General features: G+C 53.2%; 47 protein-coding genes and 2 pseudogenes (1 of these 49 running past the window's edge). 27 read left to right on the top strand and 22 right to left on the bottom strand.

Annotated features, from left to right (window positions below):
• The 7 genes from G6R38_RS26285 to G6R38_RS26255 form a co-directional block, all read right to left on the bottom strand.
• Positions 1-299 carry the 5' portion of an efflux RND transporter permease subunit gene (locus tag G6R38_RS26285; RefSeq protein WP_166831780.1) on the bottom strand. 2,842 nt of this gene lie to the left of the window's left edge, so only the first 299 of its 3,141 coding nucleotides appear in the window; it begins with the start codon at positions 297-299; its stop codon lies off the left edge, out of view.
• A 53-nt stretch (positions 300-352) separates the two neighbouring features.
• The gene (locus tag G6R38_RS26280) at positions 353-1,807 is read right to left on the bottom strand and encodes an efflux RND transporter periplasmic adaptor subunit (protein WP_166831779.1); all 1,455 of its coding nucleotides are present in this window, start codon (positions 1,805-1,807) and stop codon (positions 353-355) included.
• An 89-nt stretch (positions 1,808-1,896) separates the two neighbouring features.
• Positions 1,897-2,385 (bottom strand): hypothetical protein, encoded by a 489-nt coding sequence (locus G6R38_RS26275; protein ID WP_166831778.1) that lies wholly within the window; start codon positions 2,383-2,385, stop codon positions 1,897-1,899.
• 494 nt (positions 2,386-2,879) lie between these two features.
• Entirely contained in the window at positions 2,880-3,467 is a 588-nt protein-coding gene (locus G6R38_RS26270; protein WP_166831777.1) for an ANTAR domain-containing response regulator, read from the bottom strand.
• Positions 3,464-4,939 (bottom strand): hybrid sensor histidine kinase/response regulator, encoded by a 1,476-nt coding sequence (locus G6R38_RS26265; protein ID WP_166831776.1) that lies wholly within the window; start codon positions 4,937-4,939, stop codon positions 3,464-3,466. The genes G6R38_RS26270 and G6R38_RS26265 overlap by 4 nt, the downstream gene beginning before the upstream one ends.
• On the bottom strand, positions 4,939-5,679 hold the full coding sequence (locus tag G6R38_RS26260) for a response regulator (RefSeq protein WP_166831775.1): 741 nt from the start codon (positions 5,677-5,679) through the stop codon (positions 4,939-4,941). Before G6R38_RS26260 ends, G6R38_RS26265 begins: the two co-directional genes overlap by 1 nt.
• Positions 5,680-5,719: 40 nt before the next feature.
• Positions 5,720-6,916 (bottom strand): protoglobin domain-containing protein, encoded by a 1,197-nt coding sequence (locus G6R38_RS26255; RefSeq protein WP_166831774.1) that lies wholly within the window; start codon positions 6,914-6,916, stop codon positions 5,720-5,722.
• A gap of 432 nt (positions 6,917-7,348) precedes the next feature.
• On the opposite strand from G6R38_RS26255, the gene G6R38_RS26250 reads away from it, so the two are divergent.
• The 20 genes from G6R38_RS26250 to G6R38_RS26160 all read left to right on the top strand — a co-directional run bounded on the left by G6R38_RS26250 (position 7,349) and on the right by G6R38_RS26160 (position 24,610).
• On the top strand, positions 7,349-8,722 hold the full coding sequence (locus G6R38_RS26250; protein ID WP_166831773.1) for an NAD(P)/FAD-dependent oxidoreductase: 1,374 nt from the start codon (positions 7,349-7,351) through the stop codon (positions 8,720-8,722).
• Positions 8,723-8,789: 67 nt separating this feature from the next.
• Positions 8,790-9,248, top strand: a complete 459-nt coding sequence (locus G6R38_RS26245; protein ID WP_166831772.1) for a hypothetical protein — start codon at positions 8,790-8,792, stop codon at positions 9,246-9,248.
• A 37-nt stretch (positions 9,249-9,285) separates the two neighbouring features.
• A complete protein-coding gene (locus tag G6R38_RS26240) occupies positions 9,286-9,759 on the top strand; it encodes a hypothetical protein (RefSeq protein ID WP_166831771.1) in 474 nt (157 codons plus the stop codon).
• Positions 9,760-9,983: 224 nt separating this feature from the next.
• Positions 9,984-10,184 (top strand): CBS domain-containing protein, encoded by a 201-nt coding sequence (locus G6R38_RS28520; protein WP_390881479.1) that lies wholly within the window; start codon positions 9,984-9,986, stop codon positions 10,182-10,184.
• 12 nt (positions 10,185-10,196) lie between these two features.
• Positions 10,197-10,379: a CBS domain-containing protein gene (locus G6R38_RS26235; RefSeq protein WP_261345429.1), complete on the top strand. Its 183-nt coding sequence runs from the start codon at positions 10,197-10,199 to the stop codon at positions 10,377-10,379.
• A gap of 153 nt (positions 10,380-10,532) precedes the next feature.
• Complete coding sequence (locus G6R38_RS26230) at positions 10,533-11,426, top strand: universal stress protein (protein WP_166831769.1); 894 nt, start codon at positions 10,533-10,535, stop codon at positions 11,424-11,426.
• A 347-nt stretch (positions 11,427-11,773) separates the two neighbouring features.
• Positions 11,774-12,295, top strand: coding sequence for a bidirectional hydrogenase complex protein HoxE (hoxE, locus tag G6R38_RS26225; protein WP_166831768.1), 522 nt, complete (start codon positions 11,774-11,776; stop codon positions 12,293-12,295).
• Positions 12,276-13,907, top strand: a complete 1,632-nt coding sequence (gene nuoF / locus G6R38_RS26220; RefSeq protein WP_166831767.1) for an NADH-quinone oxidoreductase subunit NuoF — start codon at positions 12,276-12,278, stop codon at positions 13,905-13,907. The genes hoxE and nuoF overlap by 20 nt, the downstream gene beginning before the upstream one ends.
• Positions 13,904-14,620, top strand: coding sequence for a bidirectional hydrogenase complex protein HoxU (gene hoxU / locus G6R38_RS26215; protein ID WP_166831766.1), 717 nt, complete (start codon positions 13,904-13,906; stop codon positions 14,618-14,620). Before nuoF ends, hoxU begins: the two co-directional genes overlap by 4 nt.
• 58 nt (positions 14,621-14,678) lie before the next feature.
• Positions 14,679-15,236, top strand: a complete 558-nt coding sequence (locus G6R38_RS26210; protein ID WP_166831765.1) for an NADH-quinone oxidoreductase subunit B family protein — start codon at positions 14,679-14,681, stop codon at positions 15,234-15,236.
• A gap of 24 nt (positions 15,237-15,260) precedes the next feature.
• Positions 15,261-16,682 carry a Ni/Fe hydrogenase subunit alpha gene (locus G6R38_RS26205; RefSeq protein ID WP_166831764.1) on the top strand — a complete coding sequence of 474 codons (1,422 nt, stop codon included), beginning with the start codon at positions 15,261-15,263 and terminating at the stop codon, positions 16,680-16,682.
• Between the two features lie 5 nt (positions 16,683-16,687).
• Positions 16,688-17,185, top strand: coding sequence for a hydrogenase maturation protease (locus G6R38_RS26200; protein ID WP_166831763.1), 498 nt, complete (start codon positions 16,688-16,690; stop codon positions 17,183-17,185).
• Positions 17,182-17,799: a beta/alpha barrel domain-containing protein gene (locus G6R38_RS26195; RefSeq protein ID WP_166831762.1), complete on the top strand. Its 618-nt coding sequence runs from the start codon at positions 17,182-17,184 to the stop codon at positions 17,797-17,799. Before G6R38_RS26200 ends, G6R38_RS26195 begins: the two co-directional genes overlap by 4 nt.
• A 25-nt stretch (positions 17,800-17,824) precedes the next feature.
• Positions 17,825-20,170, top strand: a complete 2,346-nt coding sequence (gene hypF, locus G6R38_RS26190) for a carbamoyltransferase HypF (protein WP_206028743.1) — start codon at positions 17,825-17,827, stop codon at positions 20,168-20,170.
• 4 nt (positions 20,171-20,174) lie between these two features.
• On the top strand, positions 20,175-20,426 hold the full coding sequence (locus tag G6R38_RS26185) for a HypC/HybG/HupF family hydrogenase formation chaperone (protein WP_166831761.1): 252 nt from the start codon (positions 20,175-20,177) through the stop codon (positions 20,424-20,426).
• Positions 20,423-21,556, top strand: a complete 1,134-nt coding sequence (gene hypD / locus G6R38_RS26180) for a hydrogenase formation protein HypD (protein ID WP_166831760.1) — start codon at positions 20,423-20,425, stop codon at positions 21,554-21,556. The genes G6R38_RS26185 and hypD overlap by 4 nt, the downstream gene beginning before the upstream one ends.
• Positions 21,553-22,650: a hydrogenase expression/formation protein HypE gene (hypE, locus tag G6R38_RS26175; RefSeq protein WP_240928392.1), complete on the top strand. Its 1,098-nt coding sequence runs from the start codon at positions 21,553-21,555 to the stop codon at positions 22,648-22,650. Before hypD ends, hypE begins: the two co-directional genes overlap by 4 nt.
• A 23-nt stretch (positions 22,651-22,673) precedes the next feature.
• Positions 22,674-23,018, top strand: a complete 345-nt coding sequence (locus G6R38_RS26170) for a hydrogenase maturation nickel metallochaperone HypA/HybF (protein ID WP_166831759.1) — start codon at positions 22,674-22,676, stop codon at positions 23,016-23,018.
• Positions 23,015-23,680, top strand: a complete 666-nt coding sequence (gene hypB / locus G6R38_RS26165) for a hydrogenase nickel incorporation protein HypB (protein ID WP_166831758.1) — start codon at positions 23,015-23,017, stop codon at positions 23,678-23,680. The genes G6R38_RS26170 and hypB overlap by 4 nt, the downstream gene beginning before the upstream one ends.
• 531 nt (positions 23,681-24,211) lie before the next feature.
• Positions 24,212-24,610, top strand: coding sequence for an alpha/beta fold hydrolase (locus G6R38_RS26160; RefSeq protein WP_166831757.1), 399 nt, complete (start codon positions 24,212-24,214; stop codon positions 24,608-24,610).
• A 42-nt stretch (positions 24,611-24,652) separates the two neighbouring features.
• Here the strand turns inward: G6R38_RS26160 and G6R38_RS26155 are convergent, their stop codons facing one another.
• Positions 24,653-25,801, bottom strand: coding sequence for a XylR family transcriptional regulator (locus G6R38_RS26155; RefSeq protein ID WP_166831756.1), 1,149 nt, complete (start codon positions 25,799-25,801; stop codon positions 24,653-24,655).
• Between the two features lie 273 nt (positions 25,802-26,074).
• Between G6R38_RS26155 and G6R38_RS26150 the strand changes: the two genes are divergently transcribed.
• Positions 26,075-27,169, top strand: coding sequence for a Gfo/Idh/MocA family protein (locus G6R38_RS26150; RefSeq protein WP_166831866.1), 1,095 nt, complete (start codon positions 26,075-26,077; stop codon positions 27,167-27,169).
• A 70-nt stretch (positions 27,170-27,239) separates the two neighbouring features.
• Positions 27,240-31,691, top strand: a complete 4,452-nt coding sequence (locus G6R38_RS26145) for a PVC-type heme-binding CxxCH protein (protein WP_166831755.1) — start codon at positions 27,240-27,242, stop codon at positions 31,689-31,691.
• 308 nt (positions 31,692-31,999) lie between these two features.
• Here G6R38_RS26145 and G6R38_RS26140 read toward each other — a convergent pair whose 3' ends face one another.
• Entirely contained in the window at positions 32,000-32,941 is a 942-nt protein-coding gene (locus G6R38_RS26140; protein WP_166831754.1) for a polysaccharide biosynthesis/export family protein, read from the bottom strand.
• 226 nt (positions 32,942-33,167) lie between these two features.
• Positions 33,168-36,554 (bottom strand): hypothetical protein, encoded by a 3,387-nt coding sequence (locus tag G6R38_RS26135; RefSeq protein WP_166831753.1) that lies wholly within the window; start codon positions 36,552-36,554, stop codon positions 33,168-33,170.
• 718 nt (positions 36,555-37,272) lie between these two features.
• Here G6R38_RS26135 and G6R38_RS28190 point away from each other — a divergent pair.
• Positions 37,273-37,359, top strand: a pseudogene (locus tag G6R38_RS28190) (hypothetical protein); the annotation flags it as partial.
• Between the two features lie 68 nt (positions 37,360-37,427).
• On the opposite strand, the pseudogene G6R38_RS28515 reads toward G6R38_RS28190, so the two are convergent.
• Positions 37,428-37,559, bottom strand: a pseudogene (locus G6R38_RS28515) (GTP-binding protein); the annotation flags it as partial.
• A gap of 359 nt (positions 37,560-37,918) precedes the next feature.
• On the opposite strand from G6R38_RS28515, the gene G6R38_RS26120 reads away from it, so the two are divergent.
• From G6R38_RS26120 to G6R38_RS26105, 4 genes are all read left to right on the top strand, one after another.
• Positions 37,919-39,121 (top strand): hypothetical protein, encoded by a 1,203-nt coding sequence (locus G6R38_RS26120; protein ID WP_166831752.1) that lies wholly within the window; start codon positions 37,919-37,921, stop codon positions 39,119-39,121.
• Complete coding sequence (locus tag G6R38_RS26115) at positions 39,118-39,705, top strand: leucine-rich repeat domain-containing protein (RefSeq protein WP_166831751.1); 588 nt, start codon at positions 39,118-39,120, stop codon at positions 39,703-39,705. Before G6R38_RS26120 ends, G6R38_RS26115 begins: the two co-directional genes overlap by 4 nt.
• A 391-nt stretch (positions 39,706-40,096) precedes the next feature.
• Positions 40,097-41,335, top strand: a complete 1,239-nt coding sequence (locus G6R38_RS28295; RefSeq protein ID WP_315852377.1) for a prepilin peptidase — start codon at positions 40,097-40,099, stop codon at positions 41,333-41,335.
• Between the two features lie 446 nt (positions 41,336-41,781).
• Positions 41,782-42,732 carry a PIG-L deacetylase family protein gene (locus G6R38_RS26105; protein ID WP_166831750.1) on the top strand — a complete coding sequence of 317 codons (951 nt, stop codon included), beginning with the start codon at positions 41,782-41,784 and terminating at the stop codon, positions 42,730-42,732.
• Between the two features lie 389 nt (positions 42,733-43,121).
• Here the strand turns inward: G6R38_RS26105 and G6R38_RS26100 are convergent, their stop codons facing one another.
• The 11 genes from G6R38_RS26100 to G6R38_RS26050 all read right to left on the bottom strand — a co-directional run bounded on the left by G6R38_RS26100 (position 43,122) and on the right by G6R38_RS26050 (position 57,619).
• Positions 43,122-43,892: a peroxiredoxin-like family protein gene (locus tag G6R38_RS26100; protein ID WP_240928390.1), complete on the bottom strand. Its 771-nt coding sequence runs from the start codon at positions 43,890-43,892 to the stop codon at positions 43,122-43,124.
• Positions 43,893-43,997: 105 nt separating this feature from the next.
• Positions 43,998-44,462, bottom strand: a complete 465-nt coding sequence (locus G6R38_RS26095; protein ID WP_166831748.1) for a hypothetical protein — start codon at positions 44,460-44,462, stop codon at positions 43,998-44,000.
• Between the two features lie 251 nt (positions 44,463-44,713).
• Positions 44,714-45,295 (bottom strand): TetR/AcrR family transcriptional regulator, encoded by a 582-nt coding sequence (locus G6R38_RS26090; protein ID WP_166831747.1) that lies wholly within the window; start codon positions 45,293-45,295, stop codon positions 44,714-44,716.
• Between the two features lie 397 nt (positions 45,296-45,692).
• Entirely contained in the window at positions 45,693-46,355 is a 663-nt protein-coding gene (gene pdeM / locus G6R38_RS26085; protein ID WP_166831746.1) for a ligase-associated DNA damage response endonuclease PdeM, read from the bottom strand.
• Positions 46,352-48,904, bottom strand: coding sequence for a ligase-associated DNA damage response DEXH box helicase (locus G6R38_RS26080; RefSeq protein WP_166831745.1), 2,553 nt, complete (start codon positions 48,902-48,904; stop codon positions 46,352-46,354). Before G6R38_RS26080 ends, pdeM begins: the two co-directional genes overlap by 4 nt.
• Before the next feature lie 74 nt (positions 48,905-48,978).
• Positions 48,979-50,580: an ATP-dependent DNA ligase gene (locus G6R38_RS26075; RefSeq protein ID WP_166831744.1), complete on the bottom strand. Its 1,602-nt coding sequence runs from the start codon at positions 50,578-50,580 to the stop codon at positions 48,979-48,981.
• Positions 50,577-51,629 (bottom strand): ligase-associated DNA damage response exonuclease, encoded by a 1,053-nt coding sequence (locus G6R38_RS26070; RefSeq protein ID WP_240928389.1) that lies wholly within the window; start codon positions 51,627-51,629, stop codon positions 50,577-50,579. The genes G6R38_RS26075 and G6R38_RS26070 overlap by 4 nt, the downstream gene beginning before the upstream one ends.
• A 296-nt stretch (positions 51,630-51,925) precedes the next feature.
• Positions 51,926-53,230, bottom strand: a complete 1,305-nt coding sequence (gene gltS / locus G6R38_RS26065) for a sodium/glutamate symporter (RefSeq protein WP_206028742.1) — start codon at positions 53,228-53,230, stop codon at positions 51,926-51,928.
• Positions 53,203-54,300 (bottom strand): amidohydrolase family protein, encoded by a 1,098-nt coding sequence (locus tag G6R38_RS26060; protein WP_166831743.1) that lies wholly within the window; start codon positions 54,298-54,300, stop codon positions 53,203-53,205. The genes gltS and G6R38_RS26060 overlap by 28 nt, the downstream gene beginning before the upstream one ends.
• A 610-nt stretch (positions 54,301-54,910) precedes the next feature.
• Positions 54,911-55,744, bottom strand: coding sequence for a TIGR03067 domain-containing protein (locus G6R38_RS26055; protein WP_166831742.1), 834 nt, complete (start codon positions 55,742-55,744; stop codon positions 54,911-54,913).
• A 459-nt stretch (positions 55,745-56,203) separates the two neighbouring features.
• Positions 56,204-57,619: an arylsulfatase gene (locus tag G6R38_RS26050; protein WP_166831741.1), complete on the bottom strand. Its 1,416-nt coding sequence runs from the start codon at positions 57,617-57,619 to the stop codon at positions 56,204-56,206.
• Positions 57,620-57,671 lie beyond the last annotated feature (52 nt).

Genomic DNA, 57,671 nt, shown 5'->3' with positions numbered 1-57,671 from the left:
CCCCAGTCGAATTCGACGTTGATCACAGACAGGCCAATATCAGATGAACTGCGAACAGCGATTACACCGGCGGCACCATTAATGGTCGCTTCGAGTGGAAACGTCACGCGTTGCTCGACCTCCTCGGGGGCGAGTCCTTCACACTCTGTGACGATGACGACGCGAGGCCGAGTCAGATTAGGCAACACATCGATTGGCAGCGTCGCGGTCACCAAACTGCCGACAACAAGAACCGCAATCGCTCCGCAAAGTATGATCAGACGATTTCGGAGTGCGAATTGAATGATGGAGTTGAGCATGGCGTTTTGTGCTTGGGTTGACGAGATACGGGAATCCAAGAAACGGGCGACACTCAGTGATCATGGTGATGTCCACCGCCACCACCGGCCTGCATCTTCAATGCGAGATACAGCTTGTACGCACTATTCAGTGCAATCCGTTCGTCGTCGTGCAGTTGTCCGTCATCGGCGATCACAGCTGTTTTGTCATCGCGGTGCAACAAGTGGACTGGCACGGATTCCAGTTCGATAAAAACGTCATGGTCAGAATCGTGCAGGGGATCATGAGGATGCTCTTCCAAGCCCTTCTCTGCGACTTCGGGATCGTCATCGTGATGGTGCTCCGCAAACACGAAGACGTTCGGTCCATCAATCACAACGGCATCAATCGGCAGGGTGATCTGGTTCTCCCAACGTTCGACAGGCAGTCGCAAGTGCAGTCGTTGACCGGGGCGGAACCTCCATTGCTCAAACTGGCGGCCGTCTTCGGTCAATGTCTCCGTCACCTGGTTTGGAAGTTCGAGAAAGAAACGCACCGTTTGCGTGGCGTCATCGACATGATTGTCAACGCGGAGCAGATCTAACTGAACTGGCGTCGCATGAGAGTGTGTGTGGGAATCGACGACCGTTTCCGCATCGATCTGCCACCCTTCCCGAGCGATTCGTTTTAGCACGGAAAGATCAGCTTCGAATGCCATTCCTTCGACATATAGTTTTTGGTGGTACGCAACTGTGCAAAGAGACTCACCACGCGTCACTGCCTTACCAGGATGAACCAACAGGTTTTCGATGGAATATCCATTCGGCGTGTCTTTTCTGTCGTGTGTTTCGCGGACGAACTTCGGAGCGAAAACAGCCAGTGTGGACGCCAAGGTCCGTCCACGGCGAAGTTCATTGATTTGCGATTCAGGCATGCCACGCCCACGCAGCTCTTGCAATGTAGTGACTTGCTTGGCGACGAGTTGCTTGACCTCGTATTCCAGTTCTCGCTTCTTTGCTCCCGCGACGACACCCGAGTCGATTAATGGCGTCAGCCGTTCGATTTCCTGCTGAGCGACCTCTTGTTGCGTGAGTGTTTCAAGGTACTTTGCCTGCGCCGACAACAGAGCTTCATCCGTCAGACGAATCTCGAAAAGTGGCGACTCCATCGGGATGCTTTCCCCGGGGGTCACTGTCACGGATTCAATCACACCAGCCACAGGAGTCGAAACAGCGAGATCGCTTCGACCAGGGATCTCAACGACTTTCCCTGGCACCAAAATCGACTTCCAGTAGTCTCCATGGATTGGTCGGCCAAGTCGCAGATTGAGATTCTCAAACGCTTGTTTCGTCAACGCGACGTGGTCTTGCTCTTCATGATCATGTTCTTCCTCTTCATGAGGATCATGATCGTCGTGAACAGCAGTGGCCGGAAAGACCTGTGGATAAAGCCACAAACCTGTGGCGGTACCACCGGCGAACAGGCAGGACAGAAAGATCGACGCAACAATGACACGCCCACCGGCGCGCAGGAATACGGAACCAGTCATTTGAAAATCTCAGCCAGGATGGACCGAACGATGAAAGACATGTCAGTCGCAGGAAGTGCGACGCATATCACGACGGTTGCCGAGATTCTTTAAACGAGGTAGATCTGAAGCGCAGGACGTCCCAGCGCAGCAGCGAACGCCAACTTCGAACCGGTACGAGAACGATGCGTCTTTGCAGCGAATGAATTCAGCGACAAGACTGCAACTGCAATCAACACGACAAACACGCCGTCGGCCAACGGTCCTTGCAAAGTTGGAACGCGATTGTTGTTGAGATACTGAACTCGCGCTTCGCCCGTGCAGTCATGTGTGGCGTCACTGACAACGGCACTGCTTCGTCCATCCACACCGACCGCGACGTCATCACTGTGATTCGCCGACTCGGTGCCCAGCAGTTCGGCCCAAGCGCTGTGCTCAAGACACCCACACGGACAAGCCCCCAACTGATAGACCATCATGACGAGCATCAACGTTGCCGCATGACGTTGAATCAGCTTGAATTTTTGAGGCAATGCGTGCATGTTGGGGTGATAGGTGAACACGATTTTTACGGACTCTTTAAGTTCGATTGTACGCACCGATCGAGTCACTGCCAATATCTGCACAATGCTGTTTTACGAACGCCGCGTCAATTGAGACTGACTCTCATCTTGATGCGACAAACTAAAAACCGTGTGTCAACGCGGCCGTATAACTCCTCTCAGGAGCAACCCGCGATCCAAGGGCACCCGTGATGCAGGTCACAGACAATCTCAGTTCCCGTTTGAGGAAGTTCACCTAGGCTGAGACCCGTTTTCGTTGGAAATCAAACGGTTCGTCAAATTGGCTCAACTCGCAACAACTCAACCTCTCTGGTACGCCTAGCTTCCTCGACAAAATGAACTGTTTGCACAGGCTTCGAATCGTCAAGCCGCCCTGCTCGGTAGACCGTAGTTTTCGGCCTGCGTGCAGATTATCGGCGCGTCAGCCGACAGTCCAAACTTATCGACTTGAAGACGCCAATCAAGCGTTACGGGAAATGAAAATGGGCGCGGTGCAGGGTGCAAAAGTTCTAAAGATTTCATCTTGAGGCTCACCCACCGAAAGCCTCTTCCGCGACCACGATGGTGCGGGCAATCTCCACCATTTTCGTGTTCTTGTCGCTCGCGAGTCGCTGCAACCGGCGGAAGGCGTCCGCTTCGCTCATTGCGGCACGTTTCATGAGGATGCCCTTGGCCCGCTCGACAAGCTTGCGATCTTCTAGAGCCTGTCGCAAGTCATCGGCCTGTTGCTGCAACGCACAAAATTCTTGAAATCGTCGAACAGCGAGTGCAATTGCGGTTTCCAAATCCGCTTGTTTGATGGGTTTCACCAGAAATGCAAGCACATGATCATTCAAGGCCCGCTCGATTAGTTCCGGTTCATGATATGCAGAGACCAAAATCACTGGCAGCGGTCGAATGTTTCGCAACTCGTTGGCCGCTTGAATGCCGTCCATGTCGGGCATTTTGATATCGGTAATCACCAAGTCTGGCGGCGAATCTCGGCAGCATATGAGTAACTCGCGGCCGGTTGCGGCGGCACCAATGACCTCATGCCCAAGTAGGGAGATTGTCTCCTGCAAATACTCCCGCATTTCCGGCTCATCGTCTGCCACGACGATCTTCAGAGGATCGGTCATGCAGACACCTCTTGATGCACAGGATATACGTGTGGCAATGTGATGATCAGTTCCGCACCTGGTCCCTCACCGGCTTGGATGCGTCCGCCGTGCGCTTCAACGACTCGTTGACAAATAGCCATGCCGAGACCTGTGCCCCGCGTTTTCGTGGTATAGAACTCCTCAAAGATGCGCTCTCGGGCTTCAGGTGTCAAACCTGGGCCGTTGTCTTGGATTGTAATTCGCAAACTTGGGGTGGGCTCTTTCATGGCCGCGGCAAAATCAGCGACAATCTCGACCGGGTCGGCACACGCAGCAAGCGAGTTTTCTAGAATGTTTCGAAACACTTGGCGAATGCCAAATCGGTCGATCGGCAACACGGTATCCGCAGAGATCGTTCGGATTCGCAAGGACGCACTTCGCGACTGATGCTGAGTTGCTAACTCGTCCCAGACATCATGCAGCAACTTCGCGAGATTGCTTTCCTGTCGTCGCAACCGAATCGGAGCCGCGTACTCACGGACTTCCTCGTAGAGTTGATGCAAATCATCTTGAGCTTTTTGAATTCGCTGTGTTAAATCCAGCAGTTCGGGGTTATCGACCAACCGCCTCGCCAGCATTTCCAACCCGGCTTGACTTCGCTGCAAGGCATTGCGACTCTCGTGAATCAGACCGGTCATCGCCTTACCAATCGCCGCCAGTCGTTCTGACTGCACTGCCCGTCGTTGAGCTTCCTCCAACTCAGTCACATCGTGTCCGATGGCAAGGACGCCAACAGTCATTCCTTGTGAGTCTTTCTGAGTTGTTGCCCACCAAGCCACCGACCGTTCCCGTCCCTCCCGTGTCAATACGGCATTGACATGGCCTTTGATTGTTTGCCCGGCCACAGCATCTTGGAAAACCTGGCGAATGTGAACGCGATCGGACTCGGGCAGACAGGTTTCGAACCAATCCCGTTCTTTGACTTCGGCAAACGAATAGCCTGTCAAAGATTCGAGAAACGGATTGAACCGCACGATCCGACCGGCGGTGTCCAATACCAGGACTGCCGCCTGTGCAGTCTCGATGACATTCCGCGCGAATTCGCGTTCCTCCCGCAATTGAGATTCAGCCTCGCGATGTCGGGCAATTCGCCGCAAACTGAGGCGTAACACATCGGGATCGATTGGTTTAATCAAATAGTCTACAGCGCCTCTTCGAAGAGCAGCCACAGCGCTGTCGAAATCGGCGTGCCCCGTCACAATCAATACGTCCGCCCCTGGTGCCTTCTTTTGAAGTTGGGGAATCAGTTCCTCGGCTGAGGTGTCTGGAAGTTTCCGATCTACTAGAATGACAGCCGACAGCGCCAACTCGGGAGAATCAATTGCAGCTTGACCAGAACGCGCGGTGAAAACCCGATTGTCATCTAGCTCCAAGATATCACAAAGGTTGCTGCAAGTGTCGAGATCGTCCTCAATAATGAAGACCTGCAGCGGTGCGGGAGCATTTGACATTACAATTCCTCCTGTACTTCAGCCAACCGCTGAATCGTTTCCAAAAGGTACGCGACATCAAACGGTTTAAAGCAGACGGCGTCTGCCTCTTCCAACACGACCTGCTGATCTTTTGGAACTGACTCGAAGTGATTCCCGGTAATGAGAATCGTTCCTGCTTTTGGATTCGACTTTCGTACTTCTTCTAACACGTCACGACCATCGCCGCATGGCAATTGCAAATCGACAAGCACGACTTGATACTCGGTTTGCTCTGATAGCCGGCGAGTCGCATCGACACAATCGTGAGCCAAAGTCACGCGGTAGCCGCGATCTCGGAGCAACTGCCATAGGTTTTCGCAAAGACTATGATCGTCGTCAACGACGAGCACTAAAGGCTGCTTGAGAGCTGTCTCGACATGCGCTAACAACTGGCCAAAATCCAAGGGCTTGGCAAGCACACGCCAGGTCCCGGCTTCCAATGCTTCCTGTTGAGTTTCGGGAGTTGCGTACGCCGTGACAATCATCGCGACTGTGCCCGCACGCAGTTTGCGAATCTCGCGATACAAAGTTAGCCCGTCCATCCCCGGCATCTTGAAGTCTAGCAATGCGATTTCGTACGGTTTGCTTTCGACCAGTTTTAATGCGGCTGGACCGTCATGAGCAATATCCACTTCGTGCCCAAAATCCGTCAGTACATCGAACAGATTGTGGCAGTTATCAGGATCATCATCGACCACAAGTATGCGACGGCTCGTCATGTCCATTTATAGTGAACCTCTCGAAATTTGACAGAGTCGTTTAATGCGAGTCTTCACGTGTTTCGGTTGGTCGTGCTACAGGAAAACGAACGATCATCGTCGTCCCGCTTCCCGGTTGGCTTGCGGCATGAAGCTCCGCGTTATTTTTCTCCACAATGGCTTTTGATATCGCTAAGCCCAACCCAATGCCTCGTGCCTTGGTGGTAAATAGCGGCTCCATTATCCGAGGCAAGTCTTCGTTGGAAATCCCCAGACCTTTGTCGATCACCTCTAGACAAACTTGGCCAGCGTTGGTTGTGGTTCGAATATGCAATGGTCCCCCATCCGGCATGGCGTCACATGCATTCTGGATAAGGTTTCGCAGAACGATCGGCATCTGCTTTGGATCCATCCAAACTGCTGGTATCGGGGATGTAAAATCGACAGTGACTTCAATCGACTCGGGGATTTCAATCGTTTCCAACACGGTTGGGATCCAATGATCGAGAGCCACCGATTCCAGCGAAGGGACTGGCAGCTTCGCGAAACTCGACAATGCAGAAATCACCCCGTTGGCAATGCTGACTTGCTTGTCGATACGGTTGAGATGTTCGAGTCGTTTCTCCTCTGTAGCGTTCCGCGCGTGGAGCAAATAATAAATCGAAGTCTTGATCACGTTCAGTGGGTTCCGCAACTCATGGGCTACACCTCCGGCGACCTGCCCGATGGTCGCGAGTTTTTCAACCTGCTGCTGACGACGAACACACTCCGCCTGGTATGCTTCTTCGATAATCGCCAAATCGAGATCTAAGAGTTTGCTCAGAGATTTGCTGACAGCATGTGATTCTTTAGCACTCAAGCAACCTTGTGCTACAAGGTTCTCGATACGCTCGTGCAAACCGCTGCGTAGTCGTGACAAAGCGACATTAGTGTAAATCTGGTCGAGGCCGATCTCGACGTGCCGATACCCGACTTGCCATCGGCGAGCGACATACTGGGCATCGTAAACACCAGCCAGCAACTCCAGTAGCCATTGCGTCAACGATCTCTTCAGTCTTGCAATTTGTGCCACATCCCCTGTGATAACTCTCCGTGCAGCGGGATGCTTTTCAACTTCCTGATAGAAGTCGTCGACGAGCAAGTCTAAATCTTGCCGAAGGTCATCGGCGACACTCGCAATTCGAGCCCTATCGGCTTCCGACCAACCAACATACGCTTGTAAACTCTGATAGCGCTGAAAAAGAGTGTCATGATTCATCGGCGCGATTCGCAGGACCTGGAAGTATTGACATAAAAAATGCCCGGACCGAAACATCATCAATGTCGGTCGGGCGTTCATCGCCAAAGGCTTCGGCCACCAGTCGTAAGCAACCAGCACGATTATACCACCGAAGGGTGCGATCGGAAAGTGAGACGAATTTCGCGTCGAGTCATCGACGTCAAATTTGCAACTGTCTTGCGTACGAATACTTGATTGAGGCTCAACAATACTTGTCAGATCCAGATTGACAACCTGCGGCAGAATTATAGAATCAGAATTGTTGCCTACGATCGGCAACGACTTCTTATTCTCTCGGAAACGGGAGGATCAACATTTCGGGCAATGGTCGCCCCTTTCGCAGTTGCACTGCGAAAGGGGCTTTTTTTGTTTGTCACCTCTCGATTTCGTAGCCCATCGAAGGAGTCGACAATGAGCGCTCAATCAACAACCTCAAACCGGATTGTGATCGTCGGCGGAGGAATCTCAGGATTGTCAATCGCGACTCAGCTTGCGGAAGCGGGCCTGCCAGTCACGCTGCTTGAGGCCTCGCGGTTGGGCTTTGGAGCAACGACACGAAATCAAGGGTGGCTCCACAGCGGGGCATGGTTCGCACCCACGCAAATCGAGCTAGCGAGGAAGTGCTCCGAGTCGTTCCAAAAGACAATGACGTTTTGCCCAGAGTGCGTCGAGCCCAATAGTGGCACGATGGTGTATTTGACGGCTGACGTAGGCACTGACCCGAGCCGTTGGACGAAAGCTTGGGAAGCCGCCGAGATCTCGTATCAGAAACTAGCTTACGAAGGTCTGGCCAAGCAGTTTCCGAATCTGTCGATTCCGCGAACGGCACACGCGTATCAACTACCAGATCGAGCGATTCGTACTGATGTGTTACTGCATCGTCTAGTAGTAGCGTCGCAACAAGCCGGAGCCGAGATTCGGACAGACACCCCGGTCGCTCGACTGATCCAACACGATGATCGAATTCTGGGAGTAGAGACGATTCGCGGGGAACAGATTTTTGCTCGCCTCGTCATTCTGGCGGGGAATGCAAAGGGGGGAGCCTTGGTTCCCGGTTTCCACACCCATACCGCAGGGCGACAGACGGACGTCGAGTTCGTTGTTCTGAAAGCTCATTTGTTGGCACTACGCCCCGAACTCTGTCAGCGCCCATTTTGTATTGTCGATGCGGATGGGTTCAGTCATATTCCACATCGGCCAAACTCAATATTGGGACTGAATCGATGGTTGCCAGTCGGAAATGGCGACGACACACAGGTCGTGCCTGCTGAAGTTGAACGGATCTGGGAACAAGTAGAGCGTTTCTTCCCTTCAGTTCGACGGGAGGAACACCAGGCTTTGAGTTGGGCAGGAAGTACTGTTCAAGCAATGTCGATCGATGATGTTGAGCCGGGACGCACTCCGTTGCCGACTGTCGTCGATCACTCCCAAGAAGCCCCGGCTTTGCAGAATCTCTTAAGTGTCTTTTCAGGTCGCGCCAGTCTATGGGCTCATCTCGCAATGCAAACCTTCCAAACGGTTTCAGAAAAACTGGAGTTGACGACCCCACAAACGAATATGCCTCCTTGGTGTTCTTCAAGGAAGGAAGACTATGGAGAGCCCTATATGGCTGCGAAACCGCAGAACTCGATTCTTTATCACTGTCAGAAGTGCGGAAATGTCGTCTGTCGAGAGTCGGATTCCATACAGCCCGTTTGCTGCGATACACACATGGAAGAAGCCTGCGAATGCTCTGCCGAAACACAGTATTCAGATCTCGAAACGTTAACAGCAATCGACAACTGATAGATCATACATTGATTGTCAACTTCGGTAAAGCAATAGTATATCTCAAGTCAAGAAAGTCGATTAGATGCGATATAGCATTCCTTTGATTGCCTTTGCAATCGGCGGATTTTGGTTCGTCGATAGCCGGCAAGGGCGCGATGTGCAGGCTGAAGTTCCTGTCATAAAGCCCGTGCAGCAATTCATGCGACAAAAGTTAAAGCTTTCAAGCCATGTGCTGGAAGGTCTAGTAGTCGAGGACTTTAAGCAATTGTCTGAAGCGGCGCGGGAACTTAAGACAATGAGCTTGGCGACTGATTGGCAGGTCATTCGTAGTTCGAAGTACGATCAATATAGCCGTGAGTTCCGCTCCACAACCGACCAGCTAAGCAAAGCAGCGAGCGAAAAGAATATCGATGGAGCTGCACTCGCGCATGTCCGGATGTTGATGACCTGTATCCGCTGCCATGAGCACATCCGCGGTGCGGAGGTGACTAGCCTTCCGCGGGATAACCAAATCCAACATGTATTGCCTAGCAATCTTTAGGTGTTCAATCGAAAACGTCGGTTATAAAGGCGATTCTATGACCCGTTATTATCGTGTTTTATCTTCAATTATTGTATTTACCATGATGGGGATCGGCAGCTTCGTGTTGTCCAAGTCGTTTGCTGAGGATGAGCAAAACAGAAAGGGGCAACCGATCAAGAGCCGTGAACAACAAGAATCCAAAGCGTCGAATAATGACCTCGCAAAATTCATGCGGGGGAAGTTAGACGCTTCCAGCCAGATCTTGGACGGGCTATGTACGGAGGACTTCCGGAAGATTATCTCTGGCGCGTCAAAACTTCAGGAGCTGAGTGCCGCGGAGAGCTGGCGTGTTTCGACTGATGTGATGTATCGTCAACACAGTGCCGAACTTCGTGGTGCCGTGAAGGATCTGTTGAATGCCGCAAGTAAGAAGAATCTCGACGGAGCTGCCTTGGCATGGACACGAACAACGCTTAGTTGTATCGAATGCCACAAATGGGTACGCGCGACCTTGATTTCCAAGGGGTGATCAATTGTGTACCCATGGTGTAGCAAGGTCCGACAGTCATCAACATATCTCGATTTTTCGACTACGAGGTTCAAACCCATCGAGATGTGGAAGGATTGTAAAGGTCTTTTCCACCTCCTAATTGTAAAGGTCTTTTCCACCTCCTAGGAGTTATGAAACCTCTCGTGCACAGGAGTTGAACCAAGTCGGACGCGAACATTTCCGTCCCAAAGGCCAGTGAGTTGATGAATTATCATCCATGCACGGCAACTTGTGATATGTCTTTGTTGAAGGTTGTTCGCATGTTGCTAGAGCACAAGATTTCCAATGGGCCGGTCGTGCATGAGTGCAACGGCGGGAAACAACGGGTCGGTTTCATTTCTGAAAAGGATTGCTTGGAACACCTGTCAAATGACATGTTCTTGGGAATCCCGTCCCAGCAATGAACAGCTGAATCAATTACGCGGAGACATCCAATGTGCGTTTCTCCGGAAGACGATGTATGCGCACTTGCGTCATTCTTTGCAAATTCCCAACACCGGCATATGCCGGTGGTCAAAGACGGAAGACTGCTGAGAATTGTTAGTCAACGTGACTTACTCAAATCGCTGGAACGCTACTATGAGCTTTGGTTGGATTAACACAACTTAGACCACTTTCCGCCGGACCTTCGCCAACTGGTGAACCTTCGGTTTGTTTCTAAACGCACGTAAGTTCTGCGACTTTCTTTGGTAGGGCATTCTGCGAGCCCTACACGTTACTATTATCGAGTCCTAGACTGGAGGGATTTTGCCATGAGGATTCTATTGGCAACTGATGGTTCTGTTCCTTCTCAACAAGCTGAGTCCCTTGTGGCACGTTTCCACTTTCCCTCACCGTTGAAAATAGATCTTCTCAATGTTGTGCATATCCCATTTTCAGGGAGTTGGCAGTTTGACTACGGACTGAGCCTTAGTGAGTACACCGCTGAACTTAAGACTGAGGCGGAACACTGGATTGGAGCGGAAGCAGAACAATTTGCTTGTATGAACGCTGATGTATCTTCCCGCGTTGCGATTGGTGACCCGGCGGACGAAATCCTACAAGCGGCCGCCGAAAACGGTACCGACCTGATTATCCTTGGAGCTCGCAACCTTTCACGAAGTCGCCGTTTTTTGCTGGGAAGCGTCTCGACTCACGTCGCCAAACGAGCACCGTGTTCGGTGCTCGTTGTTCACCCATCACCACCGACAACACCAGAGAGTTCGTTTCGAATCGTCGTTGCCGATGATGGTTCTGCTTCCGCTCGGAATGCGTTGGAGACTTTAGCCGCGATTCAGTGGGGGCCAGGCGTCGAGATCACCGTGCTGACTGTGACCGCACCTCCATTTGAGCATCGGGAAAAATCGTTGTTCAAGGCGCGGGAAATCTGGGAGCAAAACCGCGAACATGCGCAGCAAGAACTTCAGGCAGCAAAGTTGAAACTCCAAGAAACCGGAGCCGAAGTAAAGACTGAGATTTTCTCAAACGACTCACCGGCTGATCAAATTTTGGACTACATTGAGCAGGTACAAGCTCAACTAGTCGTCACCGGTGATCGCGGACGGAATACGATGGCGAAATTGTTTTTAGGTAGCACATCGCAGCGAGTGCTGACTCATGCATCATGCTCGGTCTGGATCGTGCGTCGGCGATCTAAAGAAGACTAGTTTCGTAGGACTACATGAAAGTTCGAATATAAGTTAGATAATTGTGTCACATTGACTGTGATGCTGGTACCGGAGATTTGTTGTGGCGAGTTCATTCGATGAGATTGTGCCTCAGTTGTTGACGGCCAGTCGTGACGTAGAACTTTTTCAAATCTTTATCGTTAATTGACTTTACACTTCGGTTTCGCCACGGTAGCGTGAGGTGGTCGTCTTGTATTGCTACCGATTGGTAATACATGACCGAGCTATGAAAGCTCCTACCACGTTCCCCGTACGTGGAGGGGCTTTTTCTATGCGCTTAGGTCACGTCAATAACTAGTCGATTCCGACGAATCACAGGGTAGCCGATGGTAAATCAACAGACATCGAAACAGACTGCTGGCCATCCGAGTGGTGACAAGCGTTTCAAGTTGCTTGAAGTGGCGATGAAACGTCACCAGTATCGGCATGATGCATTGATTGAAGTATTGCATAAGGCTCAAGAGTTGTTTGGGTATCTTGAGGACGACTTACTCTACTTCGTCTCCAAACGACTCAAGTTGCCTCCGAGTCGCGTTTACGGAGTAGCGACGTTTTACCATTTCTTCACATTGAAACCCAAAGGGCGGCATTCGTGTGTGGTATGCACGGGGACGGCGTGTTTTGTCAAAGGTGCAGACGAGTTGCTGGAGTGTGTTCGCGACGAGATTGGCATCAGTCCCGGTGAAACCACGGGTGATGGAGGCGTGTCGCTGCTGACCGCGCGTTGCATTGGAGCATGCGGTAACGCTCCGGTCGTCGTTTATGACGAGGAAATTGTCGGTCATCAGACCAACGAGGATATCCGCAGTCAAGTGAAAGGTTGGACCATTGGATCTGACGGAGCTTGAAAACATCGTCACGAAGGAAGCCGCGGACCGGAAGCCGTGTGAAATCAGGTGCTGCATTGCGGCAGGGTGTTTGTCGGCGAATTCCAATGATGTTCTGAGCACGCTCCGCACAGCAGTCGAAGACTCCGGAATGGCTGACCGTGTGAACGTCGTCGGCGTGGGATGCATGCGGCTTTGCAGTCAGGGGCCATTGGTTGGTGTGGACATTGACGGGCCGTTGTATTGTCGTGTGACAACGGACAATGCGTCTTCCATTGTGGCCACGCTGAATGGTGGGCAAGGTGAGGCGGAAACCTTCGAGCGTGAAGACCCGTTCTTTGCCAAGCAGACGTCCCTGATTTTGAAGAATTGTGGATGCATCGACCCAGAACGCATCGAGAGTTACATCGCCACTGGCGGGTATCGAGCACTGCATCAAGCACTCTTCGAGCTTGCACCGAGTGACGTCATTGAAACCGTAACTCGCAGTGGACTACGCGGCCGAGGTGGTGCTGGTTACCCGACGGGTGTGAAATGGGCGACCGTCGCCAAGAATTCCGGCGAACGGCGGTTTGTTGTCTGCAATGCCGACGAAGGTGACCCAGGCGCGTTCATGAATCGCAGTGTTCTGGAGAGCGATCCTCATCGGGTGTTGGAGGGCATGGCGATTGCGGGTTTCGCGATTGGAGCAAACCAAGGTTACATCTATGTTCGTGGTGAGTACACGCTTGCGATCGAACGACTCAACAAGGCCATTAAGCAAGCTGGGCGAATGGGGTTGCTGGGCACGGGTGTTTTTTCGTCGCCGTTTGACTTCCGAATCGATGTCCGTATCGGAGCGGGAGCCTTCGTCTGTGGTGAAGAAACGGCCTTGATGGCTTCGATCATGGGGCAGCGTGGCACACCGACGCCGCGTCCCCCCTATCCCGCGGAACATGGCCTGTGGGGAATGCCGACGTTGCTGAACAACGTGGAAACGTTTGCCAACGTCCCCGACATCATTCGCAACGGTGCCGAGTGGTTCGCCGAAATTGGGACGCCGCAGTCCACTGGTACCAAAGTGTTCTGTCTCACTGGGAACGTGGTCCACAACGGGTTGGTCGAAGTTCCATTGGGGACGCCGTTGCGAACAATTGTCGAGGAAATTGGCGGTGGGGTTCCGAACGGAGGACAAATCAAAGCCGTTCAAACCGGCGGTCCGTCTGGGGGCTGCATTCCACAAGAACATCTTGATTCGCCGGTCGACTATGAATCGCTTGGCAAGATCGGCTCGATTATGGGGTCTGGTGGCATGATCGTCATGGACGACCAGACGGATATGGTCGACGTCGCCCGTTACTTCATGGAATTCTGCATGGACGAATCGTGCGGCAAGTGCATTCCCTGTCGTGCGGGAACCGTGCAGATGAAACAACTGCTTAGCCGAATCGTCGACGGCTCCGCAAACCGAGCCGACTTAGAACGGCTGGAAAAACTGTGCGACATGGTGAGTCGAACGAGCTTGTGCGGACTCGGTCAAACAGCGCCGAATCCTACGGTGAGCACGCTGCGTTACTTCCGGGATGAGTACGAGTCTCGACTCATCGACAGTACGACAGCGAAGGCAAACAGCAATGGAGCGACGTGCCAATGAGTGTCGTCACGCTGACTATCAACGATCAGCTGGTGAGTGCCTCCTCCGGCGAAACCATTCTCCAGGCGGCAAGGTCGGTGGGAATCGATATCCCAACGCTCTGTTACGTCGAGGGATTGACGGCTCATGGCGGTTGTCGGATGTGTCTTGTGGAGGTCGAAGGGGCACGTCAGCTTCAGCCTGCGTGTTTCCTGAATGTCAACGAAGGCATGACTATCCGCACCGAGACCGATCAACTTCGCGAGTACCGCAAGATGATTGTCGAGTTGCTGTTGGCGGAGGGCAACCATACCTGCTCGATTTGTGTGGCCAACAACAATTGCGAGCTGCAAGATGCCGCCGTCGAGATGGGAGTGGATCACGAACGACTGGAATACACCTACCCGCAACGGGAAGTTGATGTGTCTCATGAGCGATTTGGTGTGGACCACAATCGATGCATTCTGTGTACCCGCTGTGTCCGAGTGTGCGATGAGTTAGAAGGTGCTCACACGTGGGATATTTCCGGTCGGGGAGCAAATTTGAAGATGATCACCGACATGAATCAACCGTGGGGCGAGTCGCCAACTTGCACCTCGTGCGGGAAATGTTTCATGGCGTGCCCGACGGGAGCCATCTTTCAGAAAGGTTCGACGGCATCCGAGTTGGATCACAATCGTGCCAAGCTCGATTTCCTCATCAACGCACGGGAGAACCAACTGTGGGAGCTTTAGTCATTGATATGTCATTGCAGTTGGCCCATGCGATGTCTATGTAGAAACGAGGTGAGAAATGACCGGCAGGAATGGCGACCGCATCAAATTGGCGACGGTTTGGCTTGGGGGATGTTCGGGCTGTCATATGTCTTTTCTTGATTTAGACGAATGGCTTTTTGAGTTGGCGATGTTCGCAGACGTGGTGTTTACACCGCTGGTTGACATCAAAGAGTATCCGGAACACGTCGATGCGGTCTTGGTGGAAGGAGCGGTTGCCAACGAAGACAACTTGGAATTCATTCGGCTTGTGCGTGAGCGGTCCAAGTGGCTCATTTCGTTCGGTGATTGCGCAGTGACCGGAAACGTGACCGCCCTTCGCAATCCCTTGGGGGATCCACTGACTATCCTGGAACGCAGCTACATCGAGCTGGCAGATGTCAACCCAAGACTGCCCGACGAGCCCGATATCTTACCGCCGCTGTTGGACCGTGTGGAACCATTGCATCGCGTTGTGCATGTCGACGCGTACATTCCCGGTTGTCCGCCACCGGCAGATCGCATTCGCAAAAGCCTCGAAGCAATCCGTGATGGTCGACTCCCGAAGCTTGAAGGTCAAGACATTCAATTTGGATAACAACTCAAGTTAGTAGTGCGGCTCATGGCGAAACGAATTCTGATCGATCCGGTGACTCGAATCGAAGGTCACGCCAAAATCTCCATCTACTTGGACGATGCCGACCAAGTCGATCACGCTCGGTTTCATGTGACGGAGTTTCGCGGATTCGAACGGATGTACGAAGGCCGTCCTTTTTGGGAGATGCCAGCGATCACGGCTCGAGTTTGTGGGATTTGTCCCGTGAGTCATTTGTTGGCATCGTCGCGAGCGGGTGATGAACTTCTCGCTGTCGAAGTGCCGCTACCTGCCAAGAAACTACGCCGTCTCAACAATTTGGCGCAGATTCTACAGTCGCATGCGCTAAGTTTTTTCCATCTCAGTGCTCCGGACTTCCTGCTGGGGTTCGACAGTGATCCCGTCCGACGCAACGTCTTCGGATTGATCGCCGAACATCCCGAGTTGGCTCGCAGCGGTATTCGCTTACGGCAATTTGGGCAGGAGATCATCGAACGGCTTGGCGGGAAGAAAATTCATCCCGCTTGGTGTGTTCCCGGTGGTGTGCGGTCTTCGCTGGATGACGAGGACCTGCGTTGGATTCGCGATCGGATTCCGGAATCTCGTGACGTAACTGTGCAAGCGTTGGAGTTGTTCAAGGGGCTCGTCGAGAAGTTTCGTCAAGAAGCCCAGTCCTTTGGGAATTTTCCGTCGCTGCACATGGGACTTGTTGGAGTGGGCGGTCTTTGGGAGCACGGTGAAGGGACCGTGCGTTTTGTGGACAGTGAGCGGAAGATCGTCGCCGATGGTCTCGATCCAAGAAAGTTCTTCGACTACATCGGCGAAGCGGTCGAACCTTGGTCGTACTTGAAGTCACCATATTATCGACCATTGGGATATCGCGACGGCATGTATCGCGTCGGGCCGCTCGCCCGCCTGAATGTCTGTGATTCAATGGGGACACCGTTGGCGAACAAGGAACTTGACGAGTTTCGACAACTCGGCGCGGGAGCGGTCAATGCCTCGTTTTTCTTTCATCAGGCTCGGCTCATTGAAGTGCTCGCTTGTGTGGAACGCATCGAGAAAATGCTGGACGACCCCGATCTGAAATCGAAAGACTTGCGAGCCGATGCCGGCGTGAACCGACTCGAAGGCGTGGGGTGTAGTGAAGCTCCCCGTGGCACATTGTTTCATCACTATCAAATTGATGAAAACGGTCTCATTCGCAAGGCAAACTTGGTCATTGCGACTGGCCAGAACAACCTCGCGATGAATCAAACGGTCACGCAAATCGCGCGGGAATACATCAGTGGTCCCGAGATTCCTGAGGGAGTGTTGAACCGAATTGAGGCGGGAATCCGCGCATTCGATCCATGCTTGAGTTGCTCGACACATGCAATCGGTCAGATGCCATTGCACGTCGAGATGGTTCGGTCCGACGGGCAAATCATTGACGAAAGACAGCGGTGATTGGCGTGACATCCAACCCTGCAAAATTACTGGTGATTGGCTACGGCAACGAATGGCGGAGCGATGATGCACTTGGTCCGGCGGTTGCTCGGCGAGTGGAATCTTTGGCACCGCCGAACGTACTGGTCCGGACAGCTCATCAATTGCTGCCCGAGTTTGCGGCGGAACTCGCCACCGTCGAATACGCAATATTCGTCGATGCTTGTTACGAGACGGAGCCACTCGATCCGGGCTCAAACGCCGTCATGATCGCACGCTTATCGCCCCACACTGACGGTTCACGAGCCACGCACTTTTGCCATCCATCCATGCTGTTGGGGTTGGCGGAAGTTGTCTTTGGACACGCACCACAAGCGTGGTTGGTCAGTGTGCGAGGTGAACGGTTCGAGCACGGCGATTCGCTATCTCCGCGCGCTCGAGAACGTGTCGAAGTTGTGGCTCACCAAATCACGCGATTGTTGCACGACTCCAAAAACCTTAGCGAGATTGAGGGACATCAATGAAGTCGGCAACACGGGTCACGTTGGATGGAAACGAGACTAACGCCTCGGTGGCACAACTGGAATCACAAGCACTCGACGTCATTCGTTCGGTACGTGAAGCCGTGACCATACCCTTGGCTGTCAAGCTTTCGCCGTTCTATTCATCACTCGCTGCATTTGCTCGACAGATCGACGAAATTGGCGTGGATGGTCTCGTCATCTTCAATCGATTTTACCAACCGGATTTCAATATCGAAGAGCTCAACGTTGAACGTGTCGTTCACCTGTCGGATTCTTCAGAGCTACTGTTGAGATTGCGATGGCTCGCAATTCTATATGGTCAGATTCAAACTCCGATGGCGGTCACTGGCGGTGTCCACACGGCCGTTGATGTCCTCAAGAGTGTGATGGCTGGGGCAAGCATTTGCCAGATGGCGTCTGCGTTGCTTCGGCACGGGCCAGGTTATCTCACAACGATTCGAGAGGAAACGGCACGGTGGTTGGAGGAACATGAGTACGATTCGCTCGCCCAAGCCCGTGGCAGTTTGAGTCTGGGCCGCGTTCCGGATCCTGGCGCCTATGAACGTGCGAGTTATGCGAAAATCTTACAGACTTGGGATATTCACTCTCTGTAATCGCAAAGAAGGATGATTAACCGCCATGCGGGTGAACGCGAACATGCAGCGGCACGAAATCATCGTACGAGGAATTGTCCAAGGGGTCGGTTTTCGGCCGTTTGTGCACGCGCTCGCATCGCGTTTTGGCCTCAGCGGGCGTGTTCTGAACGATTCCGGTGTCGTGAAGATCGAGGTCGAGGGAGAAACGAATCGGTTGGACGGCTTCTTTGACGAATTGGTCAATCAGCCGCCACCGTTGACGCGAATCTTGTCCGTCAGTCGTGAGCAATGTCCGCCGATTGGTCAAAAGGATTTTCGGATCGAGCACAGCCAAACAAATGGTCCCGGCGTCGTTTTGATCTCCGCTGATGTGGCAACCTGTGACGACTGTCTCCGCGAGTTGTTTGATCCGGCCGATCGCCGTTTTCGATATCCGTTTTTAAACTGCACGAACTGTGGGCCGCGACTGACAATCACACAATCGGCTCCCTACGATCGCTGTCGCACCACGATGTCTCGTTTCTCGATGTGTCCCGATTGCCACGCAGAGTATACGGACCCAAGGAATCGCCGGTTCCACGCGCAGCCGATTGCCTGCCCAGTATGTGGACCTCGATTGTCACTGCGAGACGTCCGTGGGAAATCAATCGAATGTCATGATCCGCTCTTGATATTCGTAAAAGCGATCAAAGCAGGTAAGATCGGTGCGGTCAAAGGTCTTGGTGGTTACCACCTCGTTTGCGATGCATCGAACGAGGCCACGGTTCAAAACCTCCGAACGCGAAAGTCCCGTGAAGAAAAGCCGCTGGCCGTAATGGCCGCTAACCTGGCCGTTGCCAAGGTGCTCTGCCATGTTAGTCAGCACGAGCAAGTCTTGTTGAAATCCCCTGCCCGGCCGATTGTGCTGCTCCAAAGACGACAACAAGCGAACGCCGTTGCCGATTCCGTGGCATTGGGAAATTCGCGGCTTGGGGTGATGCTTCCATACACCCCGCTGCATCATCTGTTGATGAGCCAAATCAATGCCCTGGTGATGACAAGCGGTAATCGATCCAATGAACCAATCGTCACCCAAGACGCAGACGCAATCACTCGACTCGCCGGTATTGCAGACGTGTTCTTGGTGCATAATCGTCCAATTCATGTTCGTTGTGACGATTCCGTCGTCAAAGTTGTGTCTGGCGTCGAACTGCCAGTTCGTCGATCACGTGGCTACGCCCCCAAACCGATTCCGCTGCCGGTTCAATGGGCACCTCCAATTCTGGCCGTTGGCGGAAAACTGAAAAACACCTTCGCTCTCGGTTGCGGGGATCAGGGAGTTCTTAGCCACCATCTTGGTGATCTCGATTACCTTGACGCGTACCAGACATTCCAGCGGGATGTCTTGCTTTACCAGCAGCTATTCGATGTGCAGCCAGAGTGGATCGCTCACGATCTGCATCCCGAATACGCGTCGACACGCTTCGCGGCGAAACGATTTTCCCCGGAGAAACTGATTGGCGTGCAACATCACCATGCCCACATGGCTGCCTGTATGGCGGAAAACGGTCTCTCGGAACCGGTCATCGGAGTGATCTTCGACGGTACCGGCTACGGAACCGATGGAGCGATTTGGGGGGGCGAATTCTTTATCGGTGACTACAACAATTTCGAGCGGGCTGCTCATCTTCGTCATGTTACTCTCCCAGGGGGAGATGCGGCCGTTCGCGAACCGTGGCGGATGGCGTTGTCGCATGCAATGGACGCGGGCTGTGAATGTCCCGCAGAATCCTTCTTTCCAACTGTCCAACCGTCAGTTCTCCGCATTGTGGAGACAATGATTCGCAAGAATCTTAACTCGCCGATGACATCGAGTATGGGACGACTCATCGATGCTGTCGCGGCAATTTGTGGTGTGGGCGAGCGAAATCGATTCGAAGGGCAAGCAGCGATGGCGTTGGAAGACTTGGCAAGCGATCAGCCAGATTGCGGATGCTATGAATATGGCGTTGAGATCATCGATCAAAGACCGGCAACCGTCGACACGCGGCCGTTGATCCGTGGTATCATTGACGACAATCAGAACGACGTTCAGCCGTCAATAATCGCAAGACGGTTCCATTCCACTGTCGCCGAGATCATTGTCAGCGTTTGTCGACAATTGCGGAAACAGTGTCAGCTCAATCGGGTTGTGTTGAGCGGGGGCGTCTTTCTCAATGCATTGCTCACCGAAGAATCGGCCGAGCGTCTCATAAATGCTGGTTTTGATGTGTATCGGCATTCTCAAGTGCCACCCGGTGACGGCGGCTTGAGTCTCGGGCAACTCACGGTCGCTGCTGCTCGACTCCAAAACTTTCGGGTTTGTCCTGAGCGATGTTTGAACAATTCCCAACTCTTAGGACAACCATAATTCTATGTGTCTCGGCATTCCCGGACTTGTAATCGAGCTCTATACGGAACACGACGTGCTAATGGGCAGAGTCGATTTTGATGGGGTGCGGAAGGAAGTGTGCTTGGCCTATTTACCCGAGGTTTCCGTTGGCAATTACGTCATCGTACATGTGGGATTCGCCCTTTCCATCGTCGATGAAACCGAGGCTCAAGAGGTCTTCAAATTCTTAGACCAGATGAGCGAACTCGACGAATTGGATGGTATGCAGCCATGAAGTATCAAGACGAATATCGCGACCCGGTGGCGGCCCAGAATCTGTTGCGGGCAATTCACAATACGATTTCGCAACCGTGGACCATCATGGAAGTCTGTGGCGGCCAGACTCACAGCATCGTGAGATACGGAATTGACCAACTCCTGCCACCGGAAATAGAACTCGTCCACGGCCCCGGATGCCCTGTCTGTGTGACACCATTGGAACTCATTGACAAGGCGGTCGACATTGCGTCTCGGCCGGATGTCACATTCTGCTCCTTCGGTGACATGCTTCGTGTGCCGGGGAGTCGGTCGGATTTGCTGGCCGTCAAGGCGAACGGGGGCGACGTGCGGATCATTTATTCGCCGCTCGATTGTCTTAAGATCGCCGCACGAAATCCGGCCCGCACTGTGGTATTCTTCGCAGTTGGGTTTGAAACAACAGCTCCCGCCAATGCAATGGCTCTGTGGCAAGCCAAGCGAAGGGGACTCGACAATTTCGCGGTCTTGGTTTCACACGTGCTCGTGCCACCAGCGATGACCGCCGTTCTCCAGTCTCCGAACAACCGCGTCCAAGGCTTCCTGGGAGCAGGTCACGTTTGCAGCGTGATGGGCTGCCAGGAATACCGTGACCTCGCCCGCCAGTTTCACGTCCCGATTGTCGTGACAGGGTTTGAACCGCTCGACTTGCTCGAAGGAATCTATCGCTGCGTGCGGATGTTGGAGAATCACGAAATCGGCGTGGAGAACCAATACGCGCGGGCAGTGCCAACCATCGGCAACCCAGCATCTCAGAAACTTCTGCAAGAAGTCTTTGAAGTGACCGATCGCATGTGGCGGGGGATCGGAACAATCCCTCGGAGCGGCTACCGTCTGTCCGCAATGTATGCCGATTTCGATGCGGAACAACGTTTTTCACTTGCGAGGATTGATACGAGTGAATCGAGCCAGTGCATCAGTGGGGCAATCCTTCAAGGGGGGAAAAAGCCATACGATTGTCCCATTTTCGGAACGGCATGTACGCCAGCTAGCCCGCAGGGAGCAACGATGGTCTCGTCTGAAGGGGCGTGTGCCGCATACTACAACTATCGACGGCGACTGAGTCCCTCCAACGCAGAATTATCCAATCGCCAAGTGCAACAAACATGATCGCGACACCAATGGATTTCGATGAACTCTCTTGTCCGTTGCCTAACACTCTGGCCGACCACATCCAACTCGGTCATGGAAGCGGCGGAAAACTCACCAATGATCTGATCAAACAATTATTTTTGCCAGCGTTCGACAACAATCTCCTATCAGCACTAGAGGATCAGGCAACAATCCAACTCAATCGTTGGACCGAGTCGAAATCAAGCTCCCCATTCGATGCTGCTCGACTTGCATTTACGACGGATTCATTTGTCGTTCGTCCGCTTTTTTTTCCGGGAGGGGATATTGGTCAACTTGCGGTGCACGGTACGGTCAACGACTTGGCTGTCGGCGGCGCGGAACCGAAGTTTCTTTCGGCAGCGTTCATTCTCGAAGAAGGACTGCCACTGACCGACTTGGCTCGTATCGTCATTTCAATGAAGACTGCCTGCGAAGCCGCAGGTGTGCAAATGGTGACGGGCGATACTAAGGTCGTCGATCGCGGTAAAGGCGATGGCGTGTTCATCACGACATCGGGAATCGGAATCGTACCGGCCGGTCGGTCGCTTTCGATTCGACATGTTCAGCCAGGCGACTGCATATTAGTCTCTGGCACTGTCGGTGATCATGGCATGTCGATCATGTCGGTTCGAGAAGGATTAGAGTTCACCACCGTTCTAAAAAGCGACAACGCATCTTTGAACAGCTTGACGCGAGCCATGCTCGCAGCTTGCCCTGGCATTCACTGGATGCGCGACCCGACTCGCGGTGGTGTGGCAGCGGTCCTCAATGAGTTGGTGTCAGCAGTCAACCTTGGAGTTAAGATTGAGGAAACAGCACTTCCCGTGCGTCCAGAAGTTCGTGCCGCTTGTGAGATGCTTGGGATGGACCCACTCTACGTCGCCAATGAAGGCAAGCTGATTGCTGTTGTCCCACCCGACCAAACTGACCGGTTGTTAAATACAATGCGCGAACACCCACTTGGCGCGAACGCCGCAATTCTCGGTGAGGTCACGACTGATCATCCTGGAATAGTGGTGATGAAGTCTGTCATTGGCGGCGAACGTATTGTCACGATGCCAGCAGGTGAACAGCTCCCCAGAATCTGTTAGGTGTCATTGGAGACTGAAGACCAATGCACGAGTTGTCTATCGCACTCCAACTGATTGATCAGGTTCAAGAACTAGCACATCAGCGAAATGTGCACGTTGTCGCCGTCCAAATCCAGGTTGGTGAACTGTCTGGAGTCGTATGCGAGGCCCTGCAATCGGCTTGGGAATTGGCTCGCAAGGCAACGTCAATGAGTGAAGTCAAATTGGATATCGAAGCCGTCGAGGCAGTTGGCTACTGCGGAAACTGCCAACGGGAAACTGAGATCGCGTCGATTCAATTGCATCAATGTCTTCAATGCGGGAATTGGATTGAACGGATCATCCGCGGCCATGAATTGGACATTATCGCTTTACAGGTTGAGACATGAACACACAAACTAGGCTCGTTGAAGTACGGACCAAGATCCTCAAGAAGAATGACGAAAAGGCCCGAGCATTGCGTCAACGGTTCCATACTCATGGCGTCTATGTTGTGAGCTTGGTCTCGAGCCCGGGAAGTGGAAAAACATTGTTCCTTGAGAAAGTCCTCAAACGACTCTCAAGTAAGTTCAAAGTGGCCGCCCTTGTGGGTGATCTCGCAACAGAAAACGACGCTACCCGTCTTGCTCGCTCCGGTGTTCCCGTCCGTCAAATCGTAACGGGCACAGTCTGCCATTTAGAGGCCGACATGGTCGAGAATGCCATCGACGGGTGGGATCTCGACGATCTGGACGTTCTCTTGATAGAGAATGTTGGGAATCTCGTTTGCCCAGCAACTTACGATCTCGGCGAAGACTATCGACTAGTGCTATTCTCAGTCACCGAAGGCGAAGATAAGCCGCTAAAGTATCCCACGATTTTCAACACCGCGGATGCTGCAATCATCACCAAGACAGACTTAGCAACGGCAGTGGAGTTTCGAGAAGACATCGCGCTTCAAAGTGTTCACTCGGTTCGTCCTGGACTACCAGTATTCAAAGTCTCGTCAAAGACTGAATCCGGTCTCGACGAATGGATCAGTGCTCTAAATACTCGGTACAATGATTCTTAGGTCGATGCTGATACGAAGTTCAATCCGATTGCTACGGCTTGCTCACGAAAACGGATCGTATGCCACTGCACACAGGAGAAGTTTGCCGCGAGATCTAACTAGCCAACCGTTCCGAGGCTGTTTGGAACGAACTTCAAAATTGGTCGCATCTTTGTTCGCAAATCCACGAATAGCGGTTGCGGGTGCATGTGGTCGCTTTCTACTGAGTTCGGCAGCACAGCCAAGTCCTCATGTACCGCAGAAGGTCGTGTAGCAATCGGTAAACTCGCGAGAGGCCGGTCGGGCGTAGCGTTCCAATCGTGATTGCTCCTCAAACGGACACGTGATGACTTTTAGCAGCCGCTCAAGGGGAGCCAGATGGGCGTGATCCGATGCGGCTACAAGAGCTTCCTCTACAAGATGGTTGCGAAGGATGTAGATTAGGTTCCTACTGAAACTCTGCGAACTGGAATTGATCGACCAGGAGAAACGCTCAACCGAACGCCGACTCAAAGCGGCTCAGTTCCCCCAACGAAACATCTTACCGTCAGCATGTTCGGTTCAACAGAGGACCTCGTTGCTCAGAACAACGACTCCTTCGACGAACTGGTCGCCAAGTGTCGCCGGGACAACCCCAAATGGGACCTCGTGGATTGTGGGTACTGGGCTTTGTCAAAGAAGCAGTATCACGGCGCTTACTCACGTGAGCAGTTTGCGGTCATGTCGGGAGCGATGCGAATCGGCGACTCGTTGGAGAAAATCTCCGTTCCCGCGTTGATACTGAAAGCCGATGCATCTCCTGATGATCGCAAAGCCCACCAGGAAGTAGCCAGTGCGATGCGGAACGGCACACTCGTACACATCGGCAACGCGGGTCACAATCTTCACCACGACCAATTGAGCCGTACCTTCAAAGTGCTATCGCAGTTCGTCTCGCCGCTCTCCGAATGATCGGACTTAGGTATCCCGTCAAGAGGGCCTGAATTCTCCAGATTACAACGCTTTGCTCCGGTACTTTCCCGGTGGCATGCCTTCCAACTTGCGAAAAAACACGCACATGTACTCGTCGTGGTCGAATCCGGTCCGCCTCGCAATTTCGGACAACGAGAGATCGGTTTCACTCAACAACTCTTTGATCCGTGCCAGCTTCAGACGTGTCAGTTCTTCATGTGGTGACCGACCAAGGATCTTTTTGAATCGACTTTCCAGAACTCGTCGTGACAGCGCCACGCGTCGCACGACATCCGCCACGTTGATTCCTTCCAGCGCATGTTCGCGAATGAATCGCAAGGCGGTGGCGATGTCGGGATCGTCGATGGCCAGAATGTCGGTCGACTGCCGAGTTTGAATGCCCAGCGGAGCGACAAGGACCGGCGCAGAATCAATCTGTTCGCCGTTCATCATTCGGTCCAGCAATGTCGCTGCCTCGAACCCTGTCCTTTGCGTATTGCAAATGATGCTCGACAACGGTGGATCAGAAAGTTCACACAGAAGCTGGTCGTTGTCGACTCCCAGCACCGCGATTTCTTCAGGTACGGCGATGTCCAGTTCCCGGCAGACTTCAAGCAGCTTTTGGGCTTGAATGTCGTAACAGGCAAAGACCCCGATCGGGCGAGGCAAGCCACTGAGCCATTTTGCGAGGCCACGTTTCTCACGGTTCCACGAGTACTTCGGGTCATTGCGCGACAACGAATCGTAAACGTTGACAGCGACTCCGGCCGACTCCACAAGCGATCGAAATTTGTCTCGCCTCCAGTTCGACCAGTTGAAACCCGGATCGCCGCAATAGGCCAGATTCCGAAAGCCTCGGTCAAGCAGATGCTGGACACCGAGTTCGGCAATCGCATTATCGTCGGTTTCCACCCACGGAATATCCGGCAGGTGTCGAGCAGCACTCACATCGACGACCGGCAACTTAGTTTTTCGCAACGAAGCGGCGATCTCGTCGGTTTCGATTCGCGCGATAATGCCATCACCGTTCCACCGTCCAAGCCACTGCGGTGGTCTGCCGCCTCGTTCCTGTTCGGGCAGGAAGATGGACCATCTTTCGTGATGGCGAACGTACTGTGTGATTCCCTCCAGCACACCACGGGAGTATGAATTCGACGTTTCAATTAGTAGGGCAACGCTTCGTCGCGGCATCGAAAAAATACTCAGTCGTATCGTTGGATGCAGAAGCAACTGAGACGAACCACTGTGCAACCGCAGCGATTTGTCGGTAAAATATCTCAATTATTGTGCGCAATATGTCATGGCGGAACAACTGTTGGATGCGACAATAGGCAAAATCGGAGTCCTCTCCGCCCCAGTTCACGCGGTCGGTTTTGGCCGCTTACTCGACGCTGTTTCCCAGCGTGTCGTGACTGCGCTGCGAATGAAAGGAAGAATCCTGTGAGTCGTACTGTCAATGCTGCCATGATTGGATTGGGCTTCGGTGCTGAATTCATCCCCATCTACAAGGCGCATCCAAACGCAGATGTCACCGCGATCTGCCGTCGCAACGAAGCCGAACTGAACAAGTCCGGCGACCAATTCGGCATCGAGAAGCGATACACCGATTACGATCAGGTACTTGCTGATTCGGATATCGACTTCGTCCATATCAACAGTCCGATTCCGGATCACGCTTGGATGTCACTGAAAGCGTTGGATGCGGGCAAGCACGTGATGTGTACTGTTCCGATGGCAACGACGATCGACGATTGTCGGCAAATCGTCGAGAAAGTCAAAGAAACAGGTCTGAAGTACATGATGGCCGAGACCGTCGTCTACAGCCGCGAGTACCTATTCATCAAAGACCTGTATGACAAGGGTGAACTGGGGAAAATCCAGCATCTGGCAGCGTCACATCCGCAGGACATGGACGGTTGGCCCAGCTACTGGGAAGAAATGATTCCCATGCACTATGCGACGCACGTTGTCAGCCCTTGCCTCGGACTGGTTGACGGACTGGCGGAATACGTGAGTTGCTTCGGATCGGGGACGGTTCGAGACGATATCGCCAAGAAGTCCGGCAACACATTCGCGCTGCAGTCGGCTCACATCAAGGTCAAAGACTCCGATCTCACGGCACACATCTGGCGCTGTCTGTACGACGTTGCTCGTCAGTATCGCGAAAGTTTTGATGTCTACGGTACCAAGAAGAGTTTTGAATGGACGCTGGTGGAGAACGAACCACACGTGATTCACACGGCAAAGAAGCCGGAACCTGAGATTCCGGAAAAGATTGAGGTTCCGGATTTCGCTCACTTGTTGCCCGAGGAAATCCAAAGATTCACGCTGCCTGCCGAAATTCACGACGCCGAGCACTTGTCATTCCTTCAGGGAGGTGGTCACGGCGGCTCGCATCCACACTTGGTGCATGAGTTTGTTTCGGCTCTGCTGGAAGATCGTGATCCGCAGCCGAATGCGGTCACAAGTGCAAACTGGACCTGCGTCGGAATCTGCGCGCACGAGTCGGCCACAAAGGGCGGCGAAATCGTTCGTCTGCCGGAGTTCACGCTCGGCTAAGCAGCCTTGCCCTCGCACCGGGAAAGCCGCAGCGGCTCCTCATTCAATCAACAAAAAATATGGTCATACGATGAAACACGAACATCCAATCATTGGTGCTGGAATAGCCGCTTCCGTTGCTGTCCTTCTCTTGACCGTTTCCTCCGCAAATGCTGTCGGAGACGACCTGAGCCTGCTATTCATGGGGGACAATGGTCACCACCAGCCGGCTCGTCGGTTTCAGGAACTCGCACCGGCACTCGCTGAACGTGGAATCGAGTTGAAATACACCGATCGCATGGCGGACATCAATCCGGATACGCTCGCGAAGTTCGACGGACTCGTGCTGTATGCCAACATTGACGAGATCGCCGATTCTCAGGCGGAAGCGTTGCTGGATTATGTTGCCGGTGGAAAAGGATTCATCCCGCTGCATTGTGCAACTTACTGCTGGCGGAATAATAAGGACATCGTTGCCTTGATGGGAGCGCAGTTTCAGCGGCATGGTGGTCGTGTTTTTACAACGCAGATCGCGGCCGCCGATCACCCGATCATGAAAGACTACGGCAGCTTCACCAGTTGGGACGAAACGTACATTCATCACCTGCACAACGAGAAGGATCGCACCGTCCTCGAGTACCGCGTCGAAGGTGAGCAGGCGGATGGCAGCAAACGCGAGCCATGGACTTGGATTCGGACTCATGGCAAAGGCCGTGTTTTCTACACCGCGTGGGGCCACGATCAGCGTACTTTTTCCAATGCTGGTTTTCACAATCTTGTGGAACGCGGAATCCGATGGGCATGTGGTGACGATCCGTCAAAGGTGCCCGCTTTTGGCGATGTCAATCGGTTCGTCGCGCCTGCCATGACGCCACTTAGAAAAGACGTTGCAAAGTTTGAGTACATTGACGTCGGCCCGAAGATCCCAAACTACACACCCAGCCGGCAATGGGGAACGCAGGGCGACCCTAAAACGCTGATGCAGAAACCTCTGTCACCTGAGGAATCGATCAAACATTTCGTCACACCGGAGAACATGACCGTTCGCCTTTACGCTGACGAACGAAACTTTCAGGCCAAGCCGATTGCGATGACATGGGATGAACGTGGTCGTCTGTGGGTGTGCGAAACGGTTGATTATCCCAATGAAGTTGGTGGCAACCGCGACCGCATTCGCATCTGCGAAGATACCGACGGAGACCATGTCGCCGACAAGTTCACCGTGTTTGCCGACGGATTGAGCATCCCGGCCGCCATCGTCATCGTTCGCGGCGGTGCCGTCGTGCAGAACGGACGGGAAACGATCTTCCTGAAAGACACCAACGGCGACGACGTGGCCGATCAGAGAACCACTCTGATCACTGGCTGGGCTCTTGGTGACACGCATGGGGGTGTCAGCAACTTTCGCTACGGGCTCGACAACTGGATTTGGGCCATGCAGGGTTACAACAACAGCTCTCCAAAATTCGATGGGAAACAGACGCAATCGTTCCGTCAAGGCTTCTGGCGATTCAAGCTGTCGCAGACCGATCCCCCAAAAGTCACCGATCTAGAATTCGTGCGGTCGACGGACAACAACACTTGGGGGTTGGGAATCAGCGAAGAGGGCTTGATCTTCGGCTCGACGGCCAATGGCAATCCGAGCACATTCGTACCGATTCCGAATCGATACTACGAAGGCGTTCGCGGCCTGTCGCCTTCGACACTGCACACGATCGCCGACTCCGACAAATTCGATCCAATCACCGAGAACGTCCGTCAGGTTGATCATCACGGAGGCTACACGGCCGCGGCGGGTCATGCGTTGTACACGGCACGAACGTTTCCGCAGCAATGGTGGAACAAGACCGCCTTCGTTTGTGGTCCGACAGGACACCTGATCGGGACGTTCGTACTACGCCCGGACGGAGCCGATTACACATCAACCAGCCCGGTGAATCTGTTGGCCAGCAACGATGAATGGAGCGCACCGATTATGGCGGAAGTCGGGCCGGACGGGGCCGTCTGGGTGATCGATTGGTACAACTACATTGTGCAACACAATCCGACGCCTCATGGTTTTGAAACCGGCAAGGGCGCTGCTTATGAAAGTGACCTGCGAGACAAAAAACATGGCCGAGTTTATCGCGTCGTTCCGACTGAGGGTGGATCGGATAAGCTCCATGCTTTCACGAGTCTTGCGGATGCCACGAATCAACAGTTGGTCGCCCAGCTACAACATCCATCTTTCCCCTGGCGGCTGCAGGCACAGCGATTGCTGGTTGAACGCGATGCCGACGATGTGCTGGAACCGTTATTGGCGATGCTGAAAGATGATTCCGTGGACGAAATCGGATTGAATGTCGGTGCGATCCACGCATTGCACACGCTCCGTGGTTTGGGATACATCCGGTTCGACTCACAGAATAAGGCGTCGAGCTCCATTTCAACGGGGCTGAGGACTGCGCTCGCTCATCCGTCGGCTGGGGTTCGTCGCAATGCGATTGCCGTGCTTCCGCATGACGAGGCCGGATTGGCGATTTTGCTGGAGCATCGTGGATTGTTCCGCGACAGCAATCCGCAAGTACGGCTGCAGGCGATTCTGGCACTCGCCGACATGCCGGCTTCCGCGGAAGCCGGCGTTCTTGTGGCTGAACTCGCATCGAGCGAAAACGATCCAATCCTGATCGATGCCCTGACGGCTGCAGCGGCAAAGCATGCGAGTTCTTTCCTTCAACGAGTCACTGCTCGCAAGGACGCACCGTCCGAGGCCGTCAATCGCATCACACGTCGAATCGCAGAACACTTTGCTCGTGAAAAACCGGATGCTAGTGGTTTGCAAGGTATCGTCGCAAATCTTTCGACGGCACACCCCACGCTATCGGTAACGATTCTGGACGGATTGGCCACCGGTTTGCCGACGAACTACCGAATCAAGTCGAACAAGTCGCTGGACGCGGCATTTGTGAAAGCGTTTGAAAATGGTGACAGAACCTTGAAAGGCAAGCTGTTGCGTCTCGCGTCGCGATCAGGCACCAAAGCCCTTGACGAATATGCCGACGAAATCGTTGAAGCTTTGGTCTCAATCATCGAGGACAAGGACGCCTCCGCTAACGAACGCGGTGCCGCCGCACGAGACCTGATTGGTTTTCGTACGAACGACAAGGATGCTGTCGAGACCGTTGTCGAACTGCTCACACCACAGACTCCTCCAGATGTTTCGGAAAAACTTCTCGCTTCGCTACGTCTTAGCGAAGCGGAATCTGGCGGCAAAGTGATTGTCGAGTACATGCCATCCATGACGCCCGGTACAAAGTCCGCGGCTATCGGTGTCGTTCTTGGCAAACCGGCATGGGTGAAGTCTTTGCTGGCGGCAGCCGAAGCAAAAGAGTTTGACCTGAACGAGTTGTCGCTGGAACAAAAACAGGCATTGAGATCGTTCCCTGATCGAAGTCTTCGGGCTCAGGCTGAAATACTACTCGCAAAGGGCGGCGGTCTGCCGGACGCCAACCGTGACAAGGTCTTGAAGTCGTTGTTACACGTGACCGAGACAACAGGCGATGCCGAAGCCGGAAAAGCCGTCTTCAAAAAAGTTTGCGCTGCCTGTCACCAACATGGCGAGATGGGTCAGAAGATCGGTCCCAACCTGACCGGCATGGCGGTTCATCCGAAAGAAGAACTGCTGACGCACATCATTGACCCATCACGCAACGTCGAAGGCAACTTTCGACTTTACAACGTGCTGACCGTAGACGGGAAAGTCGTCAACGGAATGCTCGCCGGCGAAACGAAGACGTCGATCACAATTGTCGATTCAAAGGCGAAAAAGATCGATGTTCCACGAGAAGACATTGAGGAGTTGATCGCGTCGCGTAAGTCGGTCATGCCAGAGGGATTTGAAAAGCAGATCTCTGAGAAGGAATTGACGGACTTGTTGGAGTTCATGACCGATACCGGTCCCTACATTCCGCTGCCGCTGGACAAAGTTGCGACCGCCATCAGCACGAAGGGGCTGTTTGGCAACACGGATACCGGTCCGGACCGAATGATCTTCCCGGATTGGAAACCGAAAGTCTTCAAAGGCGTTCCGTTCGTGTTGACTGATCCTCAGGGTAAAACGCAACCCAACATCGTGCTACTGCACGGTCCAAACGGCACACTGCCGCCCAAAATGCCCAAATCGGTGTCGTTGCCTTGCGGAACATCAGCAACAGCAATCCATCTACTCAGCGGCGTTGGCGGCTGGAACCATCCATTCGATGACAGCAAGACCGTTTCGATGATCGTTCGGCTGACCTACGACGATGGCACAACGGAAGATCATAAACTGATCAATGCGGTCCATTTCGCAGACTACATCCGCCGAGTCGACGTACCGGGCAGCGAGTTTGCATTCGCACTCGGAAACCAGCAGATCCGCTACCTGAGTATCGAACCCAAACGCGACCGGGCCATCACAACGATCGATTTGGTCAAGGGCGAAGACAATAGCGCACCGATCGTCATGGCAGTCACGATCGAGCGAAGATCAAAAAGCGAGTCTGAAGACGCTTCCTCAGACTAGCCCGCGTAAACGATTTCGCTATTTGAGGAGTCTGTATTCCATCCGCTCAACACCGATTGTGGCTAGCTCACGACGACCAAGCTCTCCTCGATTCCGGCAAGTTCGAATTGCGAGCGGCTCTTGCTCGATACTTGGGGGACTCACGGGCTCGGGAAACTCATGTGCTCAAACGGCTCAAAGACTCGAATCAAGAGTCTTCAAAATCTGCCTGATCGGGACACGAAGTTCACAGCTTCATTCGATGCATTGTTCGATCAGGCCGACGGCTGCGAGTACGGTTAGCATTCATTTCGATGCGAATTGATGAATTATTCGTTTGGCATGGGCGGGACATCGACCGCAGGCTTGGGGGCGATTTCTGTCGGATGAACGATTTCCGTGGAAGCCGGTGAGACGGGGCGTTCATAGTGGACCGGTGCAGCAAATGGCAGCGGACAGTCGGCCGTCCCACATTGCTGCGTGTTGCAGACGTTGCAGTCTTTTTTGAGTCCGAGACATTTCAAGCAGCCATCGCAAGCTCGGTCTGTCGGGATGAAGATTCGGTCGCCGGGCATGATTTGATAGTTGGTCGTCGTGTCTCCCAGTTGAACGATTTGCTCGTAGCAAACCGGCAACACAACACGGCATTCCCCCGGTGCTGTCGGGCGGCTCAGAATGATGTCGGTTTTGCTCGCCCGGTCGCTCATCCCCCCGGCAGCGAGAATCGCGTCCAGCACAGTCTCGCGTCCTGTGTACGTGTAGGAACCAGGATTGTTGACCTCACCAAGAACGTAGAAGTACACGCCGTTCGGTCCGAGAAGGCGAACATTCACCTGCATTTCCTCAGTCGTGAGCGGTTCGCCATCATGGGTTGGCTTAGTCGCTTCGATCAATTCAAAAAGATGAGCCTCGATCTCTTCCAAGCTCATGCCAGCGACGACCGGGCGTCCAAAACGTCCCAGATCGATGGTGCCATCAGGCATAACGGTTTGGTCTTGAGGCAATCTCAGCGGTGAATCGAAAAAAGCGGTTTCGACGATCAGAACGTCGCCGGGTTCGACGACATAGACCGGAATCACCGTCTTGCTGAGTTCGCGCGCAACGGGAGCCGGTTGGTGGACCCAGCGTCGCATGGTATCGGCTGCTTCGATTAGAACGTGCGTGTCGGGCACCAAGGCGAAGGCACCACCGGGGCCCGTCCCGCAGCCGCTTGAAAACAAAACTGTGCAAAGTACAAGCCACAGTCCGTGTTGCACAATCCGTATCGGCATGGCTGATCCTGCCTATTATAGAGCAGTTCAATGAATGACGTAGCGAACAAAACGGTTCGTTGTCGAGGTTTTTCGAGCAGTTTGCCCGCTGCATATATGTGCGATACGCACCGGAATGATCCAATACTCAACCGTTGCGACGAATCACGGTTCTGAATCATTCATCGGGATAATCGACACAATCGCTACAATCGGATTTGCGTTCCCATCCAAATTTGACTGGCAATCAACGTCGTCGTCGGCTTCCGCGGATGAAGAACTGTACGCCATCTTTCGGAAGTAACGGAATTGAACGAACCTTGAAAACTGGGCGTGCGATGGTTCCCCGGACGTGAAACGAGATCAATTGATCCGTCAGAAGTCGGCCAAACCTGGAGAACAGCCCTGCGGAGGAGCGGCCACCGCCATCGATTCGCCGCAGCAACAGCAACCCGAGAAGACCGCCACGTGGTCGATCGAAGTCCCCGGTGGCGACGACCAATTCCAGATTGAGACGCTGGCGAAGTGTGATGGTGCCATTGGCGTAAATGACCAGACTTGGTGTCCGAACCGCGAGCTCATCGATCAACACGACATCGCCCTGCAACTGCGCAGAAACGTGTCCCTCTTCGATGGGTTGGGAGACGCGGACTCCCGGAATGGCCTGAAGAAGACCAGCGAGAAAGGGCAATCGGCTCGCTCGCGTGCGGCTGAAACTGCCGTCAATCGCGACGGTAATATCGCTCAATGAACGGATCCGACTTCCGGTGATTGTCAACTCACCACTGATTTGACTTCCACTGAGCGCACCGTTTGGGGTTCCGATTTCATTGATCGCACTCAAATTGACATTCTCAAAATCGACTCGGCCGTCGATGTTATTGGTCCCATCCATGTGAGCCGAAAAGTTCCCGCGGACTCGCCCTCCACCGACGATTCCGCTGAAGGAACGGACGTTGATCTCTGCCTTTTCACCTACGCCCGCCCAAGTTGCGCGAAACGGGATACTCAAAGAAGAAACCGCGACGTCGGCGACACTTCCTCGCGTGAGCGAGAAGACCGCCTCAGCCAGCCAAATACGTCCTGGTTCAATGTTGACGCGGCGGAGATCAACGCGTCCGGTGAACAAACTGCGGACGTCAGGCGGAGCCCAAGCCAACAGCGTCTTGATATTCGCATTCAATAAATTGAACTCTGAACGAGTCAGCCGCTGGTCGTTCAAATTCCAAACGATATCTGCTTGCAGATGCCCGTCGGCGAATTCGCCATCGGCTTCAACCCGGAATACTGTCTCCGTCAGATTGAAGCCACTTGCGAGACGATCGGTTACACGTTGCCCACCCCAAAGCACATCGACAACTTGGACACGTCCATTACCAACGATGCCGATTGACGTGTCAGCGTGTCGGAAAGCCAGCTGGACGTCCACGGTCCCGCGTGTTCGACCATTCGTTGGTTCCACGTCGAAAGCTTCTGCAATTCTAGCAACGGAGACTTGATTCCATTCCAGCTGGCTGGGAAGTTGCGTGGACGGTTCGCCTTTCTGCTCTTCGACTGGGAACGTTCCTTCGAGTTTCAACTCGCCGTCGAAGAGTTCTCCGTTGGCTTCATACTGCAGTGATTCCTCATCCAATCGGGCCTGGACGCTGACGTTTCCTGTGGAGACTCCGCCCAATGTGATTTCCGGAATCTCCCAGTTCGAAGTGAACCGAATCGGCCATCCCTTTCGCGGGTTGACCTCGTATTGGCCATTGAGCCTGCCACTCAATTGGCCAGCCACGTCAAACTCCGAACTGGCCAGATCGGTGACCAGCCGTCCCAAGTCAATCGTTTTCACCGCGAGTTGGAAGTCGTTTTCCTGATCTGCGTTCGGCAACTCCTCGTTTGGCTGTCGGATCGGAATGGTCGCCTCGCCGGTGACGCTCCCATCGTAGAGTCGAACAGCCATCTCGCGGAGAGTCGCGGTTGTTCCGTCGGTGGCAAATTTGGCTTGGATGGAATCAATCCTCGCACCGGCGATTGTCAGCTCATTGGATTGGATCGTGCCATCGCCGTCGATAGAAAACGGCGACATCTCGCCCGTGACCGTCATCTTTGCAGTCAACGCCCCTTGAATGACCGAGGGAATTTGAATTTTCTCGTCAAGCCGATTCAAGTCCGCGAGGTCTGCGGCATCGAGCACAACATTGGCCGAGTAAGCATACGGTTCAGCCACACCAATTTGTCCACCCGCCGCAAATGTAGTTTCGCCGAGTTTGAATTTGGTTTTCTGCAGTGTGAGCTTCTCGTTCGCTAGCCGAACTTGGATCGGTTCCGGGCCAATGGTCAGACCGAACGCAACGCCGTCGCGAACGGCGACATCCGCAGACGCTTGCCATTTCAAAGGCTGTGTGAGTTGGGCTTGTGCGGCGGTAATCTGAAGCGAACCGTCGAGACCACCACGAATCGGCACATCGGTCAAACCGACACCATCCAACAACTTTGCAAGTGAGAACGGCTTTCGAGTTTCCAAGTTCACCGTGCTTGGATCGTTGCCAACTCGCGGCAACTGGGCCTGCCCGGTCAATTCACCATCGAGACTTTGCAAAGTGAGATTCTTCAGGCCGAGCGCTGCATCGGTCAGTTGATAGTCAAATCCGGCGACCGCAATCGGGATGCCCGCAAATTCGGCTTCCACCAAACGTGCCTGACCGCTGGCTGCGACCGTTGACGGGGTCAGCGTCCCCTCGGCATGTCCGGTCAGTTCCAATTGGCCACGGTAGTTCGCGTCAGCCGGTTTCGAAGTTCCCAGGTTCGCGATATTCTCCGACGCAACCTTGATATCCGCCTGATAGCCGAATGGAGCCGTCAGCTTCAGTTCAGCGGTTCCACCAATCGTCGCGCCGTCAATGCGTCCGTCCAATTCGGTGACTTGGAGAATTCCATTATCCGCTTCCAGATCGACGCGTGCACTTCGCAGAGTCTGCCCGAACGTCTTGAAATCAGAAACCGTCAAGTTGCCATCAAGATTCCACGCCGAGAGGTCGCTGAGCTTTTCCAAAGGAACCGACGCCGTGAGTTGCCCATCTAACGCTCCTGTTTCAACGGCTGGTAGATTTGGGATTTGTTCGGTGACTGGTCGAAACGGAATCGTCGTCAAAGTCAGGTCAGCCGACATGTCACCCGAAGGCACAAGTTCCAATCGGATCGCACCGCGAAATTGCCCAGTCGCGGCTTGCGGCGCATTCGGATTTTCCGGAAGGTCCGGGAGAGCAAAGGCAATCGGCTGCAAATCCAAAACTCCGTTACGGTATTTGACGTCGGCTCGCAGTGCTTCTAGACGGACCCCAGAGACGATCAGCGATGAGGACGAGATCACGCCGTCAATCCGATAGGCCTTCGTATTCCGGAGAGCACCCAGTGGAACGCCGATCTGAATTTCAGTGGTCACATTCCCCGTGATCGTGAACGGCAAACCGATTCCAATGAGGTTCAACCGACGGTTGAGCTTGGCCACATCCGAGTCACGCAACAAAAAGCTCGTGTTCCAGTATCGCCGCGCAGGCTGCTCCTGAGAAAAACCTGATTTCTGCACGACACCGAACACAACGGCGATCGCGACGAAAAACATGGTCAAGTCAGATCGTTTGAGCATTTGGATGCTGTCCTTTGAGCAGAACGACGCGACGGGCCTGTCCTATCTAGACATCGGTGAAACCAAGGTGTTTTGATCATGATGACACCCACGATTCCGAACAATCCGAATCGATGTCAGTGTTCATTGTGACTGATTCTTCGATCGCCAACCAAGTTCCAACTTCACAATCGATTCAATTTGCAGAAATCGCAAGCGAGTCCGACGGCCCAAATCGCGTTTGGTATCCAGCGATTCGGTCGTTCTCGACGAATATCGGGACGCGATCGTGGAACGTATGTTGATCAAAGAATCGACATCGAAGGACGAAGCAGCGAAGGTGCTCTCGTCCGCGCTGGATTGGCTAGAGGGTCCGGTATCTGGCAATTCCCAGTGTGGGGATATCGTCTGCATTGGTGAGTGCTCCAGTCCGCAGCAGGACTGCCCGTGCTTCGGCGTTACCAGTTGGACAAATCCTCAAGCGAACGAGCTCTTCGCATCGTGGGGAAACTGTTATCTTCATCGTCCCAGCAAGCAATCGGAATGTTTTCCGGCAGCACAAGAGATACTCACTTCAAAATTCTCAGTAAGACGTTTGGAGAGATAGTGATACTGGAGCCGTCACTAAGCCGCCAACAATTGCATAGCCACACTTTCAACTACTATCGATAACTATCAGTCTCTTCAGATTGAGTCACCGAGCCATCCTGACGTAGTGGCAAGAGAATGTGAGCAGCAGATGACTGCGAACAATGGAAATGGAATTCCGACAAATGTGATCATCGGGTGTCTTGGCTCGGGGAAAACGACGGCCATCGCGAAACTGATCGAACAGCGGTCTGCCGGTGAAACGTGGTCGGTTCTGATCAACAAAACAGACATTCTATTGCGGAGGCGGACCATGGCCGCGTCGATGTCGACCTTGCACATGTCGCCGGCGATCACGGCGACCCCCATGCATCTGCGGTTGGTCAGGATTAAGCTCAGCAGCGTCGTCTTACCGGCACCGAGAAAACCGCAGAGCACCGCGACTGGTCAGCAGGAACACCGCCCTTCGTTTTCTGCCATGGGCGGTTCCATGAGCTTGGCCTGTCATGCCAGGACGTGTCCGAAGAATGGTTGAGCCGAATCGGCATCGTGACGCCGCTGAAACAACGCGTTGTTTTACTTGCAATTGCACTGCAATAAAGATACTCTTGCTTTTGTCGGGTGGCTGGTTTTCAATGAGCCTTCAGCTGTTCCCACAGGGATTGATTCAGCGACGGCAATTCTTGAGTTGCATTGAGGCGACGCACAGGTGGCCTGCCCCCGGAAAAAATGCCGCAACCTTGGAATGCATTGAGTTCCAGGGATTCGGATCGATTGATCTTGTGAAGGAGCATCAGATGTCTACCCCTTGGACGACATTCACTGCGATCGCACTCTTGGCCGTCAGTCAGATGCTAGGCGTTGCTGATGTTATGGCATGTCCGTTTTGTGGTGGTCCGCAATTGACGCTCAAGGAACGTGCGATTGAGAGTGATGCTATCGGATTTGCGACTTTTCTTCGAACAGAATCGACTTCAGCGTCAGATACAAACGATCATGCTTTGTTCAAGGTCGACCAAGTCCTACTAGGCATGCGTTACGTGAAGTCAGGAGCGATCATTCGTGTCGATACTAGGGAATCGCTAGCAAAAGGACAAACCTATCTGTTGTTCGGAGCGAAACGGACTCGTTTGAGTTGGGGCGACCCGATTCCAGCTACAAAAGCCGTCTGTGACTACTTGCAAGATGCACCTGGGGTCAGAGAACCAACGCCGATCCGATTGAAGTACTATGTACAGTTTCTGGAACACGCGGATGAAACAATCGCTGTCGATGCGTTTTCAGAATTCGGCAACGCACGCTATGACGATATCGCTGCGATCGCAACCGACCTTCCAAAAGAGCGGTTGCGTGGGTGGTTGTCGGACGAAGGTAATCTTCTTAACCGGCGGGGTGTTTATGGAATGATGCTAGGACTGTGCGGCGACACCTCCGATGAAGAAAGGTTAGCAGCGATCATTCGTCATTCTCCTATGAAAGACCAAATCCGCGTTGGAATCGATGGCATTATGGGAGGGTACTTGTTGCTTACGGGCGATGCCGGGCTATCAAAGCTGGAAGATTGGAAACTCAAAGATCGCAATGAACCATTTACCGAAACCTATGGGGCCTTGCAGGCCGTTCGCTTCATGTGGACTTACGGTAAAGGACGTATATCGAAGCCGCGACTTCGGCAATCGGTCCGACTGCTACTCGAACGACCCGAACTTGCGGATATGGTGATTGCCGATTTAGCTCGTTGGCGAGACTGGAGTGTGCAAGAACGCATCGTGAAATTGATGGATGACCCACGTTACGATAACAAGATATTCCACCGAGCCGTCGCTCGCTACTTACTGGTTGCAAGTACTGTTCCTGCCGAAATGCAGCACAAACCGCCCAAACACGCAGTGGCAGCGAAAATTGCTGTTGATCGTTTACGGGCGGAACAACCGGACCTCATGCGTCAAGTCGAGCGATTTTATCGCCCGCGAGTTCATGACCAAGGAGCCACCCCATGATTTGGAATTCTGTCTATCTTTGGCTGTTGCTAGCATCACTCGTCGCTGTCGATGTTGTTAGCTGCCACGTCCTAGCATCCGAGAGCTATCATGACCTAGAAGTGATAGGCACAGGGCGAGAAACGAACTCTATGCATCTCATCGGTTTCGGCTCACCTGGTCATATCGTGCATCGACGTCTCGCCGATTTTCAACTGCGGCATTTGTCGATCGAAAGTCTTTCACTGACCCACGATGACTGTCGCCGAATTGCGACGCACCACCAGCTTGAGTCCATTGGCTTAGTCAACTGTGGTATTCGGGATAACGGCATTCGTGAGCTTGCGGAGCTTCCGAATCTTCGGATGCTCGATCTTCGCGGCAATCCGATTACCGATAACAGCTTGAAAATCTTGGTCGATCACGATGAGCTATCCGAAATCGATCTTCGCGGAACCTGTGTAACTCTCAACGGCATTCAAGAATTACAGCGACGGCGACCGCAGATGCACATTGAGTTCACGCCTCGACAACACTGCCGTGAAACGCTCGCTCAACAGTCTAGTATTGTTCGTGAGTCAACCGAACCTCGAACGAATCATTAAGGGCGAATATGTTTGACCGTCAGTTGCGGCTTTGGCTAGTTTGCGTCTTCATTGCGACATGTACGGCCGCTTCTTTGCTGGCAATGGCTCAGAATCCAGCCTCACAAAGCCGTTGTTTTGTTGGACTTCTCGCAGGATTGTCTACGTTCCTGTTCATTCTGCGTTTAGGCATTTGAGATCATGCTTCCTGGTGGCGAAGAACGGTTCTGTGGTTTAATCTTCTGTTTGCTCGCTAACACAAACGTTACAAATGCTTGAGGCAATGCGGCCTGATCTCGAGTGATTGACTCCTGATCCGTGCGTATATCGTTTCGCCAGAAAGCATATCGGGCAGGTCGTTCTCGATTCTGGCCAGAACACAACAGCCCGCTAGGTGGTCTAGGTAAAACTTATGTATCGATCGTCTCGATCAAAGGCGAACTGGGTTGGTTGTTCGCTCTTGTGTGTGATGGCCTGTGGGCTGAGTGGGGCATCAATTTTTGCGAATACCGATTCCGGGACTGCTCGCGACGGACGTACGGCACCAGTGGGTGTCATTGAGTATGATGAATTGACACCGGCTCAGAATTCCGGAATTCGGTTGCTTGAAATTGTGACCGCAGTCTGGTTTTTCATTGTTGGGAGTTGCGTCGGAAGTTTTATGAATGTTGTGGTCTATCGGCTTCCATTCGGGATGTCTCTCACGAAACCAAAGTCGCGGTGCCCGGTCTGCGACACCCCCATTCGCAGAGGGGATAACCTGCCGCTCATCGGTTGGCTGAGGCTCCGTGGACGCTGTCGCACTTGCAAAGCCAAGATTTCGCCGCGGTATCCGCTTGTTGAGGCGAGCGTTGGCTTAATGGTTTTGTCTCTGTTACACATTGAACTACTCTCCGGTGGCGCAAATCTGCCGTGGCGAATGCCGAACCACTATGCCGGTGTCTTGTGGATCATCTGGTATGCAAAATGGGATTTGATCGGCATCTATCTCTATCATTGTGGGCTCTTGTGTATCTTAATGACTGCAGCTTTGATTGAGACTGATCGTAGGACGATACCAGTTCGTCCTTTAATTGGCTGTTTGCTCATCGGCTTGGTCCTGCCAATTCTTTGGCCAACGCTGCACCCTGTGCCATTCCACACTCCGCCGTGGGAATCGCTAGACAAATGGCAATGGAAATGGACCGTTGAAGATACGATATTCACGCCCGGTTGGGACCTTAGTATCGGCTTGAGTCTAAGGGGATTGCTAGACGGCTTGGTTGGTCTTTCGGCTGGAGCCTTAATCTGCGGACTAGCAATCCTCATGAATCCGTTCCGGAGTGAGAATGATCTGTCACGCTCTACATACTTATGCCTGTGCGCATTGGTTGGCGTCGTGTTGGGCTGGCAAGCGACCGTCTCCGCAATCCTATTCTCTTCCATTTTGCGAGTACTGCTCGCCATGGTTTGTCATTGCACCAATTGGACTGCATGTCTAACAGCCGGAACCGCCTTGCAAATTTGTCTCGGACGATTCCTTTCCGACCTCCCGTATTGGCCGAGTCACCAGAGCGAATGGTTTGTCCATGCGGGTGCACTGGCCGGGATCGTGGTGCTAACTCGATTCCAACGCAACCCAGCTGAGGAGGCGTCTCTTCCGGTTTCTTGACGGGGGCGAGAGTTCAGTCTTCGTCAGTGGACTCGATCGTGTCGCAATTCGGTCTACTCTACGTCAGGACGGTTGAGGCGATCAACAGAAAACACGACGTCTTCGTATCTCAAAACAACATGAGACGTCCAGGGGCGTGCGTGGCGATGTCAGCATCGCCGAGAACGTAGAGTGTATCCCCATCATCGAATACGGTTCCCTCTGGGGTCGAACCGTTTCTGTCAGAGCCTCCACCATACGCTGTTCCGTCGCTCTTGAAGACGACCGGACGCGGCCGCTGCTTCCGGGCAGCCGGCTGGCAACTTTGTCGATCTGCGTCTTGGTCCCTTCGCTGGGCAACTCTGCTGCAAAGTGTTAGCCTTCAGTGGCAACCAACTGGTCGAGATTGACCACAGGTTTGTGCTTGAGGTCGTTTCACCGAATTATTTACCATTGAAAGTCTGAACATGCGGCTCCTATTCTGGTTAATCACCGCCCTCACCCTGACATCTTCAGCCACGTTTGCGGACGACGTTCCGAAAGACGATGGAAAATTGCGAATCATTGTTTTCGGCGCTCATCCTGATGATGCGGAATATCGAGCAGGCGGTTGTGGCGTGAAGTGGGCGCGACTCGGGCATCACGTCAAGCTGGTTTCGGTGACCAACGGTGATATCGGGCACTGGGCCATGTCAGGTGGGGCACTGGCGAAACGGCGAACGGAAGAAGTTCGCAAAGCCTCAGAAATCCTTGGCACGACATCGCAGGTGCTGGACATTCATGATGGCGAGTTGATGCCGACATTGGAGAACCGTCGTAAAATCACACGATTGATTCGCGAGTGGAAAGCGGATGTTGTCATCGCTCATCGTCCCTGGGATTATCATCCCGACCATCGCTACGTTGGTGTGCTCGTGCAGGACGCTGCGTTCATGGTGGCGGTCCCGTTCTTCTGTCCGGATGTTCCCGCTCTCGAGAAGAACCCCGTCTTTCTGTACGCCAGTGACCGGTTCCAAAAGCCCTATCCGTTCAAGGCCGATATTGCTGTCGCGATTGACGATGTCTTCGAAACCAAGGTCAAAGCGATCGCTGAACTGGAATCACAGGTGTTCGAGGGGGGAGCGCTTGGCAACGCCGAGAAAGCAGCCCAGGCACCACCAGCTCGTCATCAGGAACTGCGATTGGCCAAAGTCCGTCAGGTGTGGCACATCCGAGCGGGAGGGGAAGCGAGAAACTATCGTGATGCGTTGATTCGCTGGTACGGTGAAGAACAGGGCCAAGCGGTGAAGTACGCCGAGGCGTTTGAGATCTGTGAGTACGGCCACCAACCAAGCACCGCGGAAATCAAAAAACTGTTTCCATTCTTCGATAACACGGAGCCCACAACCCAGTCAAAGAACACGTCAGATGAGCGGTAAGAGTTTGCAGAATGGTCTTTCCGTGAGATTGGAGTTGACGATGGGACCCCGTGTGCGAACGTTACCTGTAAGTGAAGTGTCTTGATGTGCAGGTAAGTGCTGCCGTAGCATTTCAACTTGGCAGGAGCTTACGTATCGACAGATGAAACTGACGCTGCACACGGCCCCGAATCCGACTGCGAATCTTGTGAGATCAGTGACGTGAAGGCTTGAAGACGTGGAACGCTGACAGCGTCCTTCCTTGATCAGCCGTCTTCATCTAACCGTCGCTCAGCAACTGTACGACTGCAGATGCATTCGCCATCGCTATGTCGACAGTCGCGTTGCCGTGAAAGTCGAAACGCGTGGCCGACCACGCGTTCGATAACTGCATAGACTTGCAGTCGTGACTACTTTTGAGCGGCCGCCTTGACGGCATCAATGACGTCGGCGGGCTCGGCTCGTTTCTTGTAGTCCGCATCGAGGAACGCGTAGGTAATCGTGCCGGACGTATCGATCACGTATGTCGCCGCCAGCGGCAACTCCATCGCGTCGTTTCCGTTGTATTCAGGCAACTTGAGTTTGTCCCGATACGCCGGAATGATCGTTTCGGGAAGTTGAAATACGAGCCCATACTTTCGCGCCAGGGCGTTGCCTTCGTCGTGCAATGCCACGATATCGAGATCATTCGCCGCAGCGGTTTCTTTGGCCTTCTCGGGCAGCTCCGGTGTGAGCACGACTAACTTTGCTCCAGCATTCTCGATCTTGTCTAGGCTCTGCTGCATGGCACGAAGTTGAATGTTGCAATACGGGCACCAGCCGCCTCGGTACCACATCATCACGATCGGCCCGTCCTGCCAAAGGTCACTGAGCTTCACACTCTTGCCGTCCCAGCCTGACAGTTGGGCGTCAATCGCCGTGTCACCAACCTGCTTGGCAGTTTTCTCGATATTCGTCGCTCGGACTGTTTCAATACCCTGAGCGTACTTCTGGCGAACGTCTTCCGGAATTCGCGTTACGCTTGCTGCTGCTTTTTCTTCAAGAAGTTTGGATAGCATCGGTGTTTCTCCTGATTGCTTCGAATCGGTTTGCTCACCTTGAGATTTTGCACGTTCTGTGCATCCGGTGGTCACGCTCATTGCAACGGCAACAATCGTGATGGGGAGAAGAGTGACTTTCATGTTCATATCTCTTGATTCCTATTGACGTGAAGAATTCAACTTGATTGTGATGCCGCGTCCAGAGACATTGCTAGTGATGACTGTCATGCCATTGCAGTATTCGTGTTAAGCCTGATTCTGAGCCTTCAAAGCCACATCGCTGCCAGTTCCGAGTAAACCTCGTGAAGTTTTGCGGTCGCGCAAGAGAAGATTAGTCGCAGCGATGACCACGATCCCGATCGCGATATAGACGAGTGGCCACTTGGGAGCGGACCTAAGAAAAAATTCGGAGACTAAAGCCCCCGTCATTGCGCCGATCGCGTAGAGACTATTGAAAGTGTAGAGCAATTTGCATTTCCCGTTTCCTTCCTTTTTCAAGAGCAGTATTAGTGAATTTGCGAAAAACGATAGAGCGGCGTAGCCGATCACAAAGCCAGTTGCGATTCTAAAAACGGTAGGATCAATTCCGAGTGGTTTTGCCATCTCGACAAATGCTGCAACGGACACCGGCCATGCGGCAAATTTGGAAACGGTAAACCTAACAAGGATGAGACCTGAGAGTAGATTCAGTACGGCTAATAGCGGTTTCACGATCGAATTCTTTCGTAAGGGAGGGATTGGAATATAGTTGTTCGTGTGCAGAGACCCTAACTGCCTCTGATCTCATTGGGGGTGTCTAACTCTCGTGAAAATTCAAGGCGGTCATCTCCCGACTGATTGTTTTGACCGATCAGTCAAATTGAGTGCAAAAAAAAATGAGGAGGCAAATTCTCCAAGATGTCTGACGGGGCTCGACCACACTCCTGATTGAGAACCCCCGTTCTGATTTTGTGTTCTCTTGGCTATGAAATCAAACTAGTGGCCTGCTGGGCGACTTGTCGCAAAGCCGTTTTCCCAAACGCACCGCGACCTAGCACACGGATTCCAACCACTAGGGCAAGAAGTGTCCTTGCGGTAGGGCGAGTCTCAACGGAGTCGGGGATTGTACTGAGTTCCTTACCTCGGTCGATTCGACCTTCAAAGAAAGAGACGACCTCTTGGATTCCTTCCGAGACTAGTTTTTGGACGTCATCCTCATGTGACGAATATTCGAGCGTCGTATTGAACAGCAAACACCCCTTCTTGCCGGGATCGTTCAACGTAGCTTTGACGAGAGAGTCGAAGAACATCGCGATTGCTTCACGCGGATCATCAACCGTTTCCAACATTTGCAGCTTACTCGTCCTGCGATCATAGCCGTACTTCAGCAACGCACGCACGAAAAGGTCATGCTTTCCGTCAAATGCGTTGTAGAGACTTCCCCGCTTGATTCCTGTCGCTTCCGTGATGTCGGATATCGATGTTGCGGCGTACCCTTTCTCCCAGAAGACCTCCATTGCCTGCTCGATCACCTCCGACTCGTCAAATGATTTTTCCCAGGGCATTGGTTACTTCTCGTAAGAGATTCGTAATTCGATCTACCAAATATACGCAGTTTGGACCGATCGGTCAACACAATCGCGATTGAATTGACGGTGAGCCTGAGGACGGTGTGTTAATCCAGCGTGGATTGAGCGGTCTGTTGTCGAGCGCGGAACCTGTTGTATGCACTTGGCAACGTTCGTTCGTATCGGCATTGATCGCTATCCTACTGATGCGGCAGACAACGCCGAACTAGCCATTTATGTTGTATCGGCCGGGAAATGCGAGTCGAACTTACTTTCGGACTTCGCTTTCTGGTCGGGCGTTCATGTTCCGCAATCCGCTACCGCCGGTCCATCAGAAGAACGCTTTGACAAATACGTCACTTCTGAATCGCAGCAAAGAATTAGTGATCAAATTCTATCTGGCCTCGACCACCTCTTCACCGGCGACGGCGAAGACTTGGGATGCCTCCAAGTGTAAAACACGGCCGTCAATAAAACTCCCAAATGCGGGGAGGATCAGCAAGCGTTTGGTCTTGATGAAACAGTGCAGATCGACATGTTCGTTTTCGAATTGAAAACGGTGCTTTGGATGTAGGTGTCCGGCTAGCGATGGACGATCGGATTCCAATGCGGGATTGTGAAGAAGTCGGAAAGGTCCGGAAACCAACGGTTCCGGATGAACTTCGATATTCCATTCGGGAGGCGGATCACCAGCAGCACGATCGTGGTTTCCACGAACCAGCACGATTTTCAGGTCGGCATGCCGACTTCGCCAAGCTTGCCACTGCATGATGAGTTCCGCTGTTAGGCCTCGGCGGTTGTGCAGCAGGTCGCCAAGAATTATCAGAGTACGGCAACGTGTTGACTCGATGATTTCATCAAGCCGCCTCAAATCGGTCATTGTCGTATCGGGAATGGGGATGGCAGAGGCTCGGAACGTCGCATCTTTGCCAAAGTGAGTGTCTGCGATCAATACGGTCTCGGTACTTGGCCACCAGACTGCATGGGATGCTAGCAACTGCAGTCTTTCGCCGCCGAATAGAATCTCTACCGCCCCAAGAAGTCGAGATGATCTCATACGGGACCTGCTGCTTTTTCTAGTGATTCTTGCATTCGGCGGATTCGATCAGACAGCTTCTCCGAAGAAATACGTTGTCGCAGTCGATCCACCATCAATGGGAATCCTAACGGCGAAAAACGGGGGATGTCTCGGAGAATAACCAGTGAAGATTGCAATGCGTGAAGAGTGCTCATAAGTCGTGTTTGTTCGAGTTGCAGCTCTAACACTTCTTGCTGAGCCTGCTTCAGAAGCAGATTGTCGGGATCATAGTTTGTGAAGACATCGTAAAGCAGCCCCGTCGAGGCTTGGAGTTGATGCGCTGATTTGCGATTGCCGGGATAGCCCGGAAACACCAAACCCGCAATATGGGCCACTTCGCGAAATTGCCGCTTCCCCATTTCCGCCGCGTTCATGCAGGCTTCAATGTCTTCCACAACGCCTTCGGTCCGAAAGAGCTGAGTTGTAATGACTTGATCAAGCAAGGCCCGAGTCGGCGAAAAGAGTTCAAAGCCATAGTCATTCACAGAAATGGTGAATGTAATAGGAACTTGACGTGAGAGGCGGTACGCAACTAGTGCTGCTAGTCCTTCATGAACCAAACGCCCCGCGAAGGGGTAGAAAAACAAATGATGCCCTTGCCGCGACTTCGTACGTTCAATGAGCAATTCGCCCAATCGAGGAATGTAGGACCATTTCTCTTGGATTCGCAGCAAGGGTTTCAACGCTAGCATTTCAGGTCCTAGGAATTCGTCATTGGCGGCTTCGTCGAGCTTCTGCCGAACGGCCGTCGCCAATTGGCTCGATAAGGGCATGCGTCCCCCCATCCAACGAGGAATCCGAACGTTTCCTAACTTTTTTGCCCGTCGGACCCAGACTTTGGAGTCTCGAACAAACACCAACTCCACTTGCCGCCCGGCGAAAATGAATTGGTCCCCTGGATTGATTTTCGAAAGAAACGACTCTTCGATCGTCCCGAGTTTCGGACCTTTGAGAAACTGCACCGTCAAGGACGCATCGCTAACGATCGTGCCGACGGAAAGCCGATGCCGGAGTGAAATCCTGCGATCATCAACTCGGTACAAACCTTCGTCGTCAATGCGAACCTTTGAGTAATCGGGATAAGCTCGAAGAGCCTCACCGCCGGTTGTGATGAATTCGAGCACCCAATTCCATTCTTGCCTCGTGAGGGACTGGTAACTCTTCGTCTGTCGAACTTCGTCGAATAGATCATCAGGTCGAAACCCACCGCCGACCGCAATCGTGACAGCATGTTGGGCCAGGAGATCTAACGGGCAGGCAACAGGCTGACGTCCTTCTAACGAACGTTGTGAAATTGCGTCTCTCGCCGCTGCCAATTCGATTAACTGTAGAGCATGCGTCGGGATGCACGTGACGCAGCTGTTTTGTCCTGGTGCGTGTCCACTACGCCCTGCCCTTTGGAGCAGACGGGCGACACCCTTAGGACTGCCCACTTGGAACACTCGCTCCACCGGGCTAAAGTCCACTCCTAGGTCTAAACTTGATGTGCAAACCACACATTTGAGCTTCCCCTCACGAAGCCCATCTTCAACCCAACTTCGTGTCTTGCGGTCTAACGAGCCATGATGCAATGCAACTTGCCCTGCCCATTCGGGACGGCGTTTCAAGATCTCTTGATACCATGCTTCCGTTTGCGATCGGGTGTTTGTGAAGACTAGTGATGACTGCACGTGATCCAACTGTTTCACCACGGCGTCGGCTTGCCGCATCCCCATGTGACCGGCCCAGGGGAAACGCTCGATGGACTTGGGGATCATCGAATCGACAACAAATCGCTTGCGGCGCGCTCCTTCAATGAGCACACCGTGCCCGCCGACACTCGACACGGGAACGCTGTCTGGACATGAATTTTCGTTTCCGTCCCCGCCAAGCAAGTACCTCATTGCTTGATCGATATTGCCTAGCGTCGCGGAAAGCCCCCAGGTTCTCAAATTAGGATGCCAACGGCGCAGGCGAGCCAGCCCTAACTCGGTCTGCACTCCCCGTTTTGTGGATAACAATTCGTGCCATTCATCGACGATGACCAATCGCAGATCGGAAAATTGATCTGCCGCATCGGCATGTGTCAGTTGGAGAGAAAGACTCTCCGGCGTTGTGATCAAAGCGGTTGGCAGAGTCTTTCTTTGACGAGCGCGTGTCGACGCTGAGGTATCGCTTGTTCGAGTTTCAATCGTCCAAGGCAAACCCAAATCCTGAACAGGAGCTTGGAGTGCATTTAGCGTGTCGGCCGCCAAAGCACGCAAAGGCGTCAGCCACAACACCCGCAATCGTGGTCCTGTTTTTCGCCGTGTTGACGTTCGCTTTTTGACCTTCGTTTCGGATGTCGCTATCGGAGGCGTTTGACTTCGTTCCGCGAGCGCCTCGATGATCGCGCCCATCCAGGCCGCGTACGTTTTTCCGGTTCCGGTGGTGGCGTGAATCAGTCCGCTCTGACCATCGAGATACGCGTTCCAGGCTTGCCTCTGAAATCGAAATGGCTTCCAGTCTTTTTGTTCAAACCACGAAACCACTTGTTGACGCGCACGCATGACCGGTCGGCTGGTGCTCGAAGAATCCGTTTTCGTTCCTGAGATTGGAGTGGCAGATACGACGTGTGGATCGCTCACGATTTCGTCTCCGCCGGAATCATCCCTTTGACGAAATCCAACGTGTCGGCGTCTTTCGGTTTTTTGTCGAGACGCCAACGGTGCATACGTGGAAATCGCACCGCAATTCCCGACTTATGACGTTTCGAGGGTTGGATATTCTCGAACGCCAGCTCAAACACCAACTCCGGATTCACAGAGCGGACGGGGCCGAATTTCTCCACGGTATTTTTCCGGACGAATCGGTCCACCTTACGAATCTCAGCGTCAGTCAAACCGGAATACGCTTTCGCGAAGGGAACTAGTTCTCCCTCGTTCCAAACGGCGAATGTGTAGTCCGTGTAGAGGCTGGCCCGACGACCGTGACCACGTTGGGCATAGATCAAGACGGCATCGCAGGTGTACGGGGCGACTTTCCATTTCCACCATGTGCCGGTCGTTCGGCCCACAGCATATGGGGAATCGGCCCGCTTGAGCATCAAACCTTCCACGTGTCGATCGCGGCTTTGCTCTCGCCAGTCTTCGAAAGCGTTCCAATCGTGTGCTTCGATGAGGGGAGAAACTTGTAATCGACAATCGTCGCCTCGACCGTCCAACACTGTCTCCAGTAGGTGTCGTCGTTCCCGCATGGTTTCCGTCCGGATATCCTCGCCGTCGGATTCCAGGATATCAAAGGCAACAAATTGCACCGGAACTTCGGTGAGCAATTTCTTTCCCACCGTCTTTCGGCCAATGCGTCGCTGGAGTTCGCCAAATGGCAGCACTTGACCGTCTTTCCATGCCACAATTTCCCCGTCAAGAACCGTACCGTTGGGAAGCATCTTTGCGTCGGGTGCCAGTTCAGGAAAACGATCGAGAATCAGTTCTTCGCCACGGGACCAGATGAAAGTCTCGCCAGCTCGACGAATAATCTGTGCGCGAATGCCATCCCATTTCCAATCCACAAGCCAATCGGTGACGGGCCCTAAGGTTTCTGGTTCGGCTTGAAGCGGATGGGCGAGACAAAACGGATACGGTCGGCTGATTTGCGTTTCTTCGCTGTCTTCACTCAGCAGATCGGTGAAGAATTCGGGGTTGGGTTCCCATTGCCCCATCATTCGATGCGCGATGGTGGCGGTTTCCAGACCACTGGCGGCCGCTAATGCCCGGATGACTAACCCCTGAGAAACGCCAACCCGAAAACTCCCGGTGACGAGCTTGTTGAACACAAACCGTTCCCGAGCGGAAAGCACGTTCCACGCTTCTATCATCGCGCATCGTTGCTCCAACTCTTCCGAATTCCGGAGCGGCTGAATACGATCTTCGACCCAGGTTGTCAGAGATTCATCCGACGAGTATTCGCCCGGTGGAAGCAATAGTGCGATGGTTTCCGCTAGATCGCCGACAGCCCCGTAGCAGTCCTCGAACAACCAATCCGGAATGTCTGCCACCTCGGCACACCACTTCCGAAGTAGACTGGTCGGCATCAATCGCTTGAAGCGGCGACCACTCAAAAAATACACCGCCCACGCACCATCCGCCGGAGTGCATTGGGCGAAATACTCTCGCATGGCTTCGATTTTGCGATTTGTTTTCGTCGTTTCATCGAGGGATTGATATAGGGCGGCAAAACGTTTCAAGAGGGCGACTCCCCGGCATTCACAGGCATATCGCCTTCATCAAACGAATCTTCCTGGACGGCATCGATTTCCATATCGTCCCGCTCTCCAACAAACTCCGTGCGAAGCGGTTCGGCATCCAAACCCCGTTCACAGAGGAACCGCACCATCGGCCCGGTTTGACCGTGAGTGGCTAAAACACGGTCGGCACCCGTGGCTTCGATTGCTCCCATCAATCCAGGCCAATCGGCGTGGTCCGACATCACAAATCCACGTTCGACCGACCGCCGCCTGCGAGAACCTCGAATCAACATCCATCCCGATGCAAACGCGGTCGAAGCCCGGCCGAACTTTTTCATCCATGTCGACCCCATCGCGGAGGGCGGTGCAACGACCAAAGCCCCGTTCCAATCGCGTTTCTCATTGCCACGCCCCGCGTAACTCGTGTCCGGCAGATCAACACCGGTATTACGATAATCCGCGTTGACCCGCTCGACTGCCCCATGACAAAAGATGGGACCAATAGACGCATCGACTCCAGCCAAAACACGCTGAGCCTTCCCCAATGAATAGGCGAAAACCACGGACACGCGACCATTCTCTTTATTGTTTCGCCACCAAGCGTTGATGTCTGCAAAAAGTTCGTCTTGGGGAGTCCAACGGTAGATCGGCAAGCCGAACGTGCATTCCGTGATAAACGTATGACAAAAAATCGGCTCGAACGGTTGGCAAGTGCGATCGGGCGTTACCTTGTAATCTCCCGAAACAACCCACACTTCACCTCGTGATTCCACACGAATCTGTGCCGAGCCGAGGACGTGTCCCGCCGGATGGAAAGACACCTTCACGCCATTGATGAGGATATCCTCACCGTACGCCACCGTTTCCACGTTGGCGTCGGCCCCCATGCGGGTTTGAAGGACATGTCGTCCGACGTCTGTTGTGAGATATCGCGTGTGCCCTCGTCGAGCATGATCCGCATGTGCGTGCGTGATCACAGCCCGATTAACGGGACGCCACGGATCGATATGGAACCCGCCTCGCTCGCAGAACAGGCCATCCGCGGTCACAGAAATTAGCGCGATTTCTCTTCCCTCCCCAGACGGGCAATTTCCCGAGTTGGATTGTTGCAAGAAATCGTAGGACGTCTCGACTCAGCTTCAAGTCAAAAAATCGGACGGCTTCATTCGTGAATTGAGGCGACGATTTTACGAACCCAACGATCCGGCAGTCGAAACGCGACTTTAACATCGTCTTCCACTCCGGGAAGAGCTAACAGCCGATCGGACGGAACTTCGGATCGATGGCCCGTTCTCTGTTGAGGCCTCAAGATTAGGTACGCAAACAGTAACTAAGCGAGCCGGCATCATCCTCCAGGCAACGGCGCGTGCTGGATGATGGGTAGGCCGATGAAGAACTTGATCACCAATGCGTTGATCAGGTCAACGAAGAACGCGCCCACCAGCGGGATGACGAGAAAGGCTTTGAACGACGAACCATACTTCCGGGTGACCGCGTTCATATTGGCGATCGCCACCGGTGTGGCCCCCATTCCCAGCCCACAGAATCCACCGACGATTACCGCCGCGTCATAGTCTCTGCCCATCACGCGGAAGACGACCAGCACGGCGAATAATGTGATGACGACGGTCTGGAGCATCAACACGATGGTGATTAGTCCGAATGATTCGGCGAGCGACGAAAGGTCCATGCTCATGAGGCTCATTGCCAGAAACAATTGCAGCGCAATTTCACCGACCTTGTCGAAAGCCCCACCCGGGAGCGGCCTCCCAGAACGATCCGCTAGATTCGTGATGACAATACCCACGAGCATCGCAGTCAAGAAGCCAGGCAACTTAATGTCGTTGTGGAACAGCCAACGATTGATGACTTCACCGAGCGATAGGCATATTGCGATCACGAGCATCACACGCAACGCCAATGCCAACGAATATGAATCATCCGCGACCGACTCATCTGATGTTGGGGCAGGGCCTTGGGAGGCGTCCGGTACGAGATTGTTCCGCTTGATCAACCATTCTGCGACTGGGCCGCCGACGATCCCGCCGGTAATCAGCCCGAAGGTCGCAAACGCGATACCCGCCACGTCAGCGTTGGGCAGACCGGCGGCTTTGGCCTCTCGGCCCCAAGCGATCGCGGTACCATGACCGCCAGCGAGCGATACACTACCCGCGAACAGGCCGTAACCTGGGTGTGCGTCAAAGGCCCAAGCCAGCAGGACACCGGTCACGTCCTGTACGACCAGAAAGACGGCAGCACATATTACGAGGGCACCTAAGGCCTTGCCTCCTGCTGCAAGGCGAGAAAACTTTGCCGAAACCCCGATCGTCGTAAAGAAGACCATTAGCAGCGTATCACGGAAAGTCATGTCGAAGGTGATCTTCAAACCACCAAAGGTATTGATCGCCGCAACAATGAGGCTACATAGCAGCCCGCCGGTCACCGCAATCGGAATGCTATACTTGCTCAAAAGAGGAACCGATTGCGTGATGCGATTTCCAATCCAAAGCACGACAATCGCAACGATCACGACATCCGCGCCTGCCATTTGAATGCTTTCCATCAGTTGGCTTGACTCCGTTTTCAGTACCGACTTGGTGTAACAGCCCTTGAAACCAATGCTCAGGGCTTTACGTTGGCGGCTTCCCATGCCCGGACACGCTGCCGGGCCCGGTCGAAGATGCGTTCGTAGTTTCCCTTCAGTAGCAGACGCTTCGCCTTGGGAGAAAGCTTCGCGAGCAACGGAGCGTATGTCTTGTATGTCGTTAGGTACTGCTCTTGGGTCTCGGGGGCGACACTGTCTGTTCCGAATAAGAATCGATCAGGGTAACGATTGATGAGGTCGGCAATCACAGCGACGGTCTCGGGTGTGGCGACTAAGTACTTCGCTGTCTCGTCCCAAGAGATATCAAAGTGGATGTTCTTGGATTCAGGGTTTGCCAATGAGCGTTCTAGCATCTTGACTTGGTCTTCAACAGGCCGGACGACCCGACCAAGGCCAATATGTGCCCAGATGATAACCGCATCGCGGTGCCGCCCGGCTAACTCTCTGAGCTTCGTGACGATGTATGGATCTTGGTTAGGGCGGGGGAACGGCGTATTAACATCGCAATGAAGCACAACAGGCATTCCAACCTCGGCGGCCAAATCTAGAATGCGGTCCAAGGCCTTGTTCTGCAGTGTTGCCACCTCACCAGAAATCTTTGAGGAGACAAACTCTTTGTGGATCGAGAATTCACCGATCCCCGAGAACACACCTGGAAAGATTCGCAGGACTCGACGGATGTGATCTGCGGCGTACATGTCAGTCGGGTTGAACCCCGTGATCATGGGGTCAAAACGCTGTCGTTCCTCTGGCGTCAACCGCTGATACTGATGCGCAATGATTGCATCGGTGAAGGAATAGTAATAGAGCGGCGCGTCGGTTTGCGTATAGTAAGTTGGGGCGAAGTCGCCGGTGTTGGCGTACATCCATTGCTGCTGTAATGGGATGCCGCTTAACATGCTGCGTCCCACCTTGTCACCCATGATATCTAGGTAGCGACGAATGTCCGTACCTTCCTGGACATAGTTCGTGAGGTGAAAGTGCGAGTCATGAAACAGGTAGCCATCTTTGTTGGGCTGAAGCTCTTGCGCAGAAACGGACAGCGATGCTAAACACCCATAAAACAACGCTATGACAAACCGTAGTTGTGAAACCGTGGACCATGTATTGACCATACGCTCCCCAGGATGAAGTTGTTGTTAAAAGCAGTCTTCGGAAACACTACGCAAGCACCATATCATTTCATGGTTCGGATCGCCAACGTCACTCAGTTCCGTCGCAGGGAAGTTCAGACGTCGAGAAAAGCCAACCGAGTTCGCTGTTGGTTTCACTTCGATCGACGTACTGTATGACTCTTTGGCACTGGCAGACTGCATTGTCACCCAACACGTCAATCCAATGATGCCAAAGTGTTGCAGGGGGCGCAGGAACCGATTGATGTACCCGCCGCGGTAATGTGAGAACACAAACGCCGCGAACGCGAAGCCGCATCCAGGAACCAGGTTGTAAGAAAAGTGAAAGTCTTCAAGTCGCTATCAGCCGTTGAACTGCTGCAAACCCACGGAGCGGTTTTAGACGAACTCAAAAAGCCGTGGCATCATTCGGACTCGCAACAACCCCATCGGCGATTACACCGAATGGCTAGTGCGAGGTCAGTGTGATCAAACTCAAAAAGATGAAGGTGAAAACGCACTCTTTATGATCTGTCTTGAGAACAGCATGCGTCTTTGTTCGTAGGCGTTTGTCGGGGGCTCGATGTCTGTGGAAAACAAGGGACATCCCGATCTACCGAACTTTGGAAGCTTGCCCAACTCGACCGAGATAGTCCACGAAAATGAAGTCGCGTTCCGAAATCGACCGAACATTAAATTCAAAAAGTTTGTTGATTCGATCAGGATGAACGGAAGTCTGAATGTGGAACCTTAGCTTGCCTTTTGCGACGCTCCATTTGCCCGTAGAAACAGGCGACTGAACAAAGACCTTCTGGAAGAGCCGGATTTCTTTCACCTCTCGGACAGTTCTGAAACTTCCGTCCGCATTGAAGGTCACGAACAAAGCCCCAATCCTATCAGTGTATCTCCAGCTTCCTTTCAGCATCTCCGTGACCTGAGCGTCGGTCAATACTTTGGCTGTCGTGCCAAGCGGTTCTTTTTTCGCGGGAATTGGCTCAGGAACGATTCGCTGAAGTGTCATGAGCAAACGCTTTGAGCCACGCTTCGCGGAAAATTCCGTAGGACGCTTTGACTCATCGGGGTCAGAGAAGCAGATAATCAGCTTTCCGTTGTCAAATCGATAGATGCCCGAGCCGTCGGTCTTCTCCCGTGTACTGAGGTCAATCCCTTTGGGATACTGCGTCGCGTCCAAAGAAAACAGCTTGACCTGTTTGTTGCCGTCGTGCGGGGAAACGAAAATGATCGCATTCTGGGCAATCTCAAATTGCCCTCCGGATGGCAGCCAATCTCGGATTGCCTCCTCGGGAACGACCTTGCCATCCTCCACCAGTTCAACGACCTTCCATTTACCTTGAAACTTCTGTAAGTCAGAGCCTTGGTCGGCCGCAACCACCGTTTCTGAAGCTAGGATTGAAGTTAGCAAGAGTAAGCACGAGCAACGTATCACGGTGAATCCTTTCAGGAAAAACACTTGGAGTATCCGGCGATGAAATCACTTGTGAGATTCTGGCAGGCGATGTCCGATCTGACAAGATTGACGACCGTTTTGGGAACAATTTCGCTGCCAACCACTAACGGTCGCAGCGACGATCTTTTCGTCTGACGTCACTTCGACCTTGGTTAGCATGGTGACTCGAGAAACCCAATTGATGCGAGTTTCCGGCAATAGCAAAGAAGAGCAAAGATGCCGGGAACGTTCATGGTCTCGCTCACACGATTAGAAAATCGGATTCGGGAAATCTGGGAAACGCGACAAACCTTAGCTCGACTTTTCCCAATTTTGGATGGAGTTTGACTGCAAAAATGCGGACTCCGGGAGATGGTAAAGTTATCACGACTTGACCCTTCTCTGAACGGAGTCCGCAACGCGATGGTTCTTCTACCAACTCGTTCGGTCTTAATTCGGCTATCGACCGTGAGGTGCCTGGCGTCGATCCTTTTGAATCAATGATCGGTTAAAGACCTGGCCCACCCGAGCCGGTTCGTGTGCGTCCTTGGCGAGAGCAATCAGTTTTTGAAGCACTTTCGGGTACTCCTTCGCGACATTGTGCTTTTCTTCAATGTCCTTGGATAGATCGTAAAGCTCCCACTTGCCGTTGCCGCTTCGATACGATTTCCACTGATTCATTCGCACCGCTTGTTGTTTACGATACTCCCAATACAGGTAAGGATGCTGCTGCTGTCCGCTCTGGCCCAGCAATGTGGGAAGAAAAGAAATTCCGTCAGTTTCTGGGCAAGTCGCAGCAGTCATTTTCGCTAGCGTCGGCATGACATCTTGAAAACTGAGCATATGATCGGAAATGCTGCCGGCTTTGATTTTGTGAGGCCAGCGGACGAGATAAGGTACCTTCAAACCACCTTCGTACAAGGAGCCTTTGCCGGCGCGGAATCGCTCGCCTGTTTTCGGATTCAGGTTCGGACCAAAGAAACCGTGCGGGTGGTCTTCGGTCTTGAAATAGTCCTGGCCACCATTGTCACCAGACAGAAAGAACACCGTGTTGTCATCGATGTTCAGTTCTTTTAGCAGAGACAATATTTTGCCTATTTGCGAATCTACCATGTGCATGAAGGCGGCATAGACTCGGGCATCGCGATCGGTTCGCTGTCCTGCCGTCCATGGCTTGTCTTTAAAAAGTTGCCACGACGGGTCGTCTTCATCGATACCCCATAAGCCATGCGGTGGCGTCCAAGGTAGGTAACAAAAGAACGGTTCGTCTTTGTTTTTCCGGATGAATTCCATCGACTCGCGAAAGATTTCGTCCTGCGCATGAGTCTCACCATCATAGAACGTCTCACTCTTGTTTCCCTTCAAGGGGACTTCGCGACTATTACGAATCAAGTACTGCGGATAATAGGTGTGAGCGTGCACCTGATCGTAGTAGCCAAAGAACTCATCGAATCCATGTTTCTCTGGAATGCCGGAAGTGCCTCGACCACCAATGCCCCATTTGCCAAAACCACCGGTTCTGTAACCGTTCTCTTTTAGCATCGAAGCGAGAGTCGGTTCGTCGGCACGAATCGGCGAGAAGCCATCATTGACTCGCACGGACGTGTGTCCGGAATGCAAGCCGGTCAACAAAACGCAACGTGTCGGACCGCAGACAGGTGCCCCGGCGTATGCATTGGTGAAACGCATGCCTTCACTGGCGAACCGATCAATGTTGGGAGTCAATAGATCGGGATGGCCCATGTGTCCAGATTCAAAGTACCCCCATTCATCCAGCATCAAATAGATCACGTTCGGTTTTTCTGCCGCCCCACTGGACTTCGTCAGCAAACCAAAGAGGAGGAAAACGGCAAACAAATGGTTGAGATGCTTCATGGTTGGTGATCACAATCCAGTCAAGTTGATGCATTGGCCCGTCAAGAGGTTT

It is taken from the genome of Thalassoroseus pseudoceratinae (genome assembly GCF_011634775.1).
GTDB classification, from domain to species: domain Bacteria; phylum Planctomycetota; class Planctomycetia; order Planctomycetales; family Planctomycetaceae; genus Thalassoroseus; species Thalassoroseus pseudoceratinae.
Note: the sequence above shows the minus strand (reverse complement) of the source record. Positions and strands in the feature narration are given on the sequence as shown.

Excerpts from the sequence above, each read along its gene's own strand:
- G6R38_RS26185 (WP_166831761.1), top strand. The coding sequence starts at position 20,175 with ATGTGTCTCGGCATTCCCGGACTTGTAATCGAGCTCTATACGGAACAC.
- G6R38_RS26115 (WP_166831751.1), top strand. The coding sequence starts at position 39,118 with ATGATTTGGAATTCTGTCTATCTTTGGCTGTTGCTAGCATCACTCGTC.
- G6R38_RS26240 (WP_166831771.1), top strand. The coding sequence starts at position 9,286 with ATGACCCGTTATTATCGTGTTTTATCTTCAATTATTGTATTTACCATG.
- hypE (WP_240928392.1), top strand. The coding sequence starts at position 21,553 with ATGATCGCGACACCAATGGATTTCGATGAACTCTCTTGTCCGTTGCCT.
- hoxE (WP_166831768.1), top strand. The coding sequence starts at position 11,774 with ATGGTAAATCAACAGACATCGAAACAGACTGCTGGCCATCCGAGTGGT.
- G6R38_RS26245 (WP_166831772.1), top strand. The coding sequence starts at position 8,790 with ATGCGATATAGCATTCCTTTGATTGCCTTTGCAATCGGCGGATTTTGG.
- G6R38_RS26155 (WP_166831756.1), bottom strand. The coding sequence starts at position 25,801 with ATGCCGCGACGAAGCGTTGCCCTACTAATTGAAACGTCGAATTCATAC.
- G6R38_RS26080 (WP_166831745.1), bottom strand. The coding sequence starts at position 48,904 with ATGCGTGCGCGTCAACAAGTGGTTTCGTGGTTTGAACAAAAAGACTGG.
- G6R38_RS26210 (WP_166831765.1), top strand. The coding sequence starts at position 14,679 with ATGACCGGCAGGAATGGCGACCGCATCAAATTGGCGACGGTTTGGCTT.
- G6R38_RS26205 (WP_166831764.1), top strand. The coding sequence starts at position 15,261 with ATGGCGAAACGAATTCTGATCGATCCGGTGACTCGAATCGAAGGTCAC.
- hypB (WP_166831758.1), top strand. The coding sequence starts at position 23,015 with ATGAACACACAAACTAGGCTCGTTGAAGTACGGACCAAGATCCTCAAG.
- G6R38_RS26100 (WP_240928390.1), bottom strand. The coding sequence starts at position 43,892 with ATGAAAGTCACTCTTCTCCCCATCACGATTGTTGCCGTTGCAATGAGC.
- G6R38_RS26170 (WP_166831759.1), top strand. The coding sequence starts at position 22,674 with ATGCACGAGTTGTCTATCGCACTCCAACTGATTGATCAGGTTCAAGAA.
- G6R38_RS26260 (WP_166831775.1), bottom strand. The coding sequence starts at position 5,679 with ATGACGAGCCGTCGCATACTTGTGGTCGATGATGATCCTGATAACTGC.
- hypF (WP_206028743.1), top strand. The coding sequence starts at position 17,825 with ATGCGGGTGAACGCGAACATGCAGCGGCACGAAATCATCGTACGAGGA.
- G6R38_RS26250 (WP_166831773.1), top strand. The coding sequence starts at position 7,349 with ATGAGCGCTCAATCAACAACCTCAAACCGGATTGTGATCGTCGGCGGA.
- G6R38_RS26090 (WP_166831747.1), bottom strand. The coding sequence starts at position 45,295 with ATGCCCTGGGAAAAATCATTTGACGAGTCGGAGGTGATCGAGCAGGCA.
- G6R38_RS28520 (WP_390881479.1), top strand. The coding sequence starts at position 9,984 with ATGAATTATCATCCATGCACGGCAACTTGTGATATGTCTTTGTTGAAG.
- G6R38_RS26270 (WP_166831777.1), bottom strand. The coding sequence starts at position 3,467 with ATGACCGATCCTCTGAAGATCGTCGTGGCAGACGATGAGCCGGAAATG.
- G6R38_RS26120 (WP_166831752.1), top strand. The coding sequence starts at position 37,919 with ATGTCTACCCCTTGGACGACATTCACTGCGATCGCACTCTTGGCCGTC.
- G6R38_RS26145 (WP_166831755.1), top strand. The coding sequence starts at position 27,240 with ATGAAACACGAACATCCAATCATTGGTGCTGGAATAGCCGCTTCCGTT.
- G6R38_RS26050 (WP_166831741.1), bottom strand. The coding sequence starts at position 57,619 with ATGAAGCATCTCAACCATTTGTTTGCCGTTTTCCTCCTCTTTGGTTTG.
- G6R38_RS26135 (WP_166831753.1), bottom strand. The coding sequence starts at position 36,554 with ATGCTCAAACGATCTGACTTGACCATGTTTTTCGTCGCGATCGCCGTT.
- G6R38_RS26060 (WP_166831743.1), bottom strand. The coding sequence starts at position 54,300 with ATGGTCAATACATGGTCCACGGTTTCACAACTACGGTTTGTCATAGCG.
- G6R38_RS26195 (WP_166831762.1), top strand. The coding sequence starts at position 17,182 with ATGAAGTCGGCAACACGGGTCACGTTGGATGGAAACGAGACTAACGCC.
- hoxU (WP_166831766.1), top strand. The coding sequence starts at position 13,904 with ATGAGTGTCGTCACGCTGACTATCAACGATCAGCTGGTGAGTGCCTCC.
- G6R38_RS26265 (WP_166831776.1), bottom strand. The coding sequence starts at position 4,939 with ATGTCAAATGCTCCCGCACCGCTGCAGGTCTTCATTATTGAGGACGAT.
- G6R38_RS26230 (WP_166831769.1), top strand. The coding sequence starts at position 10,533 with ATGAGGATTCTATTGGCAACTGATGGTTCTGTTCCTTCTCAACAAGCT.
- G6R38_RS26160 (WP_166831757.1), top strand. The coding sequence starts at position 24,212 with ATGTTCGGTTCAACAGAGGACCTCGTTGCTCAGAACAACGACTCCTTC.
- hypD (WP_166831760.1), top strand. The coding sequence starts at position 20,423 with ATGAAGTATCAAGACGAATATCGCGACCCGGTGGCGGCCCAGAATCTG.
- G6R38_RS26140 (WP_166831754.1), bottom strand. The coding sequence starts at position 32,941 with ATGCCGATACGGATTGTGCAACACGGACTGTGGCTTGTACTTTGCACA.
- G6R38_RS26105 (WP_166831750.1), top strand. The coding sequence starts at position 41,782 with ATGCGGCTCCTATTCTGGTTAATCACCGCCCTCACCCTGACATCTTCA.
- G6R38_RS28295 (WP_315852377.1), top strand. The coding sequence starts at position 40,097 with ATGTATCGATCGTCTCGATCAAAGGCGAACTGGGTTGGTTGTTCGCTC.
- G6R38_RS26255 (WP_166831774.1), bottom strand. The coding sequence starts at position 6,916 with ATGAATCATGACACTCTTTTTCAGCGCTATCAGAGTTTACAAGCGTAT.
- gltS (WP_206028742.1), bottom strand. The coding sequence starts at position 53,230 with ATGGGAAGCCGCCAACGTAAAGCCCTGAGCATTGGTTTCAAGGGCTGT.
- G6R38_RS26150 (WP_166831866.1), top strand. The coding sequence starts at position 26,075 with ATGATTGGATTGGGCTTCGGTGCTGAATTCATCCCCATCTACAAGGCG.
- pdeM (WP_166831746.1), bottom strand. The coding sequence starts at position 46,355 with ATGAGATCATCTCGACTTCTTGGGGCGGTAGAGATTCTATTCGGCGGC.
- G6R38_RS26280 (WP_166831779.1), bottom strand. The coding sequence starts at position 1,807 with ATGACTGGTTCCGTATTCCTGCGCGCCGGTGGGCGTGTCATTGTTGCG.